Source organism: uncultured Gemella sp. (assembly GCF_963519265.1).
Lineage (GTDB): Bacteria > Bacillota > Bacilli > Staphylococcales > Gemellaceae > Gemella.
The window spans coordinates 1-57,671 of record NZ_CAUQNQ010000002.1 but is presented as its reverse complement, the minus strand read 5'-3'; the positions used below and the strand labels follow the sequence as shown (position 1 = coordinate 57,671).

Annotated in this window: 54 protein-coding genes (1 of these 54 running past the window's edge); 34 read left to right on the top strand and 20 right to left on the bottom strand. The window is 30.6% G+C overall.

The features are described from left to right. Positions 1 to 357: the 3' end of a hypothetical protein gene (locus RWN11_RS00680; RefSeq protein WP_314159873.1), read on the top strand. The gene continues 3,258 nt to the left of window position 1, outside the view; only the last 357 of its 3,615 coding nucleotides appear in the window; its start codon lies beyond the left edge, outside the window; its stop codon occupies positions 355 to 357. A gap of 248 nt (positions 358 to 605) precedes the next feature. On the opposite strand, the gene RWN11_RS00675 is transcribed toward RWN11_RS00680, so the two are convergent. Together RWN11_RS00675 and RWN11_RS00670 are read right to left on the bottom strand one after the other, a co-directional pair. Continuing rightward, on the bottom strand, positions 606 to 1,031 hold the full coding sequence (locus RWN11_RS00675) for an HIT family protein (protein WP_299323444.1): 426 nt from the start codon (positions 1,029 to 1,031) through the stop codon (positions 606 to 608). 15 nt (positions 1,032 to 1,046) lie between these two features. Continuing rightward, positions 1,047 to 1,871 carry a purine-nucleoside phosphorylase gene (locus RWN11_RS00670; protein WP_314159872.1) on the bottom strand — a complete coding sequence of 275 codons (825 nt, stop codon included), beginning with the start codon at positions 1,869 to 1,871 and terminating at the stop codon, positions 1,047 to 1,049. A 301-nt stretch (positions 1,872 to 2,172) separates the two neighbouring features. Between RWN11_RS00670 and RWN11_RS00665 the strand changes: the two genes are divergently transcribed. From RWN11_RS00665 to RWN11_RS00615, 11 genes are all read left to right on the top strand, one after another. Next, positions 2,173 to 3,288: a BMP family ABC transporter substrate-binding protein gene (locus RWN11_RS00665; RefSeq protein ID WP_314159871.1), complete on the top strand. Its 1,116-nt coding sequence runs from the start codon at positions 2,173 to 2,175 to the stop codon at positions 3,286 to 3,288. 441 nt (positions 3,289 to 3,729) lie between these two features. Then, positions 3,730 to 4,833, top strand: coding sequence for a BMP family ABC transporter substrate-binding protein (locus RWN11_RS00660; protein WP_314159870.1), 1,104 nt, complete (start codon positions 3,730 to 3,732; stop codon positions 4,831 to 4,833). A 594-nt stretch (positions 4,834 to 5,427) separates the two neighbouring features. Continuing rightward, entirely contained in the window at positions 5,428 to 6,534 is a 1,107-nt protein-coding gene (locus RWN11_RS00655; RefSeq protein ID WP_314159869.1) for a BMP family ABC transporter substrate-binding protein, read from the top strand. Between the two features lie 299 nt (positions 6,535 to 6,833). Continuing rightward, a complete protein-coding gene (locus RWN11_RS00650) occupies positions 6,834 to 8,345 on the top strand; it encodes an ABC transporter ATP-binding protein (RefSeq protein WP_314159868.1) in 1,512 nt (503 codons plus the stop codon). A 12-nt stretch (positions 8,346 to 8,357) separates the two neighbouring features. Then, complete coding sequence (locus RWN11_RS00645) at positions 8,358 to 9,422, top strand: ABC transporter permease (protein WP_294683653.1); 1,065 nt, start codon at positions 8,358 to 8,360, stop codon at positions 9,420 to 9,422. Then, positions 9,423 to 10,343 carry an ABC transporter permease gene (locus tag RWN11_RS00640; RefSeq protein WP_314159867.1) on the top strand — a complete coding sequence of 307 codons (921 nt, stop codon included), beginning with the start codon at positions 9,423 to 9,425 and terminating at the stop codon, positions 10,341 to 10,343. It abuts the gene before it with no gap. 99 nt (positions 10,344 to 10,442) lie between these two features. Beyond that, a complete protein-coding gene (locus RWN11_RS00635) occupies positions 10,443 to 11,147 on the top strand; it encodes a hypothetical protein (protein ID WP_314159866.1) in 705 nt (234 codons plus the stop codon). A 49-nt stretch (positions 11,148 to 11,196) separates the two neighbouring features. Beyond that, the gene (locus RWN11_RS00630; RefSeq protein WP_314159865.1) at positions 11,197 to 11,379 is read left to right on the top strand and encodes a hypothetical protein; all 183 of its coding nucleotides are present in this window, start codon (positions 11,197 to 11,199) and stop codon (positions 11,377 to 11,379) included. A gap of 45 nt (positions 11,380 to 11,424) precedes the next feature. Next, positions 11,425 to 12,117, top strand: coding sequence for a phospholipase D family protein (locus RWN11_RS00625; RefSeq protein WP_314159864.1), 693 nt, complete (start codon positions 11,425 to 11,427; stop codon positions 12,115 to 12,117). Positions 12,118 to 12,183: 66 nt separating this feature from the next. Beyond that, positions 12,184 to 13,515, top strand: coding sequence for a hypothetical protein (locus RWN11_RS00620; protein WP_314159863.1), 1,332 nt, complete (start codon positions 12,184 to 12,186; stop codon positions 13,513 to 13,515). 105 nt (positions 13,516 to 13,620) lie between these two features. Next, on the top strand, positions 13,621 to 13,899 hold the full coding sequence (locus tag RWN11_RS00615; protein ID WP_314159862.1) for a hypothetical protein: 279 nt from the start codon (positions 13,621 to 13,623) through the stop codon (positions 13,897 to 13,899). A gap of 1 nt (position 13,900) precedes the next feature. On the opposite strand, the gene RWN11_RS00610 is transcribed toward RWN11_RS00615, so the two are convergent. The 7 genes from RWN11_RS00610 to RWN11_RS00580 form a co-directional block, all read right to left on the bottom strand. Then, positions 13,901 to 15,136, bottom strand: coding sequence for a tyrosine-type recombinase/integrase (locus RWN11_RS00610; RefSeq protein WP_314159861.1), 1,236 nt, complete (start codon positions 15,134 to 15,136; stop codon positions 13,901 to 13,903). Between the two features lie 3 nt (positions 15,137 to 15,139). Beyond that, positions 15,140 to 15,343 (bottom strand): DUF3173 family protein, encoded by a 204-nt coding sequence (locus tag RWN11_RS00605; RefSeq protein WP_314159860.1) that lies wholly within the window; start codon positions 15,341 to 15,343, stop codon positions 15,140 to 15,142. A 163-nt stretch (positions 15,344 to 15,506) separates the two neighbouring features. Then, a complete protein-coding gene (locus tag RWN11_RS00600; protein WP_314159859.1) occupies positions 15,507 to 15,695 on the bottom strand; it encodes a hypothetical protein in 189 nt (62 codons plus the stop codon). After that, positions 15,692 to 16,549 (bottom strand): replicative protein, encoded by an 858-nt coding sequence (locus RWN11_RS00595; protein WP_314159858.1) that lies wholly within the window; start codon positions 16,547 to 16,549, stop codon positions 15,692 to 15,694. The genes RWN11_RS00600 and RWN11_RS00595 overlap by 4 nt, the downstream gene beginning before the upstream one ends. A 99-nt stretch (positions 16,550 to 16,648) precedes the next feature. Further along, entirely contained in the window at positions 16,649 to 16,987 is a 339-nt protein-coding gene (locus tag RWN11_RS00590; RefSeq protein WP_314159857.1) for a hypothetical protein, read from the bottom strand. A gap of 65 nt (positions 16,988 to 17,052) precedes the next feature. Next, positions 17,053 to 17,778 (bottom strand): FtsK/SpoIIIE domain-containing protein, encoded by a 726-nt coding sequence (locus RWN11_RS00585; protein ID WP_314159856.1) that lies wholly within the window; start codon positions 17,776 to 17,778, stop codon positions 17,053 to 17,055. Then, a complete protein-coding gene (locus RWN11_RS00580) occupies positions 17,759 to 18,412 on the bottom strand; it encodes a hypothetical protein (RefSeq protein ID WP_314159855.1) in 654 nt (217 codons plus the stop codon). Before RWN11_RS00580 ends, RWN11_RS00585 begins: the two co-directional genes overlap by 20 nt. Positions 18,413 to 18,617: 205 nt before the next feature. On the opposite strand from RWN11_RS00580, the gene RWN11_RS00575 reads away from it, so the two are divergent. From RWN11_RS00575 to RWN11_RS00555, 5 genes are all read left to right on the top strand, one after another. Beyond that, positions 18,618 to 19,823 (top strand): hypothetical protein, encoded by a 1,206-nt coding sequence (locus tag RWN11_RS00575; RefSeq protein ID WP_314159854.1) that lies wholly within the window; start codon positions 18,618 to 18,620, stop codon positions 19,821 to 19,823. A 288-nt stretch (positions 19,824 to 20,111) separates the two neighbouring features. After that, entirely contained in the window at positions 20,112 to 21,491 is a 1,380-nt protein-coding gene (locus RWN11_RS00570) for a hypothetical protein (protein WP_314159853.1), read from the top strand. Positions 21,492 to 21,999: 508 nt separating this feature from the next. Continuing rightward, the gene (locus RWN11_RS00565) at positions 22,000 to 23,925 is read left to right on the top strand and encodes an N-6 DNA methylase (RefSeq protein ID WP_314159894.1); all 1,926 of its coding nucleotides are present in this window, start codon (positions 22,000 to 22,002) and stop codon (positions 23,923 to 23,925) included. After that, positions 23,918 to 24,961, top strand: coding sequence for a restriction endonuclease subunit S (locus RWN11_RS00560; protein WP_314159852.1), 1,044 nt, complete (start codon positions 23,918 to 23,920; stop codon positions 24,959 to 24,961). The genes RWN11_RS00565 and RWN11_RS00560 overlap by 8 nt, the downstream gene beginning before the upstream one ends. A 206-nt stretch (positions 24,962 to 25,167) precedes the next feature. After that, positions 25,168 to 25,389 carry a hypothetical protein gene (locus RWN11_RS00555; RefSeq protein WP_314159851.1) on the top strand — a complete coding sequence of 74 codons (222 nt, stop codon included), beginning with the start codon at positions 25,168 to 25,170 and terminating at the stop codon, positions 25,387 to 25,389. A gap of 685 nt (positions 25,390 to 26,074) precedes the next feature. On the opposite strand, the gene RWN11_RS00550 is transcribed toward RWN11_RS00555, so the two are convergent. From RWN11_RS00550 to RWN11_RS00520, 7 genes are all read right to left on the bottom strand, one after another. Beyond that, entirely contained in the window at positions 26,075 to 27,310 is a 1,236-nt protein-coding gene (locus RWN11_RS00550; RefSeq protein WP_314159850.1) for a site-specific integrase, read from the bottom strand. Then, positions 27,297 to 27,524, bottom strand: coding sequence for a DUF3173 domain-containing protein (locus tag RWN11_RS00545; protein ID WP_314159893.1), 228 nt, complete (start codon positions 27,522 to 27,524; stop codon positions 27,297 to 27,299). The genes RWN11_RS00550 and RWN11_RS00545 overlap by 14 nt, the downstream gene beginning before the upstream one ends. Before the next feature lie 87 nt (positions 27,525 to 27,611). Continuing rightward, positions 27,612 to 28,904, bottom strand: a complete 1,293-nt coding sequence (locus RWN11_RS00540) for a Rep family protein (RefSeq protein ID WP_314159849.1) — start codon at positions 28,902 to 28,904, stop codon at positions 27,612 to 27,614. Between the two features lie 242 nt (positions 28,905 to 29,146). Beyond that, the gene (locus RWN11_RS00535; protein WP_314159848.1) at positions 29,147 to 29,545 is read right to left on the bottom strand and encodes a hypothetical protein; all 399 of its coding nucleotides are present in this window, start codon (positions 29,543 to 29,545) and stop codon (positions 29,147 to 29,149) included. Between the two features lie 18 nt (positions 29,546 to 29,563). Continuing rightward, positions 29,564 to 30,904 carry a cell division protein FtsK gene (locus tag RWN11_RS00530; protein ID WP_314159847.1) on the bottom strand — a complete coding sequence of 447 codons (1,341 nt, stop codon included), beginning with the start codon at positions 30,902 to 30,904 and terminating at the stop codon, positions 29,564 to 29,566. Next, on the bottom strand, positions 30,897 to 31,238 hold the full coding sequence (locus RWN11_RS00525; RefSeq protein ID WP_314159846.1) for a hypothetical protein: 342 nt from the start codon (positions 31,236 to 31,238) through the stop codon (positions 30,897 to 30,899). The genes RWN11_RS00530 and RWN11_RS00525 overlap by 8 nt, the downstream gene beginning before the upstream one ends. Beyond that, positions 31,231 to 31,518, bottom strand: a complete 288-nt coding sequence (locus tag RWN11_RS00520; protein WP_314159845.1) for a hypothetical protein — start codon at positions 31,516 to 31,518, stop codon at positions 31,231 to 31,233. The genes RWN11_RS00525 and RWN11_RS00520 overlap by 8 nt, the downstream gene beginning before the upstream one ends. 319 nt (positions 31,519 to 31,837) lie before the next feature. Between RWN11_RS00520 and RWN11_RS00515 the strand changes: the two genes are divergently transcribed. From RWN11_RS00515 to RWN11_RS00500, 4 genes are all read left to right on the top strand, one after another. After that, the gene (locus RWN11_RS00515; protein WP_314159844.1) at positions 31,838 to 32,776 is read left to right on the top strand and encodes a hypothetical protein; all 939 of its coding nucleotides are present in this window, start codon (positions 31,838 to 31,840) and stop codon (positions 32,774 to 32,776) included. A 298-nt stretch (positions 32,777 to 33,074) separates the two neighbouring features. Next, positions 33,075 to 34,601, top strand: coding sequence for a hypothetical protein (locus RWN11_RS00510; protein ID WP_314159843.1), 1,527 nt, complete (start codon positions 33,075 to 33,077; stop codon positions 34,599 to 34,601). A gap of 256 nt (positions 34,602 to 34,857) precedes the next feature. After that, on the top strand, positions 34,858 to 34,962 hold the full coding sequence (locus RWN11_RS00505) for a putative holin-like toxin (protein WP_081450717.1): 105 nt from the start codon (positions 34,858 to 34,860) through the stop codon (positions 34,960 to 34,962). Between the two features lie 255 nt (positions 34,963 to 35,217). Then, positions 35,218 to 36,282, top strand: coding sequence for a hypothetical protein (locus RWN11_RS00500; RefSeq protein ID WP_314159842.1), 1,065 nt, complete (start codon positions 35,218 to 35,220; stop codon positions 36,280 to 36,282). Positions 36,283 to 36,436: 154 nt separating this feature from the next. Here RWN11_RS00500 and guaA read toward each other — a convergent pair whose 3' ends face one another. Continuing rightward, positions 36,437 to 37,981, bottom strand: a complete 1,545-nt coding sequence (gene guaA, locus RWN11_RS00495) for a glutamine-hydrolyzing GMP synthase (RefSeq protein WP_314159841.1) — start codon at positions 37,979 to 37,981, stop codon at positions 36,437 to 36,439. Positions 37,982 to 38,284: 303 nt separating this feature from the next. Between guaA and RWN11_RS00490 the strand changes: the two genes are divergently transcribed. Beyond that, on the top strand, positions 38,285 to 39,301 hold the full coding sequence (locus RWN11_RS00490; RefSeq protein ID WP_314159840.1) for a lactonase family protein: 1,017 nt from the start codon (positions 38,285 to 38,287) through the stop codon (positions 39,299 to 39,301). An 80-nt stretch (positions 39,302 to 39,381) separates the two neighbouring features. Here RWN11_RS00490 and RWN11_RS00485 read toward each other — a convergent pair whose 3' ends face one another. Together RWN11_RS00485 and RWN11_RS00480 are read right to left on the bottom strand one after the other, a co-directional pair. Beyond that, complete coding sequence (locus RWN11_RS00485) at positions 39,382 to 39,669, bottom strand: YutD-like domain-containing protein (RefSeq protein ID WP_314159839.1); 288 nt, start codon at positions 39,667 to 39,669, stop codon at positions 39,382 to 39,384. Between the two features lie 2 nt (positions 39,670 to 39,671). After that, positions 39,672 to 40,871: a hypothetical protein gene (locus tag RWN11_RS00480; RefSeq protein WP_314159838.1), complete on the bottom strand. Its 1,200-nt coding sequence runs from the start codon at positions 40,869 to 40,871 to the stop codon at positions 39,672 to 39,674. A gap of 396 nt (positions 40,872 to 41,267) precedes the next feature. Between RWN11_RS00480 and RWN11_RS00475 the strand changes: the two genes are divergently transcribed. The 5 genes from RWN11_RS00475 to RWN11_RS00455 all read left to right on the top strand — a co-directional run bounded on the left by RWN11_RS00475 (position 41,268) and on the right by RWN11_RS00455 (position 47,416). Continuing rightward, positions 41,268 to 42,413, top strand: a complete 1,146-nt coding sequence (locus RWN11_RS00475; protein WP_314159837.1) for an aminoacetone oxidase family FAD-binding enzyme — start codon at positions 41,268 to 41,270, stop codon at positions 42,411 to 42,413. Positions 42,414 to 42,603: 190 nt separating this feature from the next. Then, entirely contained in the window at positions 42,604 to 43,644 is a 1,041-nt protein-coding gene (locus RWN11_RS00470; protein ID WP_314159836.1) for an ABC transporter substrate-binding protein, read from the top strand. A gap of 208 nt (positions 43,645 to 43,852) precedes the next feature. Continuing rightward, positions 43,853 to 45,451 (top strand): ABC transporter permease subunit, encoded by a 1,599-nt coding sequence (locus RWN11_RS00465; RefSeq protein WP_314159835.1) that lies wholly within the window; start codon positions 43,853 to 43,855, stop codon positions 45,449 to 45,451. A gap of 3 nt (positions 45,452 to 45,454) precedes the next feature. Then, positions 45,455 to 46,378, top strand: coding sequence for an ABC transporter ATP-binding protein (locus RWN11_RS00460; RefSeq protein ID WP_314159834.1), 924 nt, complete (start codon positions 45,455 to 45,457; stop codon positions 46,376 to 46,378). A gap of 114 nt (positions 46,379 to 46,492) precedes the next feature. Then, a complete protein-coding gene (locus tag RWN11_RS00455) occupies positions 46,493 to 47,416 on the top strand; it encodes an alpha/beta fold hydrolase (RefSeq protein WP_314159833.1) in 924 nt (307 codons plus the stop codon). An 84-nt stretch (positions 47,417 to 47,500) separates the two neighbouring features. On the opposite strand, the gene RWN11_RS00450 is transcribed toward RWN11_RS00455, so the two are convergent. Continuing rightward, a complete protein-coding gene (locus tag RWN11_RS00450; protein ID WP_314159832.1) occupies positions 47,501 to 48,580 on the bottom strand; it encodes a Xaa-Pro peptidase family protein in 1,080 nt (359 codons plus the stop codon). Positions 48,581 to 48,826: 246 nt separating this feature from the next. Between RWN11_RS00450 and pip the strand changes: the two genes are divergently transcribed. The 7 genes from pip (at position 48,827) to nadE (ending at position 57,270) form a co-directional block, all read left to right on the top strand. Beyond that, complete coding sequence (gene pip / locus RWN11_RS00445; protein WP_314159831.1) at positions 48,827 to 49,789, top strand: prolyl aminopeptidase; 963 nt, start codon at positions 48,827 to 48,829, stop codon at positions 49,787 to 49,789. 608 nt (positions 49,790 to 50,397) lie between these two features. Beyond that, positions 50,398 to 52,191, top strand: a complete 1,794-nt coding sequence (locus RWN11_RS00440; protein WP_314159830.1) for an aminopeptidase P family N-terminal domain-containing protein — start codon at positions 50,398 to 50,400, stop codon at positions 52,189 to 52,191. Between the two features lie 276 nt (positions 52,192 to 52,467). Continuing rightward, positions 52,468 to 53,697, top strand: a complete 1,230-nt coding sequence (locus RWN11_RS00435; RefSeq protein ID WP_314159829.1) for an aminopeptidase — start codon at positions 52,468 to 52,470, stop codon at positions 53,695 to 53,697. A 157-nt stretch (positions 53,698 to 53,854) separates the two neighbouring features. Beyond that, positions 53,855 to 54,133, top strand: a complete 279-nt coding sequence (locus RWN11_RS00430) for an RNA-binding S4 domain-containing protein (protein WP_314159828.1) — start codon at positions 53,855 to 53,857, stop codon at positions 54,131 to 54,133. After that, positions 54,117 to 54,749: a septum formation initiator family protein gene (locus RWN11_RS00425; protein ID WP_314159827.1), complete on the top strand. Its 633-nt coding sequence runs from the start codon at positions 54,117 to 54,119 to the stop codon at positions 54,747 to 54,749. Before RWN11_RS00430 ends, RWN11_RS00425 begins: the two co-directional genes overlap by 17 nt. Before the next feature lie 244 nt (positions 54,750 to 54,993). Further along, on the top strand, positions 54,994 to 56,436 hold the full coding sequence (locus RWN11_RS00420) for a nicotinate phosphoribosyltransferase (RefSeq protein ID WP_314159826.1): 1,443 nt from the start codon (positions 54,994 to 54,996) through the stop codon (positions 56,434 to 56,436). A 12-nt stretch (positions 56,437 to 56,448) separates the two neighbouring features. Then, a complete protein-coding gene (nadE, locus tag RWN11_RS00415; RefSeq protein ID WP_314159825.1) occupies positions 56,449 to 57,270 on the top strand; it encodes an ammonia-dependent NAD(+) synthetase in 822 nt (273 codons plus the stop codon). Positions 57,271 to 57,671: the final 401 nt, after the last annotated feature.

Genomic DNA, 57,671 nt, shown 5'->3' with positions numbered 1-57,671 from the left:
TCAAAAGTTAAAGAACAAATCAAGGATGCTGAAGAAAACGGTGCTGAACCTTACCTTGTTGAAGGATTAAAAGCTTTATTAGCTGATCATGAAGAACTATTAGAAGCATTAAAAGTATTAGAAGCTAATAAACCAGCTATTAATGAAGTACCTCAGTTTGATTTAACTGCACTTAAAGGTGATAAATTAACTAGAAGTGATGTGCACTTCAAACAAAATGATTTTGAACAAAAAGATGAAATTAAAAAAGGAGGAGGATTACCCGCAACAGGTATGACTTCATCTAGAACCGCTGTCTTAGGATTGAGTTTAATTGCATTAGTAGGGGTTGTTGTTAGACGTAAACTTTCTAAGTAATGAAGCACAGTTTTTTAGAATTTTAAATAATTCTAGGAAAGGTATTGGGAGTATGAATAAAACTCTGTAAAAATCAAAATTTACTAGTTTATAATATTTAATTATATATATGGATGCTAGCTTGTATTGTACAGGGAGCATCCATTTTGTTTAATTCATAATTATATTGCATAAAAATCCCTCTTTATTGGTTATTATTTTGTTCAATAAAGAGGGTGTATAATTTATAATTATCTAGTTATTTTTTCTTATAACCTATCAGCAATTGCTTTTCTAATTTCTTCGAATTCAGCAGGCTCAACTTTTTGAGGTGGCCATTTAACTTCTAAATTATCGAAGTTTACATCTTTATCTTTATATCTTGGTACGATGTGGAAGTGAAGGTGGAAGACACTTTGTCCAGCATATTCTTCGTTATTTTGGAAGATATTTACTCCGTCGCAACCATAGGCTTCTTTTACTGCGTTAGCAATTTTCGGAAGAACACGTCCAATGTTAGCAGCTGTTTCAGGATCGCAGTCAAAAATATTTCTACTGTGTTTTTTGGGAATTACTAGAGTGTGTCCTTTTGTGATAGGGAATACATCTAGAAAGCTGTATACATGCTCATCTTCATACACTTTGTAACTTGGGATTTCTCCATCGATAATTTTTTCAAAAATAGTTTTTTCCATAATTTTTACTCCTTATTATTTTAAGTTTTCTAATGTTTCTATTAAAAGTTTTTTCAGGTTTACACTAATTTTTTGTGCAGTTTGTAATACGTGTTCGTGGTCGTGTTTTTTCTCTTGAATTCCTGTAGCCATATTAGTTGCACAAGCTAATACTGCAACTGGAAGTGATGCGTGGTTCGCTGCGATTACTTCTGGTACTGTAGACATACCTACAAGGTTACATCCCATAGTTTTAAATGCACGAATCTCTGCGCGTGTTTCGAAGTAAGGACCTTGGAAGAATCCGTAAACACCAGTGTGTAAAGTAAAGTCTAATTTTTTTGCAGAATTGTGTAAAGTCTCAACTAAGTACGAATCGAAAGGAGTTGTCATGTCAACAAATCTTTCACCTAGACGTGGGTCATTCTCTCCCATTAGAGGGTTATTGTTTACAAGTGAGATGAAGTCATCAAGACATACGATATCTCCTTCACTGAAGTCTGTGTTGATAGCACCGCAAGCATTTGTAATGAATAATCCTTTTACTCCAAGATGTTTAACAACATATGTCATAAAGGCAACATCTTTCATGCTGTATCCTTCGTAATAGTGAAGACGTCCATTTAATACTAGTACATTTTTCCCAGAAATTTTTCCGAAAGTTAGTTTATTTGCATGTCCTTTAACACGGTTAGCGTGTTTATTTCCTGGAAAAAGTGGAATAGCTTCGTAGCCAAGTTCTTGTTGATCTTCTAATTCTAAAGTGATCCCACTACCTAATACTACTGCGTAGTCAATTTGTTCTCCAAAATATTTTTTGATGTAGTTTGCCGTCTCTACAATATTTTCATAATATGTCATAATATAAATTCCTCCTGAAAATGCTTTATCAAAGTTATTATAGCATAAAAAATTCAGAAAATATATAATTTTATATTAATAATTATCAACGTTTGTATTATTAATATAAATGAGTTTATGTAATTTTTAATGATGCGATTGAAATATAAAAATGAACATCAATAAGTGCTATAAGACTATGATTTATTTAATCAAAAATTTAGTTGTGTTTAAAAAATTTAAAAAAGTTCAAAAAACATTTGCAAGCGTTTTAAAAATATTGTATTATGTACTTAGTACATAAATTTTTAAGGAGGGTATTATGAAAAAATTACGTACTATTTTTGTAATTCTAGTTGCATTATCATTAATTGTTGTTGGTTGTTCTTCAAAGAATGCTAAGAATGACACTAAATCTGATGGAAAGAGCGGATATAAAATTGGTGTCGTAACTGGTGAAGGTGGAGCAAAAGATAAGAGTTTTAACCAAGCTAACGTAGAGGCAATTCAAGCGTGGACGAAAGCTAATGGTGCAAAAGAGCCAGTTGTTTTAGAAACGAAAACTCAATCGGATTTAACTTCTAATTTACAAAATGCAGCAAAAGTATCTGATATTATTTCTTTAGCTGGTTATGAATTTGAAAAAGAAATTCCAAAAGTAGCGGAACAATATAAAGATAAAAAATTCATGTATGTTGATACTTTTGTTGATGCGCCTAATATTGCTTCATTAATCTTTAAGGAACAAGAAGCTGGTTATTTAGCTGGATATATTGCAGCTTTACAATCTAAAACAGGGAAAGTTGGATATATTGGAGGAACTAAAATTCCACCAGTAGAGCGATTTGGTATTGGGTTTGTACAAGGTGCTAAAGCGGCTAAAAGTGATATTAAAGTAATGTATAATTATAGCGGAACTTTTTCAGATACAAACAAAGGTAAAACATTAGCAGCTACTATGTATGACTCAGGTGCGGATGTAATTTTCGTTGCTGCAGGTAATACTGGTAATGGTGTAATCTCAGAAGCTAAAGAACGCGGTATTATCGATATGTCTAAGAGTGGAGAGATTAAACACTGGGTTGTAGGAGTAGATAAAGATCAATACGAAGAAGGTATTTTTAAAGGGAAAGATAAAGACGGAAAAGAATATCAAAAATCTGCAGTCCTAACATCAGCTGTTAAAAATATTGAAGTAGCAGTTACTAAAATATTAAATGAAATCAAAGAAGGTAAATTTACAAAAGGTGAACATGTCTTTGGTATTAAAGAAAATGGTGTAGGAATTCCAAAAGAAAATCCTAACTTAAGTGATGAAGTTAAAACAAAAGTTGCTAGTGCTATCGAAGAACTAAAATCAGGTAAAGTTGAAGTAGTAGCTACTGGAGATGAACTTAAAGCTAAAGGAGCAGCTACAAATATTGAAGGGGAATTATAGTAGACATTTATTATAGGAACTGTTCATAAATATTAATTAGTAGGAATCACCGTTATTGGTGGTTCCTATTTTTTAGAGACATTTAAACGAACTTTTAAAATTAAAAAAAACTTAAAAAATTTTATTATTACAGTAGTAGTTGTAAAATTTTTAGGCTCTAAATGATTGTTTAGTACTAAAGTACAATGGGTGGGAACGTTACTGTATTTTTAAAAAAGCGATAATATTTTTATTTAGAATAATAAACTGTGTACAAATATAGACGAAAATAATGTAACTTTTAAAATCTTTAAATATAAAGAAAGATAACGTTTTTAGAAAAAACCGAACGTTAGCTAAATACGGAATTCAGGGATGTATACTGAGTTGACTTTCCCTTTAAATATATGCTATTATCTTTTTTTAAAACAATTTCTAATCGTAAGGAGATTAATATTTAATATGAGAAAATTATTTTTATTTGTAGCGATAATATTATCTGCTATTTTAGTTGTTACAGGGTGTTCGTCTAAATCGTCAAAAGACAATTCAACTAATAAATCTAATTTAAAAGTTGTTGTCGTAACTGATGAAGGTGGGGCAAAAGATAAGAGCTTTAACCAAAGTAATGCAGAAGCACTAACTTCATGGGTTGAAAAAAATGGTGGTAAGGCATTAACTCCAGTTGAAACAAAAAATCATTCAGACCTAGCAGCAAATATGCAAAGTGCATCAAAAGCAGCTGATGTAATTTCATTAGCAGGTTTTTATTTTGAAAAAGAATTACCAAAAATGGCAGATGCCTTCCCAGATAAAAAGTATATTTTTATCGATGGTGTAGTGGAAAAAGCTAACGTAGCTTCTGTGACTTTTGCGGAACAAGAAGCAGGATATTTAGCAGGATATGTAGCAGCATTACAATCTAAAACTGGGAAAGTTGGATTTATCGGTGGAGCCAAAATTCCTACAGTAGCAAGATTTGGAATTGGATTTGTACAAGGCGCAAAAGCAGCAAATAAAGATATTAAAGTAGTATATAACTACAGTGGATTATTTAGCGATACAAATAAAGGTAAAACAATTGCAGCAACTATGTACGATACAGGAGCTGATGTAATCTTCGTAGCAGCAGGTGGAACAGGTAATGGAGCAATTAAAGAAGCACAAGAAAGAGCTACGCAAGATTTAAAAGAAAGTGGAGAAATCAAACACTGGATTGTAGGTGTTGATAAAGACCAATATACTGATGGAGTCTTTAAAGCTAAGGGCAAAGATGGGAAAGGTGTTGAAAAATCTGTAGTTGTAGCATCGGTTATTAAACGTGTGGATGTTGCGGTTAAAAATGTATTAGACAGCATTAAAGCAGGGAAATTCGAAGGTGGAAAAGAACATATCTTTACTATTAAAGAAGATGGAATTGAATTAACTTTAGAAAATCCTAACTTAAATGATGAAACTAAATCAAAAATCAAAAATAAAATGGCAGAGCTAAAAGCTGGTAAAGAGCTAGTTATAGCTGAAGCTGATAAATTAACTGATAAAAATAATATTGACGGTGAATTATAATAAAATTTAACGTAGAATGTGGCTGACCTAAAAGTCCTAAAATTCAACAAATGTCATATGCTAACTCATAGACGCAGTGGTTTATTGATATCTAAATTCGCTTTATAAAAGTTTTTTAGATATCTAATAAACTGTGCGGGAGTGACTCCACAAATCGATTTCTCCGAAATCACGATTTTTCAGTCACTCTCATTTTTTATTTGTCTATGGTTATTAATGTGTAATAATTATTTATAATAAGAGTAATATATTTTAATGTTCGTAAAGTTTCAACTCTTTAATAAGACCTTATTTATAGTTTTATTTTAATTTATTTAATTAATGTGTAATAATTAATAATGTATAAAAATTCGTATTAAATTGTAAACGTTATTAATGTTTTGAAAATGATTTATAATTCTAAAATAATTCTATGGAAACAAAGGAGAATAGATATGATATAAGCTATAAATGTTGTTTTTATAGCTTTTTATAATTATAAAACGAACATTATAAAAAAATGTTAATATTTCAAAAATAAATCATTGAAGTTTCAAAGATAATGTGGTATTATTTAGATATAAACAATATACAAATAAAGGAGACTTTTTATTTATGAAAAAGGTATTTTCGTTAATAGCAGTTGTTTTATCAGCAGCATTAATTATCGTTGGATGTTCTTCTAAATCATCTAACGGAAATTCATCTTCTAACAACTCTGGATTAAAAATCGGTGTTGTAACTGACGAAGGTGGAGCAAAAGATAAAAGTTTTAACCAAAGTAACGTTGAAACTGTAAAAGCTTGGGCTGAAAAAAATGGTGGAAAAGCACTTAACCCAATCGAAACTAAAAACCAAAGTGACATTGCAGCTAACTTACAAAATGCAGCAAAAGCTTCTGATGTAATTTCATTAGCTGGTTTCTACTTTGAAAAAGAATTACCAAAAGTTGCAGATTCATTTGCAGATAAAAAATTCATTTTCATCGATGGTGTAGTTCAAAACAAAAACGTTGCTTCTGTAACATTCTCAGAACACGAAGCTGGATACTTAGCTGGATATGCAGCAGCTTTACAATCAAAAACTGGTAAAGTTGGATACATTGGTGGAGCTAAAATTCCTGCAGTAGTTAAATTTGGTGTTGGATTCGTTCAAGGTGCTAAAGCAGCTAAAAAAGACATCAAAGTTGTTTACAACTACAGTGGTTCATTCAATGACACTAACAAAGGTAAAACTTTAGCAGCAACTATGTTTGATGCTGGTGCTGACGTAATCTTCGTAGCAGCTGGTGGAACTGGTAGTGGATCTATTAAAGAAGCTCAAGAAAGAGCTACTAAAGATCTTAAAGAAAGCGGAGAAGTTAAACACTGGATCGTTGGTGTAGATAAAGACCAATATTCTGAAGGTGTATTCAAAGCTAAAGATAAAGACGGAAAAGATGTTGAAAAATCAGTTATCTTAACTTCAGCTGTTAAACGTATCGACGTAGCAGTTGCTAACATCTTAGATGCTATCAAAGCTAACAAATTTGAAGGTGGAACAGCTAAAGTCTTCACTATTAAAGAAGATGGTGTTGGACTTCCAGCAGAAAACCCTAACTTAAGCAATGATATCAAAGCTAAAATTAAAACAGTTGTTGAAGATCTTAAAGCTGGAAAAGCAACAGTTGCAGCTGATGCAGCTGGTGTAGCTGACAAAGCTAATATCGACGGAGAACTTTAATTTTAAAAAGTTTATAGTAAAAAGGCCTAGCAAATGCTAGGTCTTTTTTTGTAAGGAATTATTTTTATATTTCTTAAATAGTATTAAAAAATTTATATTAAATTGAGGATAATTTAAGTTAGAAAAACCGTATTTTATTATAAAATATTAAAACGAATACAGTATAGATTTTAATTAATTTACTATGCAGTAAATTAATATTAAATATAAATAAAAAAATACCTTAAAAAGCTATACTAGTTTGTCGAAATATATTATAATATATAGTATGTAAGAATATATAAAAGAGAGGTAAAGATATGTACGCTATAGAAATGCTAAACATAACTAAAAAGTTTGGCGACTTCTACGCAAATAAAGATATCACTATTCAAGTAAAGAACAATGAAATTCATGCCTTACTTGGTGAAAATGGTGCTGGAAAATCTACGTTGATGTCGGTTCTTTTTGGTATGTACCATCAAGAAGCCGGTGTTATTAAATTGAATGGTACGGAAGTTGATATTAAAGATCCTAAGCATGCTAATCAACTAGGGATAGGGATGGTGCACCAGCACTTTAAACTTATTAAAAACTTCACTGTTGCTGAAAATATTATTTTAGGTATGGAAGAAGTAAAAGGTGGAAAAATCGATTTAGATAGCGCAGCTGAAAAGATTACAGAACTATCTAGAAAATATGGTTTAGAAGTTGATCCTAGAGCATTAGTTGGGGATATTAGTGTAGGGATGCAACAAAGGGTAGAAATCCTTAAAATGTTATATAGAGATGCAAATATCTTAATTTTTGATGAACCTACTGCAGTGTTAACTCCTGCAGAGATTAAAGAATTCTTAGCTATCCTTAAAAATCTTCAAACAGAAGGGAAAACTATTTTACTAATTACTCACAAACTTAACGAAATTATGGCTGTTGCTAATCGTTGTAGTATTATTCGCCGTGGTGAGTATTTTGGAACTGTAGAAATAGCAGAAACAACTAAAGAACAATTAGCTAGTTTAATGATTGGTAAAGACTTAGAAATAATTAAATATGAGCGTTCAAGAGAAGGTAAGAAAAATATTCTTGAAGTTTCAGAGGTATATGCAGATACTACCGAGAAAAAAGATATCCTTCACGATTTCAACTTAAATGTCCGTGAACGTGAAATTTTAGGTATCGCAGGGGTTGACGGAAATGGTCAACAACAATTTGTAGAAGTACTAAATGCTTTACTTAAAGAAACAAAAGGGAAAATTATTTTCGACGGAAAAGAAATCAATTCATTATCTACTGCAAAACGTAAAGAGCTTGGACTTGAGATTATTGCAGAAGATAGACATAAAGATGGTCTTGTACTAGACTTCAGTGTTGAAGAAAACTCAGTTTTAGAAAACTATTACACAGAAAAATTCTCTAACCGTGGATTCTTGAAGAAAAATATTATCTCAAAATTTGCGAAAGAAATTTGTGAAAAATATGATGTTCGTAAAGCAGGGGATGAGAAAATTTCTGCACGTAGTATGAGTGGTGGTAACCAACAAAAACTTATTATCGGACGTGCTTTAGAATTAAATCCGAAATTATTAGTTACAACACAACCTACTCGTGGACTTGACGTTGGGGCTATTAATGGTATTCATAAAATGTTAATCGACTATCGTGATAAAGGTAACGGTGTATTATTAATTTCATTTGACTTAGATGAAATCTTAACATTATCTGACAGAATTGCAGTTATTCACAATGGTAACATCATTGATGTCGTGGATAATGATGAAAATGTAACAAAAGAACAACTTGGTCTGCTTATGGCAGGGGTTAAGAAGTAGAGAGGAGAACGTATGTTAAAAAAAGTTTTAACTAATGCGGTGCTACCGATATTAGCTTCATTTATTATTGGGGCGATTCTTATTTCAGCGATAGGGGCAGCACCAGGAGATGTGTTTGGAGTAATTGGAGATATTTTCTCAGATTCAAACAGTATAGCTGAAATTTTTGTATCAACAATTCCATTAATTTGTACTGGATTATCTGTTGCATTTGCATTTAGAACAGGTTTATTCAACATCGGTGCAGAAGGTCAATTCATTATGGGAGGACTTTTCGCTGGACTTGTTGCGATTAAAATGGAAGGTATGAACTTCTATTTAGTGTTAATTACTAGTATTTTAGTTGGGATTGTAGTAGGTGGTCTTTGGGCAGCTATTGCAGGTTACTTAAAAGCTAGATTCAATATCAGTGAAGTAGTTGTAACAATTATGTTAAACTACACAGCTTTATATTTCGTACAATTTGCAGTGCCTAAATATATTAAAGGAACTAATGATATTATTTCTAAACCAATTGTTTCAGCCGATGGAACTGGATATTTACAGAATAGTTTAGTTGAAGGTATTTTCAACAACTATCGTTTAGGAACAGATTTATTCTTAGCTATCTTTAGTGTTATCATTTTCTATATTGTTATGGAAAAAACAGTGTTCGGATATGAATTACGTTCTGTAGGTTTTAACCCGAATGCATCAAAATTCGTAGGTATGAAAGTTAACAGAAACACTGTGTTATCTATGGCTATTTCAGGAGCTTTCGCTGGTCTAGGTGGTGCTCTTTACAACATGGGACCTGTAGGGCAAGTAGTTGCAGGTTCAACATTCCAAGGGTTTGGATATATGGGAATCGCGGTTGCTTTAATCGGTGCTAATACTGCTTTAGGATCATTATTAGGAGCATTATTATTCGGATTCCTAGGAGTATTAACTCCACAATTATCATTCATCGGTATTCCAAAAGATATCGCGAATATTTTAATCGGATTAATCGTATTATTCGTTGCAGCTAAAGCTATCTTTGATAACAAGTTGCTTGATAAATTATTTAGTAGTAAGAAACAGAAAGGAGATAAATAGATGGATACAGTATTATCACTATTAGACTCAATGTTACAATATACTGCACCAATTCTTATAGCTGCCATCGGTGGTTTCTATTCAGAAAAAAGTGGGGTTGTTAACATTGCCCTTGATGGTTTCGTAATCTTTGGATCATTCATCGCATCACTATTAGCATTATCAGTGTTTGAAGGATCTCCAACATTATTCCAATTAGTAATTTGTTTAGTTGTTGCAACACTTGCAGGTGGGTTAATGTCATTAATCCACGCATATATCAGTATTAATTTAAAAGCTGATCAAGTTATCTCAGGTACGGCGATTAACTTAATTACACCAGCTATAGCATTATTCTTAGTTAACCACTTCAATGGTACATATGAATTATTATTAGCAAGTGGTTTCCCAAGATATACAGTATTTGGTAAATTTACTATTTATCCAACAGTATTTATAGCTGTAATCTTAGTAATTGTAACATATTATGTAATTTATAAACGTCCGTTCGGATTACGTTTACGTTCTGTAGGTGAAAACCCACAAGCGAGTGATTCACTTGGATTAAACGTATTTAAATATCGTTACATTGGGGTATTTATTTCAGGATGTTTAGCAGGTTTAGCTGGAGCTATTATTGCTACTACATTCTCTCAAGGATTTAACGCGGCGATTACAGTATACGGATTCGGATACTTAGCATTAGCAGCTTTAATCTTTGGTAAGTATAACCCGATTACAATTACATTAGCTTCGTTATTCTTCGGAGGAACTAAAGTATTCGCTGAGAAAGTTTCTATCTTAGCACCAGATCTACCAATTCCGGTATCATTCTGGAACATGTTCCCATTCGTAGCTACAATAATTGCACTTATCGTATTTTCTAAGAAAACTGCTACTCCAGAAGCACTTGGTATTCCATATGATAAAGGTTTAAGATAATAAATATAGTAGTCTTTGAAATCTATAAGTTTCAAAGACTACTTTTTTGTCATCAAATTATGATATAATATAGGTAAGCAAATAAAAGGAGATAGATATATGAATAAAAAGTTATTAATGTTACTTGCAGCAGGAGCACTAGTTATAACTGGTTGTGCAGGAAAAGATAGTTCAAAAACTTCGGATAAGAAAAATACAGAGCAAAAAGAAAAAACAGAGAATAAAGAAACAGCTTCAAAAGAAAAAACAGAAGTTAAACATGATTTAGCTGCTGCAGAAAAATTAGCTCACTTAGTTGCTATTTCAGGAAATGATTTATCAAGATTAAATGAACAAACAAACCTATTGGCGTGGATTACTCAAGATAGATCTACAAAATTCAATTCTCCAGAAGGAGTGCCATTAGCAGAAGTTTCAGTACAGGATTTTGTAGATGTAGTTAATGAATTTTCAGATAAAACATATTCTAAAGAAGAAGCGTTAGAGCTATTACAAAGTCCTGCTTTCAGCGAGTTTACTGGAAAATCTTCAGGAGCGACTACATTCCCTAAAGATAGTGAGATACACTACTACAAAGAAGACAGTGCACTTGTATTTGTGTCTGTAGTAAGAGGGCATAATTATCCACAAGAATTAGATAAAAAAGAAAACTGGAAAACAGAAGGAGATAGCATTAAAATTGATGTACTAGATGCTATGACAAAAACAAAAATTTCAACAATAACATTGAAATTAAATAACAAAAATTATACAGGTGGGCACAGTAAATCTAAATACTATGTTGCTGAAGTGAAGACTGCGTAGAAAAGAAAATATAGAGTGATAGAATATTAAAAAGGAATATGGTAAAGGGATGACGACGTTATTAACTGTATTAAATAGTGAGAAGAAAAGCTTAGAGATAAGTGAAATATTTGATTCTAGTAAATACAATGTGTTAAAAGCTGTAACTTTTTCAATTGATTCGAACTTTTACAATAAGTACTTGGAAAACTTTGAAGAGACAACAATAACAGTAGGTATTCAAGATAGTTAAGTTCAAGAAAGAGCATTAGATCCAAGGAAGCAAGCTATTCATCAATTGATAAATAGTACAAAAATATTAAATGATGGCACGCCTATGAGACTCATAGAAGAATTAAATTCTGGGCTTCAAGAAAAAATTACTAAAAACAAGTTTAATATAAGAATACCAATAGATAAAACCATTCACAGTAAGGTATATCTATTAGAAAATACTCAGACAAAAGAAACAAGGGTTATTATAGGTTCTGCAAATTTATCTACACAAGCATTTTCAAACAGTACTAATCAATTGGAAATAGTAGAAATTAGAGATAATGATGCTATTTTTGAAATATATAATGAATATTATGAAAATACAATAGTTCCTGCTACTCAAAATTTATTCACGAAGTCTGTTTTAGATAAAATAACTAAGAAAAAAGACAAGAATCCTGATTTAAATATTAATTTCATACCAGAGGAAACTTCTGAGTTGAAAGTTAATGCTATTAGTGATTTTTATGATGAAGTTCAGAAAAAAGTTACGATTGGTGAGATAAAACAAGAGCTAATAGAAGATTTGAAAGAGGAAAAAGAATTCGAACAAATCCGTGTAGAGGAATTTCAACAAAGGGCTAATGAACTGGGATTTGCCCTGAGAATTACTAATAGTGTGGTTAATAGAAAGACAGGTAATACTGCTAATAGTGATACGAAACTTTTAGATAAAGCTAAGATGCGAACGAATATTAAAAAGTACCAACAATAGCAAATTCAAGCTAAAAAAGTAAAATCGGAAACTGCCCCAAGGGAGCTTATTATAAATAAACCTGCATTGAGAACAGAGAACAATAGCGGGTTATCACAGGGGATAAAAATAGAAAGTACGATAAATCCAGAGACGAAAGCTTTAGAAGAACATTTTTCTTATTATCCAATAGGAAAGAGGCTAACTGATGTAGAAATAAAGGAAAATATTGAGATTATTTGTAAATTATTAAAGAATTACGAAGATTTTGTTCCTAATTATACTCCTGAATATGGGAAACGTGTTATGGAGACAATATTATATACGTTTACATCAACATTTATAGGTGAGATTAGAGAGAAATTCACATTAGGAAATGAAGCTCTGGATATACCTTTATTTGCTATTGTCGGTGGAACAGGGGGCTCTGGTAAATCTAATTTACTTAATATATTAAATAAGATGTTAGGGCTGACAACGGATAATAAAATACCAACGTACAATGAGTTGGTTGACAATGATACGAGAAAAGATTCTGCAACGCGCCAACAAATCCGTTATTGGATGCTTAATGAGGATAATGTCGCACCTTTACTTGTTGATGAGTTGCCAAGTGATTTTTTTAATGGAAAAGGTGAAGATTTGATTAAAGATATTTCTAACCAAGCGGAAAATCAAATACATTTAACTCCTGCATTTATTTGTACGACTAATGCAGAAGCAATTGGTTCTAAATCAGAGGCTCTTAGTAGAAGAATATATTATTTATTAAATGATCGTAAATTTGATTCGCAAAGACGAGCAGAAACGACAGATAGATATATAGAAGTTTACGAGAAGATTAATTCAGGATTGTTTAGAGATTTTGTTTTGAGATTTTCTAAAAAACTTATGCAAGATGATTTGAATTGGAAACATTATAGTGGAAATAAATTAGATTTCTTATACTATACTCGTGAAATATTTAAAGAATATTTTGAAATCGCGGGAATTGAATTGCCTGACTTTTTCCCACTTTCACGTGTAGATGATGCTACGAAAAATAATATGTTGATGTGGCGAAAACTGTATATAGGTTCTCCAGAATTGTTTAAAGAAGTTAAAGGGGAGCAAGAGGAGAGAAATATTTACATGATTAAGATGAGCGAACTTGATCATAATTTCCAAAGTTCTAGGTATGGAGTGGATAATACTAAACCATCAAAAGTTTATTCGGAAGCATTAGAGAATAAGGTTCTGAGTTCGAGTAAGACAAATGCTGATTTATTTGTTGAAATTTTCCAAGACTCTTTCCATGAATGGATAAATGTGCCATTAAAATCAGATGATAAGCAAGAAAATATTGTTGAAGAAGAAAAATCTGAAGATACAGAGGAGAAAGTTGGATTTTTCCAAAGATTATTTGGAAAGAATAAGTAATTTATAGAGTTTTATTTATATATTACCTATCATAAAAAAGATAATAGTTCTTCAAATTCATCTGAATTTTGGAAGACTATTATCTTTTTATTGAAGGGATTTCAAGTGGGGAACCTAATTGAATTAAATAGATTTGCAACATTTATAACAACTAAAAACGCAGTTAAATTAGGATGCTCCATTCAAATTATATTTGTAATAGCAGTTAGAACTAATAATCTTTTCTTCACTTTATTCGTTAAGATTAAAGTTCTTGGTGTATACGCTGTACCTAAGAATTATGTCGTCGTTAAACTCCTAATAAATCAAATGTATACCGCATTATTCCCATTCGATTATACTAAAAGTCCTTGGGAAGTCAATTATAATAAGTATTTGTATTGATTTAATTTGCTATTGGAGACGATTTTGGAGACATTTTTAATGATTGATTTCCATAAAAGTCTACACTCGTTTCTTTTGGATGATTAAATTTAATTAAGCCAACCATATTATTAGTTATCTCTTTATCTAGTCCAGTCCATAAATGAGCATAGTGTTTCAATGTTATTTCAGGACTAGAGTGACCTAATCTTTTTGATACTATAAGAACAGAAGCATTTAATTCATTAATTAGGTATGATGCATGTGAATGCCTTAAGCCTTTAGCTTGAATTATAGGAACATCAGCTAGTTTTGCATACCTTTTTATTATTCTGGAAATTGTAGATTTAATCATAGGGTTACCATCATAACTTAATATAAATTTCATTTTTCCAAATTTAGCTTGTTTTTGCTTCCAATCTTTTAGTACTTTTATTGTATCTTCATCTAGTGATATTGTTCTAAGACCTGCATCTGTTTTCGTATGATTTTGACGATACCATTCATTTTTACTTTTAGCTATTAGCATATGATGAACACGAAGCTCTCTTTTGTTAAAGTCTATATCATCCCACCAAAGGGCAGTACCTTCATTAACTCGTAAACCAGTTGTATAGTATAGATATAGAAGTGTGAAACATAAATGTTCGTAAAAATCTTCTATATAAATGTTACTAAGAACTTTTTGGAAGTCTTCTTTTGTCCAGTACTGAACTATGGACTTTCCTTTTGGTATAGCTTTAACTTTGAGAGATATATTACTTTTTAAGAACTGCATATCAACAGCAAAACTCAATGTTCTTCTGAAAGTACCAAAAGTCATAGAAGCATATGCTTGTGAGAAGTTACCACCTTTATTAGATAGAAGCCACGTTCTGAAGTTTTGAACATCTCTTAATGAAATATCCTCTAATTTCTTTTTACCAAATCTTTTAATTAGCATATTTAAAGCTGGAGTTCTAGTAGAATATGTCTGTTGACTTACCTCAGATTCATAGTAGGGGAGATAAGTAGTATTCATAAACTGTTCATAGGTCATATCATAGTTGGAATAACCATTAGATTGAAGATAGTCATTTTTAACACGAATAGCCTCTATATAAGCTTCCTTAACAGAAGAAAATGGCTTTCCATCAGCACTTTTTCTAGATTTCTTTTTTATTCTTTTACCAGTTATATTATCAGTACCTAAACTAACTTCATAGTAAATTTTTCCATTATTATCAATATATACGTCTTGAAAATTTGTCTTTGCCATAAGTTACCTCTCTTTCTCTAGTAACTTAAAACCAAGAATCTCTTCAACAGCAAAGATAGGAACAGTACCTAATCTTTTATTGTTATATATAGCATATCCTGATTTTACCATTTTTATCTTAGCTTGTCTAATAATAGCTTTAGCAGTAGCTTCTGGAAATTGTAATTCATTAGTTAAATATTTGTAATCTATAGTTTTATTATTCATAAAATCCTCCTTAAAATCTATTTAATAGTAGAGGATACTTTTTTAATTTATTCATTTGTTATTACCACCTTTACTTTATATTATGTTACAATATAAAGAGTAGAAGAGACGGAAATATTTCTACTATTTATATTAATGAGTCACTATTCTAAACTATGGTGACTTATTTTTTATAACATTCTAAATTGTTATCTTCTACTGAAATTGCATATTTTAATAGTTCTGATGGATTAATAATTTCTACACCATATCTTTCATAATCAAGAATATAATTACTAACATCATGTCTCTTTGATATAAGAATCTCTATAGCTTTCTTAAAAATTAAATCCTGTTTATTATTGTTCCTCACTTTGTTCTCCTTCTTTTGAAAAATTCTTTTATTATTAAAATTTCCTCCTCATTATTATCTTTAATTGAATAATTTGCAATGTATTCTGGAGTAGGATATAAATTATATTTTTCTATTAAATTTTCTTTAATATCAATGCCTTCATCAGGATTAATTATTCCTTTAGATTTTCTGTATATTCTTAACCCTTTAGGATATAAATACAATCTATTACCTTTAATAATTGACTTTTTACCAGATTCAGAATTATCTGTCTCATTCAATTCACTTGTATCTAAATTAGTTAGATAACTAACAACATAATTCGCAATTGAGTCTTTGTTAGTAAGCCTTTTAGTTTTTGTAAAACCTTTGCCCCAAAGTTCTGCTAAATGAGAATTTTCTATATATAATTTTTTAGGACTTTTTAAAAGAACATGAAGATGAAATTTACCATATTTTGCATGTGGTTCTATCACTGAAATATATTCTACATGCCCATAATGTTTTCTAATTTTCTTTATAAAAATTTTAAAATCATTATATATTGTATTTGGATCAGTGATAGTTTCTTTATAAGTTAAAGTTACCCACAATTCTTTTATACCCCCTTTAAAATTATGTGCTATTAATCTTCTAAGTGTTCTCATAGTCCGTTTTAAGGAAGAGATATTAATATCTCTCGTGTCTCCTTTATTTATCATCTCCTTTATTTCTCCTGTAGAAATTACAGCATACTTTTTATTTGGAAGAACAAGTATAGATTGATTTCTAATTACATTGGAAATTTCAATTGTGTCTCCATAACTGTAGTATTTCACAATTCTTTTAGGAAAAATATTCTTCTTAATATTATCAGATAAGTTTCTAGCCATACGGCAATCCTCCTTTTTAATGTTCTAATGTGTAGTATATATCAAGTTAAATGTATATTCCTTTCGAGGAGCAGAGCTCCTCGAAAAGCAATATACATGTTATTTTGATTTTTTTAATACTACATTATCAGCTTTTACAGATAGCTGGTTTTGATATTCTCCATATATAGAGGCTCTAGGATTAATTAATTCTACTTTTTGACCAAATGTAAAATTGGTATTGCTATTAACATCCTCAATTTTAACTTTAATAACTTCCCCGATATTTAAACTACTTTCTTCTCCGTAGTTGTGTTGGTCATCACAAATTAATAAGTTATATCTAAAACCAACTGTTTTATCATTTTCTCTAATAGGCTCTACTTTAGTAAATTGTAGTTCAATATTAGAAAAAAACAGCTTCGCATCAAATGGTGCGAATAATCTTAATTTTTTCATCCTCCACTCCTCCTTTCTTCTAAATTTAAATAGCTTTTATAGTCATCAATTTAATTGGACTAATATTAATTTTTATTTTTATCACCTCCTAAATGTAGTTTAATTACTGCATATATTTTTTTATAATTTGAAAAAGCAGGGACACCAACAAAGATAGGCTCATTAGAATGTAAACTTACATACCCATACCCTAAATTACATTTTTTAAATAATATATCAGAAGAAGGGAAAATCATTTTTTTTCCTTCAGAAGATAAATTACCTAAACCTAGTTTAAAAGTATAATTATCTCTAGCACCATTAGCAAATAAACTGCTATCTGGTCTTTGAGTTGAAGTAATTATATGAACTTTTTTACTTCGTCCCATCATAAGTATTTCAGCAATAATTTTTTGTATTTTATTCTTTTCAGAGTTAGAACTTGAAAAATATGAAATCATAGATGCAAGTTCATCAATAAAAATAATTAAAGGCGAAAAGTCTTCTGTATTTATTAACCTATTATTAAAAATTTCATAAATTTCTTTTAGTCCTATCATACAATTTGTATAACTGAAATAATTTTTACAATTATTAAATCTTTGAAAATGTTTATCTCCTTTAAAATCTAAAATATATACAGTAGATTCTTTATATAATAAACAAATCTTCGCTATCAGATATAGAGAAAAAGTTGTTTTACCAGAACCAGTCCCACCAGTTATTAAGTAGTGTGGACATGAAGTCAAAGTAATACTTATTTTCTTATTATCATCAATAGCATTTAGAATATTAATAGAAGTCTTCATCATGAAAATCTATCTCCTTAGTTTTTGTTTCTTTATGTTTGCCGTAGTGTATAAAAGTAAATACCAAGTATCTATTTTCCTTAGCAACTTCTGTACAAAAAATAGGTAATTTTGGAAATATCATCATGTTATGACAATAATTATTGAAAATATTTTTAATATATTCAGTATCTTGAATATTATTATTTTCTTTTTCATCCAATTTATATTGAATTGATATTTTATATAAACTAGTATTATCATATATAAGTTGAAGGAAATTATTATTTATTATGTTTCTAATTGCATCTATATTAACATATTGTAATTCTAATGCGAAATTAGGATGGGGAACATAAGCTGGTTCACCTATTAATTTTCTTTCTTTATTATCAGCTTCTATAATATTTAAATAAACATTTTCAAGACGAGCGTAGAAGTCAATACCGGAATGATTATTACTATTATCTAGTAAAAATTTAAATAATGTATCAAAATATTCAACATTTTGTATAGGAATATTTTGTTCTTTTTGTTCCTCTTCTTCTAGCTCCTTTAATATAATATAGATTTTTTCAAATATATATGAAAAAAATTTAAATATATGTTTAGATATTTTTACAGCGAATGAGCACATTTTTTTAAAAAATTCTTCCATTATAAAATCACCTCCTTTATTGTATCCTTCGCTTATACGCAAATTATAACATTAATGGTTATACAAAAGTTCGATATTAGAAAAAAACTGAATGTCGAAAAAGCAAGTAATGTTTTATAGTATTATTGTAAATGGAGTTAAAATGTAATATACTTAAAATTACCTTTTATGCTCTTCAAAAAAATCCATAAAAGGGGGGATAATCATGAATTTGTATGATTATATCATAGGAATAATTTCCAAAAAAGAACTTAAAATTACTAGAGAGGAAGTAGACAGCGCGATAATTTTATATATGAAAGCCCACAATTCAAATACAAACTACAAAGAAGATTTTATTTATGAAAGAATAACAGATTATTATAAAGTACTTGAAATTTTAAAAGAATATCATGAAAAGGTATCAGATGATGTAAATATAATTGTTCCTGTTACATTTGAATGGGCGATGTATTTTAATAGAGTGGGTGAATATAAAATTATAAATGGTAAACAATTTCTGACATTTACAATTGATTATAATAAATACTATTATGATGAGGAAAATCAATTATTACTATCTGAAGATAAAAAAGAGTGTGATATTTCTATGTTAAGAATATCTCCAAGTGTTATAAGAGATGTAAAAAAAAACAAATGTATAATTAGGGGCAAATTTATTTTAGTTTATGACGATCAGGAGACTATAAAAATTTATCGTAAGCCTTATTCGGCAGAAAAAAGATATCAAAAAGATACATCAAAATATATCTTAAATTTAAAATTTATAGATTGTTTTTATGGCGATAATAAAGAATGGGCAAAATTTATTTTAAAAGAAATAACAGATAGAGTTGAAAAAAATTTTTTAAGGGTTGTTTATTTTATGATATGTGAAAAATATGGCTCAACAAGAAAAGTAAAAAATAAGAAAGAGGCTAAACTTGAATATATTTTCAAAAAAAATAACCGTAATGAAATTAAAAAAATTCCCAAGGTGTTTTTAAAAAATGAAGAATATAAAGATATATTTCATAAAGGAATAATAGTGTTACTTATTAGTGAATGGCATTATTGGGATATAACTATGATGACTAGGTTACATGAAACTCCTCGTGATAAATTAGTTAAAAAATTCAATAAAATTAATGCACTCTATGAAGAATGTATAAAATTTGGAGACTCTTATAATACTGATCTTGATAATTTAAAAATACTAGCAGATATTAATAGCAATTTACAAAAGATAGTGGAGTTTTGGGAAGAGAGGGGTATTGCGCCAGGATTCGAGAAAATAAAAGAATATGCGGAAAAGATAAAATTGGAACTGGAGGAAAAGTATCTTGAACAACAAGTTAGAAGTGATTTGCTAATTCAAGGGCATGATTTAGATAATGAATCAGAGAATGATTTTAATGAGAGTGATGAATAGGATATATTAGTAAAGAAGAGAGAGCAATTTAAAAAGATACTTTTTGAGTTGCTCTTTTTTTATTATATAAAAAATATAATCAAGTAAGTTACTAATTTAATCGATAACAAGATTTAACAAGTTTTAAATTCTTGATGAGATAATTATTTTCCTATAAAAAACACTTGCTTTTTTTTTTTTTTGATATAATAGTCGCTAGAAGAGTATAAAAGGTAATTATTTTTTTATAATTAAATGAAGAAACTCATAATTTAATTATAGAAGAGATACTTTATGGAGGTATATTTAATGAACAAAAATACAAAAAGAGTTTTATCAGCAATAACTGTTGCAAGTTTATCTGTAACATCATTTACAGGTAATATACAAAATGTAGTTAATGCTAAAGAAGACAAGCAAGAAGAAAATGCACTTTCAACAAATCGAGTAAATGCAGAAGTATTAGAAAATGAAGCTGGTGCAGTAATTCGTGTTAGCGCGTCTTCAAATGTTCAAAATGTTAAAACAACTTATTCAGTAGATACTGCAGGTAGTAAGGTTGTTTCTTTTGGGGATTTAAAAGCAGGAGAAGTAAGAGAAATTCAAGTTAATTTTGAAGAAGATTCAAATAAACTTAAATCTTTACCTAAAACTACTGCTGTAAGTGATAGAGTAGATTTTAATAAAGAGGTAAGAGGACATAAAATTAAAGGTAGCGTAAGCTTTGAATATGATAATGGAGATACTGCACCAACAGTAACACCAACTAAGCCAGTGGTAACACCAACAGTGCCGACTACACCTACTAAACCAGTGGTAACACCAACAGTGCCAACTGAACCTACTAAACCAGTTGCTCCTGTGGTAACTACTCCATCAAATCCAACAGAACCAACTAACCCAGTAGTAACACCAGCAGAACCTACAAAACCAGTAGAACCTGCTAAACCAATTCAGACGGTTATTCCTGATACTCCAGATGAACCTGTAGTAACTCCAGAGAAACCTGGTAGACCAGTTGCTCCAGTAGTAACTCCAACAGAACCTACTAAACCAGTAGTTCCTGTGGTAACTCCAGCAGAACCTACAAAACCAGTAGAACCTGCTAAACCACTTCAACCGGTTATTCCTGATACTCCAGATGAGCCTGTAGTAACTCCAGAAAAACCAGCTAAACCAATTGCTCCAGTAGTAACTCCAGCAGAACCTACTAAACCTGTAGTAACTCCAACAGAGCCTACAAAACCAGTAGAGCCTGCTAAACCAGTAGAACCTGCTAAACCAGTTACACCAGCGGTAACTCCAGCAGAACCTACGCAACCAGTTGCTCCGGTGGTAACTCCAGCAGATACAGGTCTTGAGGCTGGTATGCCAGCTAATGTTAAGTGGTCTCGTGCGCAACTTAAAGAGTGGGGATTCACATTTGGTAAAATCACAGGGGATTATAAAGTAGATGGTGACCTTGGGGTATTTGATAATGATGATGTATTAGACCCAGTTTTTAGACGTGGTTTAGATACTATAGATGATAAAATCATGGATGGTACAATGTCATTTGACTATGCTGAGAAAAACACTCCACACGGATATTCAGGTTACTCAGTAACAAAACCAGATGGTACTAAAGGATATAACATCTTTTTATACGATATTGACGCGGTATATAATGACGGTCAAAAAGCTCGTTAATTACTAATAAAATATAATATTAGAAAGGTTTATAGATAATAAGTCTATAAACCTTTTTACTTATGTAAGTTACCTTTTTGTTTATTTTAGGTTTACGCAAATATAGTTCTTTCTTTTTATATGCACTAATAGAACCTATTAGCGCATTTTTATCTTAAAATTTAGTATACTTTTAATCTAACATTTATAACTATCTAAAGAATTACTAACGCAAACACAAGTATTAAATTACAGCAGATGATTTTTACACTGGTTTATGCTATAATTTAATAAGACAAGTAGACAATAAAATGGCTATTAGTTATAAAGCTTTATGGCATTTGTTAGTTGAAAAAGAAATGAATAAAGAAGATTTGAAAAAGGCTGCAATATAACAAGTAACGTAGTTTCAAGGATGAGCAAAAACGCTTATGTAAACCTCGACTTGATAGAGAAAATCAGTGTAGCAATGGATTGTAAAATTGAAGATGTTGTAGAGATCATAAAGAATAAGGAGATAATAATTAAAATGGCAAGAAAAGATAAGATTGTTACACCAAGTGTAACTAAAAAACTACAAAGTTTAGGTTATTCTGTAGCAGATTGGGATGACAGTAAAACCTACTCAAAACTAGATGAAGAAATAATAAACGCTCTTTCTAAAGCATCAAAAAACCAAAAAGGGAATGAGGGTTATCCTGATAGGATTTATTTTAATAAAAGTGAAAAGCTATTGATTTTAGTTGAAGAAAAACCAAGAATGTTAGACCACAATATTGATGATATCAATAAGGGAGCTGTAGCTGGTATTAAATGGTATTTGAGTTTTTTCAACAAAAAAGATTTTGAAAATTATAAAATATTAGGGATAGCGGTAAGTGGAGATTTAGATGATTCATATGGGCATGGTTTTTCTTGCTTTATTATAAGAAATATGAAAATTGAGGAATTAAAACAGGTAACTAATTTCCTTTCAGAAGAAGATTTTTTAGCAATATTCAATACATTTGATGAAGAAGAAGCAATAAAGACAGTTAGTAGTGCCAGTAAAACGATAAACAATCTTTTGAGAAATATAGATTCACAGAAGAGACCGATTTTATTGTCAGCTTTGATGATTTCTTTATTTAAGCCTAAAGATTATACGAATACATTTATAGATAATTATAAAAATATGTCAGGAAAGGATATATTAACTAATTTATATCCAAAGGTTAAGGATATTTTAGAGGGTGAGAATATCCCAAACCAAAAAATAGAAGTTTTAGACGCAGAATTAAAATCTATTGCAAATGACCCAACTATGCAAAATAGTGATATACTCAAAACTATTTTGAAAATCCTTGAAAAAAGTATAATTCCTTTATTTAATAACCATTTTTCAACAAGTTCAAATTATGATATTATGGGTAAATTTTACGAGGAGTTTTTAAGATATGCGGGTGTGTCAAATGTAAAAAAGGGTATTGTTTTAACTCCACGGCATATAACAACGCTATTTACAAAATTAATTCCTATGAAAGCGGACGATGTGATATTAGATTTATGTTGTGGAACAGGTGCTTTTCTTATAGCTGGGATGAACAAGTTAATTTCTTTAATTCAAAATAGTGATAGGTCTGATAAAGTTGAAGCCATCAATAATGTTAAAGAAAATCAACTATTTGGTTTTGAATTAAACCCTACTATGTATATTTGTGCTTTATCAAATATGCTTTTTAGGGGAGATGGGAAATCAAATATATATAACTATGATTCAATTAGGGATTCTAATGTAGATAGAATTTTAAAAGAAGTAAAGCCGACTATTGGATTTATAAACCCTCCATATTCAGGTAAGGAAAACAAAGAAGACCCTACACCGAAAGAAATAACATTTTTAACAAAAATGCTTGATAACTGTTCGCGATATGGTGTGATTATTGCACCTTATTCAGCCTACTCTAAAGATGACATCATTAGAGAGAATATTTTAAAAAAACACACACTTAAATTTGTTATTAATATGCCAAAGGATTTATTTCAACCAAATGCAGGAACGTATACAGCTATTGCTGTTTTCGAGACAAATTTACCACATGATTATAAAAAAGAAATTGCTTTTTATGATTTGGACGATGATGGCTTTGTTTTAACAAAAAATAAAGGTAGAACAGATTTATTTAGAAATTGGAATGGTATTGAAAACGAGTTATTAGAAGCATTACATTCTAATAACTATGATGATGGAATTAAAAGCTTAAAAACAAAAATCACCCCAAAATCTGAATGGAATATTTATGCTTATTCAAAAACTGACTATAGTGGATTATCAAAATCAGATTTTGATAAGACTGTAAAAGATTATTTATTATTTTCCATGAAAAAGGACTTAGATATTGTAACAGAAGAAATAAATGATTTTGATATGTTAAATTTAATACATTCATATTTTACGGAGGATATAGATGAGTAATATAGATATAGGAAAATGGAATGAGTTTAGAATAGAAGAATTATTTGACATCTATACAGGTGGAGATTTGATATTAAGAGATATTGAGATAGGGGATAAGTTGGTAATATCCCATGGTGGGAAAAATAATGGATTTGGAGCTTATGTAGACACTATAGGAGATAGAAAACTATTTGATAAGGATAAAACATTGAGTTTATCAGATAGAGGTATATTTATATCATACGTACAGCCGTCTGATTTTTATATAGGAACTAGAGTTAAAGCATTAGAATTGAAAGAGAAGTATAAAAGCAACAAATATGTTTTATTATTTCTATCTACCATTATAAATTATGAATCTTTCAGATTTTCTTATGGTAGAAATGCTACGAACAAACTTCCTGAACTTATTATAAAACTTCCAACAACAGAGGTGAATGGGGAATTGGAGCCTGATTTGATTTTTATGGAAAACTATATGAAAGAAATAGAAAAAGATCAAAGAGAACTTCTTTCTAATCTTAAAAGTCCTTTTATAAGTAAAAATTCTAAAAAAATAATAGATACTACAGGGTGGAAATATTTTTGTTTAGATGAAGTTTTTGATGAGATTTATAAGGGAAAGGCTCATATTAAACAAAAGATTGAGACTAGCAATTTTAAAAATGAGGAGAATATAAATTTTGTTACAAGAACTGAAAAGAATAATGGGGTTGATTGTTATGTGTCGAATAATAGTATTATAAAGAAAGAAGCAGGTAATTCTATAATAATTGGTGATACAACAGCTACAATATTTTATCAGGAAGACGATTTTGCTACTGGAGATCATATAATTGTTTGTAGAAGTAAAAAATTAAATAAATATAACGCTTTGTTCTTAAAAACAATTCTTGATAAGGAAAGATATAAATACTCATATGGAAGAGCGTTTAAGATGGAATCATTGAAGAATACAAATATTCTTTTGCCAGCTATATTAGTAAATAAATATTATGAACCTGATTGGGAGTACATGGAGAATTTTATAAAAGAATATACGTTATTTAAATAAAGAATTGTTTTGCCTTAATGGCAAGAAGTGATTAAAAAAATCGTAAGCGTCCAATAACGAGGTATATTGAAATTAAATAAGAGCTCTTCGCTTATTGTGGAGAGTTTTTATTTATGGGTTAGGAGAGTTAAAGTAATTTTAAAATAAATATTTGCTAAACTAGAAGAAATAAATAAAATACTTTTGTATAAAGGGGAAAGTTGTTAATGAATAAGAATAGAAATAAATTAAGTAAAGTTATGAACTATTCGTTAGCTTTAAGTTTAGTAGGTACAGGTGTAGGTTTAACTTCTTTAGTAACACCAACACATACGGTATTAGCTGCTAAGAATCACGATGGGGTATGTCAGGTGGAAACGAAGACTGGGGAGTTGGTGTTTCAGGCTAATGGAGTTGATGTGATTACAGATGTGAGGTTTTACCAATAATTCCATTAATGGTAAAACTACAAGTTTTAGCAATCACTATTCTTTCAGAAAAGTGATATAAGTAATAGAATAAATATGAGAGTTTTATAAGAAAAATAGTATGTTGAATTTTGAAATGTAAAAGTGATACTATAGATAGAAGAAAAAAAGTTAATAGTATTATGTAATTTTAAATAAATTATTGATTAGGAAATTTAAGTTTTGATATAGGTGTAATTATTAAAGATTACAAAGTCAGTGGGGATTCAAGTATATATGTAACTAAATAAGATATTTGTAAGTGTAAACTTGTAATTGATAAGGTATTTACGTATCCTATGTTTAACTATAAATATAAGAAAGAAACTTTAATAATACGTAAGTATAATTTATTAAATGTTAAGATGAAATATTTTTATTTACTAGTTTAATTGAGATTTAAATTTGAGATTTATTAATGAGAATTATAAAAACCACTATAAATATTAATAGTGGTTTTGGAGACACTTTGGAGACAATCCAAAGTGTTTTTTATTGTTTTTAGTCTACATATAACCTTATAAATGCTGTTAAAATAAGGTTTCTCGGTTTAAGTTACCTTAGTATATTATTCCCATTCAATAGTAGATTCTTACCCGTGAGCCCCCGTATATCAACTTTTAAAGATAAAAAAGCTAGTTTTGGTGGGGTAATTGGTGGGGTTGCCTTAAATTGATTTTAATACTTGATTACCGTTAAAATTTATAAGGCTTTTCTTAGGTCTATTATATACTATATTTCCTTCCATTTCTAGTGCGATATGTTCATCTGCACCAGTCCACAAATGTGAATAGTGTTTTAACGTTATTTCTGGCGATGAGTGACCAAGTCTTTTACATAGTATTAGTATAGATATATTAAATTCATTTATGAGATAACTAGCGTGACTATGTCTTAATCCTTTAGCTTGAATTTTTTTGACTCCAGCTAGTTTAGAATATCTAGCAATTATTCTTGATATGGTAGATTTAATCATAGGTAAACCATCGTAAGAGAAAATAAAATCATCTTCATTACCTAAACCAATTGTTTTTTGAGTTTTCTTCCATTTTTTTAAAATTGAAATCGTGTCCGAGTCTAGACTTATAGTTCGTCTACCATTTTTAGTTTTGGTATAGGGGTTTATTGTCCAATCCTCTTTAGATTGTATTATTAGCATATTGTGAATACGTAACTTTTTATTTTTAAAATCTACATCATTCCACCTTAAGGCACAGCCTTCATTAACTCTAATACCCGTCATGAAATAAATCCATAACATAATAAAGTTCAAATGCTCATAAGTATTTCCTATATATATTTTAGATATTACAGCTTCAAATTCTGATTTTGTCCAGTATGGGACAGTAGCTTTCCCTTTAGGTATTGCTTCTACACGCTTTGATATATTTTGTTCTACATATCCCATTGTTAATGCAAAATCTAATGATTTTCTAAAAGTTCCAAATATTAAACTTGCATAACTTTGTGAAAATCCAGCTCCACCATCTTCCTCATCTGAAAGAAGCCACATTCTATAATTTTGTACTTGTTCCAGTGAAATGGAACGTAGCATAGTATTAGAAAATCTATCTCGAATAGTTTCAAGAATTTTTCTTCTAATAGAAAATGTATGCTTACTAACTGTAGTTTTATAATAAGGAATATAGATGTTGTTCATATATTGTTTATAGGTCATTCTATAATTAGAATATCCTCGATTTTCCATATATTCGTTTTTAATACGTATAAGCTCTCTATTTGCTTCATTTGCAGATGAAAACTTTTTACCGTTTTTATCTTTTCTACCTTTTTTACGTATTCTTTTACCTGTCATTTTATCAATTCCAAGCTCTGTTTGATAAAAGAAGTTACCTTTATCATCTATATATATACCTGCATATTTAGTTTTAATTTGTGCCATTAGAAGTTTCCTCCGAAGTATCATAATTAACTTGAAGGGTAATCCCTAATATTTCTTCAACTACTGAAATAGGTACTCGACCTAATCTTTTGTTGTTATAAAATGCATACCCTTGTTTTACCATAATTTGCTTTGCTTGTCTAATTATTGATACTGAAGTATGTTGTTTGTATCCTAATTTCATTAGTTCATTTTTACTAATTGTCCTATTTATCATTGTCATAATAATAAACTCCTTGCTATTTATTTTTAAATTTGAGATAATAGCAATAGATAGTAATATTGCTATTTAATCTTTTGGTTATCCTTTTTTGCTTTGGTCGGCGGAAGGATAATCTTTTTTTGTCCAATGCATATTTCTTATAATTTTTTTAATTATTATTTTTTTTAGCTCATCTTTCTTGTATGATTTTGGATTTGAGAAAATATATAGATACTCTGTATTTTTTCTATACCATGTTCCTTTCCGTTCTTCTTTTGGAATTACTCGTTTATATGGGGTAGATAATAGGAATTTGTTAGTAACTTCTATTTGTAAATCTATTCTTCTATAAAATTGGTCAGAATCTTCACCCGCCGAATCTTCAGCTTCGTAAAAGAACTTACCAGGAGCATGAGGTGCTGTTAAGATGATAACTTTAGAAATTCCCTGCTTATTATGATAGCGTGCAGAAATGGGTGAAATAGAGAAAGGGTCCAAGAGTTTAAGCCAATTTGAAACATTCATACTACTACCTCGTATGTCATCAAGCAATAATATTTCTTGTGAGTTAAACTCATCAAATGCGTTAGTTGATGCTGTAATGCAGTGTTCCCAGATTTCTCCAGAATAGTGTAATGCAAGATGTTTAATTGTTTTTATTAACTCTTTTGCAAATCTAGTTTTACCAATACCACTATGACCTTGTATATAAATAATAGTCTTTTTAAATTGTCCATCTTCTAAGTCATTAATAGTCTTTATAGTTTTCTTTTCGTTGTATGTGTCTATCGCCTCATTAACCTTTCTCTTATGATGTAAATATATAGTATAGTATTCATTGGTAAGCAAGATTTTTTCTTTATTTATCTCACCATTTGCAATTTTAGAGATAAGCCAGTCAACACTTAAATTTGTTTCTTTAGCTGTTTTCGTTGCTCTTCCTTTAAACCAAGTATTAATTCTTTTTTTGTATATATCCATATAGTTTTCACCAAGAATAGTTAATACTTCTTCTGGTTTATATTGATGTTTATTTTCATCTTTAGCGTGAATCAAGTATGCCAAGCAATTATCGTAACCATACCTTCCAGATTTAAGCTTTTCTAAATATTGTGGATTTATACCAATAGCTAATGCTATATTGTTAAGCGTTGCACCTTTTTCAAATTTAAATAGTATATGTATATGTTTTGGTTTAAGTGTACTGTTATCTTCGTATAAGTCTTCATCATGAAGTATGGAATATACTTCAGATGGTATAATATCATTACTTTTTAATTTTGAAATGATTTCATCTAAAAGTGGTCTTAAATCACCATTATTTGCTGTAGTTATTGAGTCCTTATTTTCCCATAAATCCCAATAAGCAGGGTCTAACTGTTGAACTAGCATTATTGTTTTTAAAATTGCTTCTTTTTTTATCATGGATTATCTCCTATTCTGAGAATATTTAAAATCGATTTTTAATTATTCTTTTAATTATTCTCTTGATTTTTCTTGATTTTATTTTTTTGAAAATCGACTTAAAGCATTGATTTTATTGTTTTTTTACTGCGTGGAACATTGACAAGCCCTGTTCCACGCAGGCGTTAGGAATTAATTAATTATTAACTTCATAATTTTAAAATAGTAAATTATGCGAAGAAAGTGTCGTAACATTCATAGCTATCCATTAATGATTTCGCAAAATTATATTTGATTTTGAAACGATGTTCAAATTCGGACATTTGAATTTGCTTCTCTTCCAAACTCCTTGTATCATAGAAATATTCCATAATTTCATCGTAAAATCTTTCTGAAGAAATATATAAGTTAATAAAAGCATTAGATAATAATTCCACATCAAACGTACTTTTGGCAATATCCACAAGGAATAAATATTCATTAAATATCCATTCTTCTATTTCACTGATTTTATCATTGTTATAATCCTCTTCTCGCGTAAGTGCACGAAGTGATTCATCGTATAATCGTGCATATTCTCTTAATATTTTATCGTTAAGTACAATGTTAAATTGTTTAATTTTGCGCATTTGTTATGCCTCCTGAATTTATATTTTTTTAAAGTAAGGGGTTTCGTAAAAATGGGGTGTTTCCCATTTTCTTCCTGATCCTTGTATTCGGGCAATTCCTTGCCCTTTTTTGTAACTTCGTTTAGGTAGGTCTGCGAATCCACTCATTAGATATTGTCTCTCTGTTGGAGAATCAGCAGCTCCACCAAGCATAATTACAGCATCAGAACAGTTTACTCTAGCTAAGGATGGTAAAAATCCTTCTTTAGTGGCAAATTGAGATATTGCAATTATATGTATCCCTGCACTTGCTCCTGTAGCTGAAAGTCTGTTAATTGCTGTTATCCATCTGGATGTAATTTTTAGTGTTTTATCTGTTTTATCAAGCGATTCAAGAGAAGCGTTTAAATTACCAAGTTCATCAAAGAAAATGGCTATATTAGGCATATCTTTCATATCTAGGTATTTATCCTTCCCAGCATTATTGATTTCTTGTAGTCTATTATCCATGACAGAACACCAATATTCAGCACGTTCAACAATTTCAATAGGGTCACTTTTCCCGTTGAATTCTTTGACGTATCTATCGTATTTTGCTGAGTTATATTCAACAATCCAGTTTTGTAAGAGCATTAATTTAGCCATATATTCACCAGCAAGAACTGACTTACCTGCACGTGTGCGTGCTATTATTGACAAATGAGCAGTAATATTGGATTGCCACACAAGATTTTTAGCCAGTCTAATATGGTGTTCACATTCAGAGATATTCTCTTTTATATCACCAGTATTATTAATAATTAATCTCTCTGATGTTATAGTATCTTCAAAGTAAAATAATATAAAACTATCATCAAGTGTCAACTCAGAGCTTACAACAGAATATTTTTGATATTTCCCAGATAATACTCCAGATATCTTTTGTTCAAATTTATCACGGTCCGCCCTGTCAAAATTTGAAATATTTTCTATAGCTATAAAACCTTCTTTTAAAGAACTATCAAGAAATACGTATATTTCTGGCATTTCTTCGCCATATCTAGTAGAATTACTAAGTTTTAGTACATCGGTGATTGTTTTATCGTTAAATAATTTGTTTATTCTATTAGCTAATTTATTTGCTTTTTTACTCATTTTATCTATCTTTAAGACAGAAACTTGTTCTCTGTTTTTAAGTGAAACCACTAAGAAGAAAATAATTAATGATAATAGACTTATAGATAAAATAAAATTGTGAATTAAGTACTTTTTAAAGAAGCTATATACTATAAATGTAAGTAACAATGAAAGGCAGATAGTTATTATCAAAACCACCGATAAAATCTGATGGTTTTGATATTTACTATCTCGCTTTCTAATAATTCTGCGATACTTATTCATTTCGTTGAGCTACTTCGACAGATTCCGCAGAGTACCAACCACTTCCAGTAGAAGTAGCTCCTCCACGTACATTTCTAAATACTAGAATTGTACCAAACTTAACATCTAATTTTTGAGGGGCTTTAATGGTGTATTCTAGATTATTTTTTGTATCTACTATTGAATACTTGAATCCACCTTCAACTTCATCCATTACTCCTGTTGAAACCACAGGGAGCTGTCGAACTATATCAGCTGTATACTCTTTTCCTGTATTCTTACTTGTTAATAGCACCTCGATAGTAGGGTGTTTTAAAACCTCTGATAGTGTTTTATTCCAATTAGGTTTAGCCATTGCTAAGCCCTCCTTTCAATTTATTAAATATTATTTTTAGTTGTATATGTGTCATAATAATATTATAGTAATATATTATAAGTGCTTCCCCTTTCAAATAAGGCAAATCCTTAACATCTTTAAAACTCCTAAAGGAAAATTTGTATGGTGAATACCATATTTCATAGAGTTCGTTAGGAACAGTTTTAAAATATGTATCTTTTGAAATTCTTTGATAAGCAACATTCCCATAATTAGCTAGTATATGTGCTTGAAAACGTTCAAGATTATAATTAAGCATTTATTTTCAACTCCTTTCTATTGCTTGATATTATCATGAGTGTTATTTGAATAACACTAGGTTACCTCCTTACATATTATTATAATCCAATATGTTATGTATTGCTAAGGTATTAGAGGTATAATTTTAATGAGCAAATACACGGACCTTAAATTATCTTTTATTCTTTCTTTTATCTATATAGTCTTATACTAATAGCATTTAAATGACATTGTAGTTATCTTATCTGCAAATAATATATTACATTTCACTTGTGTAAAAAAACATATTATGTTAAAATATTAAATAACAAAATACTAAAATCGAGGAGTGAAGAATTATGGAGATAGCTTTGCAAGATTTCTTTTGTGAGAAGGCATCAAATAGGATAGGAAAACTTATTAAGAAAAAGAATTTGAATTCTTTTAAAGTCTATGAGGATAACGCCACCCTTATAACATGGATTGTAAGAGGGGAGCGAACAAAGAGAAATCCATATTTATTAACTGAAACATCTACTAATAAAATATTAGAAAGTCTATATGGGCAAGGATTATCAGAATCAGAGCGAAAAAGGGTTAGTAGAATGCTTTACTGGGGAGATAATGAAGAAATCTCAGAATATATTTACGATTTAATGAAATGTATATGTAAAAATCTGACAGAAGAACAGCAGGAAATACTAGATGATACATTAATAGATGATATATATTTTGCAGAGACTAAAGCATATAAGGAAATAGTGAATGAAATTAATGCTCCGCTTATAGGTATTAATATAGAAGAATTAGAATCTGAGGATATACCTGTTTCCAGATATTTAGCAGAAAAAGAGTTACTTGAAAATATAAAAGATGAATTCTTAGAAAAATTTATAAAATTTCTTGATTCTGCTAATATAGTGCGAACAAAAGAAAATGGAAAGAATGTGTATATTGACAAAGGTATCACATTTAAAAATCAGTTCGATACTGATAATATTGTTGAGATTTTTCTAGACATAGTTAAAAATCATAAAATACCAACAGAAGAATCTATAGGATTCAGAGTGTACTCAATCGTGAAAAAAGATATATCTAAATTAGATTCTTTAATAGAACGAGAGTTAGTATATGATACAGTATATTCTGCTTATAGTAAAGATGAGATTTTAGAAGCAGACCTTAATTTTCAGCGTAAAATAATCGAAGCAGGAGAAATGTATATAGACTTTCTAAAATATACTTATAGAAAAAGAAATCAAATTTTAGATAAGCTGAATAAAGAGGGAGAAATTTAGTTATACAATAGATAAAATACAATATTAAGCTAACAATAATTTCATTAATGTTAGCTTTAAAGATATAAAGAAAAGCACTATTCTAAAAAATTTAGAAAAGTGCTTTTTGTGCTTACAGAAAATAGTTAGTTATCATTTCTAAAACCACCTAAAATAATTCATAATAATCTTATTATTTTTATGTAAAAAAAAGCTTGCGTTTTTTTTTTTTTTGATATAATGGTCTTAATTAAATTATATAAATTAAATTTTTTCCTATTTTCATAGGAAGACAAATTATAGAAATTTGGAGGATATTATGGAAAAATCGAAAAAAGCCGTATCTTATCTACTAGCAGCGGCTGCATTAACTACAGTAACAACAGCTAGTGTCAATCAAAACGTTAAAGCTGAAAATGATGTAAAAGTAACTACTGAACCTAAACAAGAGACTGGTAAAGTAAGTGCTGTTGTATTAGAAAATGAACAAGGTGCTGTAATCCGTGTTACTGCTCATGAAGATGTTCAAAAAGTTAAAACAACATATACAGTTGACGGAACTCAAGCTAAAACTGTTAACTTTGGTAACTTAACTAAAGGACAAGTGAAAGACATTCAAGTAAGCTTTGGAACACAAGCACCAGCTGTTAAAACAGTAAAAACATTACCAAATACAGCTGTTGTTAGCGACCGTGTGGAATTCGCTAAAACTGTGAAATCTCACGCTATCAAAGGTTCTGTAAGTTTTGAATATGAAACTAAGAAAGTATTAGCAATTGAACCTGATACACCAGTAGTTCCTACTAAACCAACTGACAGCGTTAAACCGGTAAAACCAGTTGATACAACTAAACCTGTTACACCTACTCAACCAGTTGACACAGTTAAACCAACTGAACCAACAAAACCTGTAGATGTAACTAAACCATCTGAGCCTGTTAAACCCGTAGGTACTACAAAACCAACAGAACCAACAAAACCAGTTGATAAACCAACTACTCCAGTAGGTACTCAACCAAAAGATGAACCTACTATTCCATCTAATCCAACAGATAATGGAACTTGGAAAGAAGAAACTCGTACACGTACAGTAACTGTAGATGAAGAATATACAGAAAACACAACTGAAGATGTTTACGAAACTAAACAACTATTCGACGACTTTATCGACTTAGTTGACGGTCAAGGTACACTAATTAAACACCTTGGTTGGTATAGTGATTTAACTCAATCACAAATCGATGATGAATTACTAGCTGTACCATCTACTGTAAAAGACCCTAAAACAATCTTCGTACGTAAAGTTCGTGAAACTAAAAAAGTTAAAGTTGGTACAAAAACTGTACCTGTAACTAAAGTTCGTAAAGTTCAAAAACAAGAAACTTACACTGTATGGGTAAACTCTAAAACTGGAGAAGTTCGCACAAGTGAACCAACAGTTCCTTCTACTCCAAAAGAAGATAATGGAAATTGGAAAGAAGAAACACGTACTCGTACAGTAACTGTAGATGAAGAATATACAGAAAATACAACTGAAGATGTGTTCGAAACTAAACAACTGTTTGACTACTGGTTAGATATCGTTGATCAAAACGGTAAACTGCTAAAAGTAGTTGGTTGGAGTGATGATTACACAGCGTCTCAAATTGACGATATGTTACTAGCTTTAGGAGATAGGAACACACAACCTCAAAGTCATGAATACAGAAAAGTCCGTGAAACTAAGAAAGTTAAAGTTGGTACAAAAGTTGTACCTGTAACTAAAGTTCGTAAAGTTCAAAAACAAGAAACTTATACTGTATGGGTAAACTCTAAAACTGGAGAAGTTCGTACAGAACGCCCATAAGACAAAACAAAAGACTAACAAAAGACTAACCAAAAGGTTAGTCTTTTGTAGATATAAGCCATAGTTTTTCTTTGAAATACTAGCTGTAAAGCGTATCCGTAAATAGTTGATTATCTCAGTTTAATTTGATATAATCAGAGCTGGAGAGAGAAGTTAGGGAGTGTAAAACTTCCGATAAAGATGGTGGCTACTTCAATATGAAAGGGGATGGTGCTATGCTCGCATACACTAAAATCTTGAAGAAAGGAGTAGCAAGTTGTCAGCTTACGAAATTGTACAGACGATTATTGGAATAAATCTATTGATTGTTTCAGTAGTTAGTGCATGTATTGTAGCGTTAAAAAAAGACAATAAAAAATAACCATCTTTATACTTTGGCAAGGTAAGATGGTTATGTAATAACTAAACCAGAGCCACCGTCTTTAAAACGGCTCTCTCTTTTTATATTTATATTTTAGCATAGATGAAATAAGAAATCAAAGATTTTGATAAACTAAATTAGTGGTTAAATTTTATTTAAATAAAGTTATTTGCAAAATAAAATTATATAGAAAGTAATTGTTTATTGATTATATAATATTATAATTATATAAAAGAAAAAAAGGAGAGATAGTTTATGAATGAAAATAAAGAATTTTTAGAAGATTTGAGAAATAGCAATAGTTTCAAAAAAACTTTAGATGTAATTATTAATTTTAAAGAAAGTGATAAAAAATTAAATACATCTGAAATTATTGAGATGATAAATATAATAGTAGAAAATCGACAAGTATTTGGTGTTCTCAGACCGCGGAAAGATAATTATTCAGAGAACAATAAGGCCAGAGAATTTATTTCTGAATATGTAGATATATTGAGTGAAGATAAAGAATCTTTAGATGAACATACCATAAACAACTTGAATAAAGTTTTTAATGCTATTTACTTATTACTTTTAAAGAATGATATAGAAAAAGAAAAACGAAAAGAAAAAGGAAAAGTATATTTATATCATGCTAATAGCGTGATAACCTCTTTAGGATTTATTACAAGTAAGAAATTATTCTCAAGAAAATATGGGGAAGATACTGGCTTGCTACAGACTTATCAAAAATCAGATGAAGGAGATAAACAAAGAGATATCTTTAATGATATATTCTTTGATAATAGTGATATAGGTAGTAAAGTAATTTGTTATTATGGACCGATTACTTTTGTTTTTAAAGCACATAAAATTTTAAATTCTGAAAGAGAGATAAAAATAACAAGATATAATCCGATTGAGGATTCCCAAGAACCTCTGTATTTTTCTTCTTTATCTGAAATTGAAAATCAGATGATAAAATATATAGAAGGAGAAGATGGAGGCTATCGTTTTCACACTAGGTTTAAACATCATACAACAGTAAGAGATTGTGATTTTATAAAAATAACTAAAGAAAATCTTAAGTGCATAATGGTGGAATGTGTTGACAATGTAGCTGAAGTTAAATCGGCAGAGTGTTATTCATCTGAAAAAATTAAGAAGATGTTAGAATGTGCTTTAGAAAGAGCAAATCTTAAAGGTATAAAAGTAATTATAAGATATAAAAAAACTAAAAAGAATCATGATTCACGTTCTAAAGACGGAAATCCATATAGTACAGGTATGGATGAATTATGGTCAAGTGATTTAGAGGTCCTATATAAGAAAGATAAGTAGTTATATATGAAATGAATTTAATAAAAAGACCCCGCCAATAATTTTTGGTGGGGTTTTTGGTGGGGAACCTAATTGAATTAAATAGATTTGTAACATTTATAACAACTAAAAACGCAGTTAAATTAGGATTCTCCATTCAAATTATATTTGTAATCTATTCCCATTCAATCGTTGCCGGAGGCTTACTTGTAATATCGTAGACTACGCGGTTAACGTGAGCAACTTCGTTTACGATACGAGCTGAGATTTCTTCAAGTACTTCAAATGGAATATGAGCCCAGCTTGCTGTCATACCGTCGATACTTGTTACGGCACGAACTGCAACTGTGTAATCATATGTACGAACATCTCCCATAACTCCTACTGAGCGAATATCTGGAAGACATGTGAAGTATTGCCAGATTTCCCCTTCTAATCCACGTTTAGCGATAACATCACGTAAGATGAAGTCACTATCACGAACGATTTGAAGTTTTTCTTCTGTTACTTCTCCAAGAACACGGATACCAAGTCCCGGTCCTGGGAATGGTTGACGCCAAACGATTTCGTGTGGAAGACCAAGAGCCTCACCTAATGCACGAACCTCATCTTTGAATAAAGTGTTAAGTGGCTCGATTAGAGAAAAACGCATGTCTTCTGGTAATCCACCTACGTTGTGGTGTGATTTGATTGTTTGTGCATTCTTAGTTCCTGATTCGATAACGTCAGTGTAAAGAGTACCTTGAGCTAAGAACGGTACGTCGTGAAGTTTAGCACATTCTTCGTCAAATACATATACGAATTCATTACCGATGATTTTACGTTTTTGTTCTGGATCACTCACACCTTTAAGTTTTCCAAGGAATCTATCTTTGGCATCGACTTTGATTAGATTCATGTTGAATCCACCTTCGATTTCTTTACTGAACGTATTCATTACAGCTTCAGCTTCACCTTTACGAAGTAGACCGTGGTCGATAAACATACAGATTAGTTGATCCCCGATTGCTTTATCTAGTAAGGCTGCAACAACTGATGAATCTACACCACCAGATAATGCACAAAGAACTTTTTGATCTCCAACTTCTGCACGAATTTCTTCAATTTTTTCATCGATGAAGTTTTGGATAGTCCAGTTTTCAGTGCATTTACATACATTACGGATGAAGTTTTTAATTAAGTCATAACCGTATTCTGAGTGACGTACTTCTGGGTGGAATTGGAAGCAGTAAAAGTCTTTTTCTACGTTTTCAGCAGCAGCGATTGGACAGTTATCACTTGTCGCTACAACTTTGAATCCTTCAGCAAGTTCAACAACTTTATCAGAGTGACTCATTAGTACTTGTTGAGTTGTAGGAGTACCCTCGAATAATTTAGCTCCTGAAACTACATCAACATTGTGAGTTCCGTATTCTCTACTAGTTGCAGATTCTACTTTTCCTCCTAGTTTGTGTTGCATAAGTTGCATTCCGTAACAAATTCCTAATACAGGAATACCTAGGTTGAAAATCTCGTCATCAATTGTAAGAGAGTTTTCTTCATATACTGAGTTAGGTCCACCTGAAAGGATAATCCCTTTAGGGTTCATTTTTTTAATTTCTTCAATAGAAATTTCATTGTCATGTAGCTCAGAATAAACACCAAGTTCACGTACACGACGAGTGATAAGTTGGTTATATTGACTACCGAAGTCAAGAACTAATATAAATTCGTGTTTCACGTTTTTCCTCCTAAAATATACTTTTATTAATATAAATTATTATATCAAGAAGTTGAAGATATGTAAAATCTTAAATGTTAGAAATTTCGTGGATTTTTTTGACGGAATATTGATATTTCAACGAAAAAATAGCTAAAAACGAATTTTAAGTTTATGAAAAGGATAAAAAATTCGTGAAATAAGATTTTAGCTTTTCGAAAAAAATGATAATTTTGATTTATACGAATTATAGGTGAGAGAAAATTTTATAAAATTTTTTTGGAAAATGTTATAATAAGTTTAGAAAAAGTAGGAGGAAAAATAATGGTAAGAGCATATATTGGAACATATACCAAAGCAACTAGCGAAGGAATATACTTAGTTGAGTTATCTGAAGAAGGGAAAGTACTAGTAGTTAGAAATGTAGCAAAAGTTGATAATCCAACGTATTTAGCATTGTCTAATGATAATAAATATTTATATAGTGTATCAAGAGTAGATGGAAAAGGTGCTGTTACAAGCTTTGAAGTTGAAGAAAATGGAACTTTGAAAGAATTAACATCAGTTGCTCAAGAAGGGAATCCTCCTTGTTACGTAGAGTTAAATTCGGATAAAAATACTTTACTATCAGCGAACTATCATTTAGGTACGATTGATAGTTATGCTGTTGAAAATGGTGAGCTTGTAAAACTCTTGTCAACAGATCATCACGAAGGAAGTGGTGTACACGAAAGACAAGAGAAACCTCATGTGCATTTTTCTGGATTTACTCCAAGTGAAAAATATGTCTTCTCATGTGATTTAGGAACAGATGAGATTACATCGTATAAGCTTAACGAAGGAGTTTTAGAAAAAGTAGCTACTTTTAAAGCTAAAGAAGGAAGTGGAGTTCGTCACATAGTATTTAGTAGTGATGAAAAACAAGCTTTTGTCATGACAGAACTTACTAGTGAAGTAATTGCTTTTGATTATGATGGAGAGGGGAACTTAACAAATCCAACATATTATGCTACATTACCTGAGGATTTTTCATTAGAAAATAAAGGTAGTGCGATAAAAATTTCAAATGATAATAGATTTATCTATGTTTCTAACAGAGGTCAAGATGCGATAGTTGTTTTTGAAAATACAAAATCAGGTTTAAAACATCTTCAAACTATTAGTACTGAAGGGCAAGGTCCAAGAGATTTTGACCTTTCAAAAGATAATACTTTAGCAATTGCGACAAATGAAAATAGTGGAACAATTACGGTTTATATTGTTGATAAGAAAACAGGAGAGCTAACTGTTGTTGCTTCTGAGGTAGTTGTACCTGAGGCGGTTTGTGCTAAGTTTATATAAAAGAAAACCTAAGGTGAGGATGCAATGTGCACCGAAATTCTGGGCAAGCCAGTAACATCGACTCATCTTAGGTTTTGTTATTATGAATTTCGTTTTTTAACGACGAAGAAAGGTGCTCCGAAATTAATGTATTCTAATATATAATCTTCAAGATTATTGATATTCTTCGGATTGTTGCTATCTTTTGTTAAAATAAATCCTGTTAGTCGTAGTTTTTCGTGAGAAATATCTCCTACGATATATGGTTTATTTTTTAACACATCTACTAGTTTTTCTTCAAATGTTTCTTTTTGGAATGCGTCTTTAAAGTTGTAGATAAGCTCATAAATAGTTCCTTCAACTTCGAAAACTAAATTGTTTTGCTCCATATTTAATCCTTTCTAACAACTTGTCTCATAACGTATAGCGCTGCAAAAACAAGTGTATATATTGCAAGTATACCTGTAGCGAAGTACTTCGTACGATCTATAACGATAGTAGTTTTTTCGTAATTATTTTTTTTATCAAAGTTATCATCATTGATGAAATTTGATTTGATTTTTGCTAAATTTCCTATATTATCATTAGAAGTGAATTCAGAGAAAACTGTCCCTTCGTTTGCTGATATTGTTCCGTATTTTTGGAATAAAAGTATTTTTTTATTCATAAGAAGATATGTTACATCCTTAATAGAATGTTTCTCATAGAATAAGTCGTAAATATCTTCGTTAAAAGTAATACGTTCATTGTTTATAGTATATGTTCCTGCTTTAAGGGCAAGTTTGTAGTTGTAGTTTGAGAATAGGTAATCGTAAGTTTTTTGAAGCTTATCAAAATAAGTAGCTTTATCATCGCTTTGGTTTAATACGGTGATAATTAATTTAGTGTTACCACTGTACGCGTAAGTTACACTATTTTTGTCAGAGTAATCTAAACCTAAAACTCTAAACTTATCTGATTCTTTAAACTCAATACTATTGTTAATTTTTTCTCCAGATGCTAAAGTATGTTCTGGATTTTTTGTAATTTCTGTAATCTCAGGATAATTTTTTAGAATTAAACTAGTAATGTAAGAGATATTCTTCGCAGTACTAGTATTATTCCCGTTGTTATCTAGTGATTCTAATTTTGTGTCATTTAGTGACATAGAAGCTAATATGTCCTTAGCTTTATCAAGAGTTATGTTAAAGTGAGCGAATATAGCTTGATTAAGACTATTAGAATTTTCATTTTCTAATAGGAAGATTGCATCTTTAACTGTAATTGATGATTCTATTTTGTATTTAGAAAGAATGTCATCGCTGGTTGTAATATTAATTTTTTCGTCTAAAGTTATTTTTTTATTTTTCAAATTATCAGTAAGCAGGTAAAGTGCAAGATAGTTTGGTAATTTACCTACAGATACTTTTTCATTTTCTCCACGTTTAGAAATGATTTTCCCCGTGTTTAATTCCGAAACTACAAGATGAGCATTAACATCACTTAAATTTGTTACTGCGTTGTTGTCTAAAAAGACATCATCAGCTTTTGTGAAGTTTGGAACTAAAAATACAAGAAGTAAAATCAAAATGCTAATTTTTTTCAATCTCATTATTTAAAATCCTTTATTTTAAAATTGTCTAATTTAGAATATTAACATAAAATTAAAATTCCATTTAAACACATACCTTTTAGTATATTACAAAATAAGGAAAAATTCCAATAAGAAGGAAGCAAATTTTAGAATTTTTAATTGTGTTGCTTCCCAAAGTAAACTCTAGCGCAAAGTAAAAATTGGGATTTAAGTTGCAACTAATTTTTCTGTTACTTCCTAAAGTAAATTCCAGCTCAAATAAAAAACTGGAATTTAAGTTGGGAATTCCCCTGAATTTTCATTGAAATTATGAGGTGTGAGATTAAGTTCGACGTAGAAAAATTTGAAAGTATCTGATTACATGTTATAATTTAGATGATATTTGATTAAATTAAGAGAAAGTTGAGATTTAAGATGAAATATGATGTGATTGTGATAGGTCTTGGTAGTGCAGGGCTTATGATAGCGGATAGACTTAATGATAGTGGTTTGAAAGTATTAGTTCTTGAGCAAAATAGACGTGCAGGAATAAAACTTCTTTTAACAGGGAATGGTCGTTGTAATGTTATGAGTAGCGACAATGCTGAAGATTTTGTCGCGGCAGTGCATAATGGTAGATTTTTAAGAAGTGCATATCATAAATACAATGTTAAGAAGTTCTTTGATAAACATAATTTGAAATTAAAACAAGAAAATAGAAGATTGTATCCAGCGAGCGAGAAGTCTAGAGATGTTGTTAATGCGTTTAAAATAGATCACGCGAAGATTAACTATAAAGAGAAAGTAGAAGATTTAGTATTTGAAGATGACAAACTAGTAGGTGTAAAAACAAATGTTGATACGTATTACGGAAAAAATATCGTAGTTTGTGCTGGAGGAAAAACATATCCTCAGAGTGGAAGTGATGGTTCATTACATAGAATTCTGAAAAAACATGGTGTGAAGATTACTAAAATATACCCTAGTGAAGTAGCCTTAGTTTTTGAAGACTTTAGAGAATTATCTGGGGTTGCATTGCAAAATGTAAGAATGTTCCATAAGAAAAATGAAAGAAGCGGGGACCTTTTATTCACACATAAAGGATTAAGTGGACCTTTATCAATTTCTATGGGAGAATTCGTGGCTCGTTATCCAGAAGATAAATTTTATCTAGACTTTTATCCTGACTTTAATGAGGAAGAACTTTTTGCGAAGCTATGGGAAGATAACAAATTCTTACAAGGGAAATTACCGAAGAGTTTTTATAACTTCATGATTGAAAAACATTTCCCAGAAAATGTTAGTAAAAAAGAGTTAAGAAAATTTGTAACGAAAATCAAACGCTACGAGTTGGTTGATGTTAAGACGATGCCATTAGAATATGCCTTTACTACAGCAGGTGGAGTAGATCTTAAAGTAGTAAGTCCGAAGACATGTAGTCATAAAAAAATAGAGAATTTATACTTTGCAGGAGAAATTCTAGATTTACATGGAGAAATTGGAGGTTATAATCTTATGGTTGCCTGGTTCACGGGGATGATTGTGGCAGATGCAATTAAAGAGAAGTACGGAATAGAATAAAAAATTTTTATTATTCTAATTATACAAATATTGTAAAAATAGTTATATAACACTTTAAAAGATAATTAGAATGTTTATATAAAAATGTTAAAATAATAAAAATCAAGTGAGCCTGGACAGGTTGAAAGTATCTTTATTTCTTAGTATAATTTTTGTATAAACTTATAGTTAAAGAAAGGATACAATAAATATGAAAAGAATATTAAAAGTATTAACTATTATTTTATCAATTTCCCTAATTTTATTAGGTTGTGGTCAAAAGCAAGCGACTGAAAGTAAAAAAGAAGCTAGTAAAATTGATTTCGGTGGTAAAACAATGAATGTTGTGGCAACTTCTGAAAAATACAAAAAACTTTTTGATAAATTCGCAGCTGAAACAAATAGTAAAGTTGAATTTTTATCTATGTCAAGTGGAGAGGTAATCTCAAGAACAAAAGCAGAAGGTAAACCGATGGCAGATCTTTGGTTTGGTGGAGGAATTGATGCTTTTATGGCTGCTAAAAAAGATGGTCTTTTAGAGCAATATGAAGCTAAAGGATCTGATAAAATCAAAGAAGGATTCAAAGATAGTGAAAATTACTGGCTATCAAAAGGTATTACTGTAGTTGGATTTTTAGTTAATGAAAAAGTCTTAAAAGAAAAAGGATTAGAAGTTCCTAAAAAATGGTCAGATTTAACTAATCCAAAATACAAAGGTACTATCATAATGAGTAACCCGGCAATTTCTGGTACTAACTTCGGTGCTGTAGCAGGAATTTTAGGACAAAAAGGTAACGAGAAAGGATGGGAATACTGGACTGCATTCAACAAAAACGTTGATTTCTACAGTAAACGTGGTAAAGATCCACAAGAAAAAACAGCTGCAGGGGAATTCGGAATTGGTATTATTCCTGTTGATAAATCAGCATTTGATGCAGCTAAAAAACACAATTTAACAGTTGTTTATCCTGAAGATGGTATTCCTTGGATTCCTGAGGGTGTAGCAATATTTAAAAATTCTCAAGCTACTGATATAGCTAAAGCATTTGAAGACTTTATCTTAAAACCTGAAAACCAACAATTAATTGCTGAGCTTGATGGTAAAGATGGAGCTCAAATGGTAATCGATGGTTCTAAAGGAGCGGATTTAGGATTACCTAAAGATAGACTTCTTAAAGAAGATTTAGCTTCATTTGGTAATGAACGTAGCGCTATTCTTAAAAAATGGAAAGAATTAGTGGGAGATAAATAAAATTGGATTGAGACTGACCAAAAAGCACTAGATTTTAAAATAGTTTACATGAAAACTCATAGACGCAGTGGTTTATTGATATCTAAATTCGCTTCAAAAAGCTTTTTAAATATCTAATAAGCTGTGTGGGGGTGACTCGACAAAATTGATTTCTACGAAATCACGATTTTTGAGTCACTCCCATTTTAAAAATATTAAAGGAGATAGTATGTTTAAAAAAATAAATTTATTTGATAGTATTGTCATAGGACTCATTATTACTTCTTTTATACTTTTTGTACTATATCCGTTTGTTGCTGTTTTTAATTATGGGTATAAAGGTGAGTTGTTTTCTGAGTTACTAACTAATCTTCCTAGTTATTCTCATTTACTAGCAAATACTGTAAAAGTAGCCTCAGCAACTACTATAGTTACTGTCTTTATATCGGTTGCTGTTTCACTTTATTATTTTATCGGAACATCGAAATTCAAGAAGATAATAGTTCTTATATTTATGATTTCTATGATTTCACCACCTTTTGTTACTTCATTATCGTATATTAATTTATTTGGAAGACGCGGTTTAATAAGTTACAATCTGCTGAAATTAAATTATGATCCTTATGGTTTCTTCGGAATTGTCAGTATGCAAAGTGTGACGCATATTTCTATAAATGTCCTACTTTTAGTTGGGTTTTTAAAAGGGATTGATAAAGGTGTGATTAACTCAGCTAGGTCTTTAGGTGCAAATACGAATAGGATAATACTCGATATCCTTCTTCCGCTTATGAGACCTGTTATTAAAGTAGTTATTCTGTTGACATTCTTAAGGAGTATGGCTGATTTTGCAACACCGGCTATAATAGGAGGTAAGTATAATGTTCTTGCCACTGAAGGTTATTTATCATTTATTGCTGAAGGAAATATTAGTAAAGCTGTAGTAATGAATTTAATTATTCTAATCCCCTCACTTCTTATATTTTTGATATTCTTTAAGAGTTTTAGAAATACTACACTAGGTAGTAAAAATGTTGGTGTATTAGAGGCTGATATTAAGAAATCGGGTATTATTTACTATATTTCTTTAATAGTTACTGTAATTATTGTTTTGATGTTAGCTAGTTTATATAGCGCGATAGTTATTTCGGCATTTTCAACTATGGAATATGGGAAATTAGTATTTACATTGCAGAATTTTATAGATGCTACTGATTATATAACTGATGTTTTTGTAAGAAGTGTGATTTATTCACTTATTGCTGGATTGATTTCTTCGGTAGTAGGTCATGTTCTTCAATATTACATTTACATAAGAAATGTTAAAGTCTTAAAAATGATTGATTTTGTAGCGACTTTACCTTATATACTACCTGGTACATTCTTTGGGCTAGGTTACGTATTAGCTTTTAACTCATATCCTTTGAAATTAACAGGAACAGCATTAATAGTAATATTGAACTTAGTGTTTAAGCAGATGCCGTTTGCCACAAAAATAGGTTATAGCTCTATAAGTCAAGTGTCTGAAGACCAGTTGAAATCAGTGAGGGACTTAGGAGGAAGTAGGTTCAATGAGATTAAGGATGTTGTGTTTCCTATGAGTTATGAAGGTTTTTATATAAGTTTTATTAATGGTTTTACGGCAACGATGACAACAATTGGGTCTATTATTTTTTTAATATATCCTAGTCAAAAAGTGGCGACTATAGTTATGTTTGATGTAATAGAAAGTGGAAAATACGATATAGGTTCGGTTATTGCGTTTTACATAATTATGATATGCTTAGTGATAAATATATCGTATTACTTGATAGTAAATAGAAGGAGATAGAGTATGTACTTAAGTTTAAAAAATATCTCAAAAAAGTATAAAGATAAAGAAATTCTAAAGAATATTAGTTTTGATATAAAAGAGGGAGAGTTGATTTGTATACTAGGGCCCTCTGGATGTGGGAAAACTACGTTGTTAAATATTATAGGAGGATTCATATCAGATTTTTCAGGTGATGTATTGTTATCTGATGAGAATATTAATAATATACCACCTGAAAAAAGAGAAATTGCTACCGTATTCCAATCTTATGGTTTATTTACTCATAAAAATGTTATAGACAATGTAAGTTATGGTCTGAAATTATTGAAAATTGATAAGAATACGAGGGAAAATAGAGCGAAAGAGATGTTAGAAAAAGTTGGTCTAGCAAGCTATGAAAAGAAAAAGATTAAAGAGTTGTCTGGAGGAGAACAGCAACGCGTCGCTATAGCTAGAAGTATGGTGTTGAATCCAAAATTGTTGTTACTAGATGAACCTTTATCGAACCTAGATGTGCATCTTAGGGATGTAATGAGAAAAGAGATTAAAAAAATTCAAAAACAATTTGGTGTTACAATGATTATAGTTACTCATGATCAAGAGGATGCCTTTAAGCTTGCTGATCGAGTAATCGTAATAAATGAAGGACATATAGAGCAAGTTGGTACTCCAGAAGAACTCTATAAAGAGCCTAAGAATAACTTCATCTCGAATTTTATAGGTGAAAATAATATTATCGATGAAAACCTGGTAATTAGACCGGAAGAAATATCCATAAAATTAGATAGCTCGGGAGAGGGTAAAGTTGTTGATGTAACTTATCTAGGAGCTACAGTTGAATATTTAGTTGAGACTCCAGATGGGAATACTTTAAAAGTCTTAACGATGTCAACAGCAGAAAGATTTAATATCGGAGACAAGGTTTTGGTACAAATTAATAATTAAAAATAACACTAATAGAGATATCTTAAGTCTCTATTAGTGTTATTTTTTGTTTACTTTTATTCAAAGTGATAGTATAATAGTTTTATTGAATTTAAAGATGAAAGGTAAAGAAAAGTGAAAAAACATTTTAAAAAAATATTAGCAACACTGCTGATTTTAGTAGTTGTTGCATTTGGTTTTGTTGGAAACTATTTTTATAACTTTGGATTGAATCCGAAGGTAGATAAGAGTGCGATTGTTAATCAAGATAGTGATGGAAGTAAAGAAGATAAAACAGCTTTAAACAAGTGGTTTGATGAAACGAAGCAAATTGTTGAGATGGAGTCTGTTATTAAAAATAAACTTGTAGGATATAAATTCGTTAATCCGGATGCTAAAAAATGGATATTTGTAGTACACGGATACACTAGTGATGCTAAGAAAATGGTTAACTATATCAAGAAATTTTATGATATGGGTTATAGTGTCTTTGCACCAGATTTAATAGCTCATGGTAATAGTGAAGGTGAGTTTATTTCTATGGGTGGTTACGACTCTGATGATTTAGTTAATTGGGTTAAGAAAATATCATCAGAAAATAACAACGCTGATACTGCATTATTTGGGATCAGTATGGGTGCAGCTACAGTAATGAACGCAGTAGGTAAGAATTTACCATCTAACGTAAAAACTTTTATTGAAGATAGTGGTTATGTGAATTTAAAAGTAGAGTTCACATATCAGTTGAAAAAACTATTTAATTTACCGAGTTTCCCTGTAATTCCGGCAGCAAATACAGTGACGAAGATAAGAGCTGGATATTTCTTTGGGGACGTAGATGCAACAAAAGCTTTGAAAGAAACTAAACTCCCTGCATTAGTACTACATGGTGAAGAAGATGGTTTTGTACCAATTGAACATGGGAAAGCCGCTTATGATCTAATAACTTCAGAAAAAGAATTTCATAGTTTCCCAGGAATGAAACATGTTCAGGCTGAAAGAAAATTCAGAGAACAATATTGGAATATTGTAGGGGAATTTTTAAAGAAACATTTTTAATAAAAGAAAAAAGACGATTGAACTTAAATCAATCGTCTTTTTTTGGGGAATAATTTAATGAAGATCTAAATTTAATATAATTAGTTACTCACCGATAATAACTAACTCTTTGTTAAGTTTGTTTAAAACTTCACAACCATCTTCTGTAACAAGAACTAGGTCTTCGATACGAACACCGAATTCTCCTGGAAGATAAATACCTGGTTCGATAGAGAAAATCATACCTGGCTCACATTTAGTTTCATTGATGCTAGAAATATCTCCATATTCATGACATTCTAATCCGATGTGATGGCCTGTACGATGTGTAAAGAATTCTCCATATCCTTTTTCTGTAATGTAATCACGACAAGCCGTGTCTATATCGCAGAATCTAACACCTGGTTTAACAGCCGCAACTCCTCGTTTTTGAGCTTCTAATACTATTTCAAATACTTCACGTGCTTTTTCGCTTGGTTGTTTCCAAAATACAGTACGTGTCATATCTGAACAATAATTGTCTTTAATCCCACCCATATCGATAATTATAGCATCTCCTGGTTTTACATATCTATCTCCTACAGTACCGTGAGGATTAGCTCCGTTAGCTCCGTAAGCGATAATAGGATCGAACGATAATCCATCAACTTTTAATTCTTCATGAATAGCAAGCAAATCTTTAGCTACATCTTTTTCTGATTTTCCTTCAGAAATACTATTTATAACTCTTTGGCAGGCTGCGTCATTTAGAAGAGAAGCACGGCGCATAAGTTCTTTTTCTTCTTCATCTTTAATCATACGAACTCGGTCAACGATTTGAGATACATCTACAAATTTGTTTTTTGGTAGATGATTCATAAGAGGTAATAGGAACCTCGCAGGAAGAACTTTATCTATACCCACAATAGCCCCATCTGGTATACTTTTTGCTAGAAGTTCAATAGGATTATCAGTATCAGAGTAGACCACTTTTTCTAATCCTAAATCTTTTTCGAGTGGGAAAAGAGCATTGATGAATAGTTTGTGATTACCATTTTCATCAAGTAATACTGCGAAAAATCTTTCGCCTGGATGTTCTAAGTATTCAGTTAGGTAAAAAATTGAATAAGGATCGCTAATTAGTGCTTGGTTGATTCCTTGTTGCTTCATTTTTTCTAAAATCTTGTTAGTTCTTGAAAGTTTCACTTTTCTCTACTCCTTTTTTGTCTTATAATCTTTAATATAATTATATCATTAATATTAATCGATTGCAAAATAGTTAGATAGATGATTATTATAGATTTTAATAAAATAATTGAATATTAAAAAATGTTGAGATATAATAAAAGAGGAGTATAAATATCGCGAATTAAGTTATATTTTAGAAATAGAAAATAAACTGTTATGCGATACAAACAAATTGTAAACAAATAAACAACAGGAGGTATTATTATGGGGGAATTAAGGGGTTTATATCCTGAAATTAAAGAAAATTTCTCTAAAATGTTAAAAGTCGATGAGACTCATACTATTTATTATGAGGAGAGTGGGAATCCTCAAGGCGTTCCGGTAGTTTTTTTACATGGTGGACCAGGCTGTGGAACATCAGCAAGTGGTAGACAATATTTTGATCCGGAGTTTTATCGAATTATATTATTTGATCAAAGAGGAAGCGGAAAGTCTACGCCTCATGCATGCTTAGAGAATAATGATACTTGGCATATTATTGATGACATGGAGAAAATAAGGGAGGATTTAAACGTTGATAAATGGCTAGTATTTGGAGGAAGTTGGGGATCTACCTTAGCTCTTTGTTATGCTATTAAACATCCAGAGCGTGTGTTAGGTTTAGTACTACGTGGTATTTTCTTAGGGCGTAGAGAGGATATATTATGGATTTATGAAAAGGGTGGTGCGAGTAATATACACCCAGAAGCATTCAAGCGATATGAAAGTATAATACCTAGAGATGAACGTCGTGATATGGTCCGTGCGTATTATAACCGTTTAACAAGTGAAGATAGGGAAACAAGGGAAGTCGCGGCAAGAGAGTGGAGTATGTGGGAAGGAAGTCTTGTGACACTTCACCCAAATCCGAATTTAGAGCAGAGTTTTGGTGATATTCATTATGCGGTTTCTATGGCTACGATTGAGTGTCATTTTTGGATGAATCATATGTTTTGGAATGATGATGATTGGATATTAAACAATATCGATGCTATAAAAGATATTCCTACAACAATAACTCATGGTCGTTATGATGTTGATTGTCGGGTAGTCGGCGCTTACGAATTAAGTAAAAAATTAAATAATTGTAAATTGGATATTGTTGTTGCTGGTCACTCAGGAGGGGAACCAGCGATAGTGGATTCATTGGTAAAAGCAACGGATTATTTCAAAGGGATATTAAAATAATAACAATAGTATGTAGACTATAGATGTTGATTCTATAGTCTATATTATTTTGTATGGATAATGGTTGAATTTTAAAAATCTAGGGGACTGTACCAAAAGACCTAAATTTTAACAAAGTGTATATGAAAACTTATAGACGCAGTGGTTTATTGATATCTAAAATCGCTTTAGAAAAGCTTTTTAGATATCTAATAAACTGTGCGGGAGTGACTCGAAAAAATCTTGTTTCTTAAGAAATCACGATTTTTGAGTCACTCCCATTATTTTGTAAGGGAAATGGGTGAATTTTAAAAATCTAGGGGACTGTACCAAAAGACCTAAATTTTTAAAAAGTGTACATAATAACTCATATGCGCAGTGGTTTATTGATATCTAAATTCACCTTATAAAAGCTTTTTAGATATCTAATAAACTGTGCGGGGGTGACTCGACAAAATCGATTTCTCCGAAATCACGATTTTTGAGTCACTCCCTAGTGAAATGAGCTTTATAATGTGATAGAATATTAAGTATGATAATTGTGAGGATTATTTATCAATGAAGCTTTTCACGATTAGTTAGAAAATTCATAAAGAAGTTATATATGAAATAACAAAGGAGTAAGGACAATGGAGATAAAAGAAAGAGTTTCTAAGTTAAGAGCATTAATGGAAAGAAATGGAATTGATGTCTATATGGTTCCAACAGCAGATTTTCACAATAGTGAATATGTAGGAGAACATTTTAAAGCTCGTGCATTTATGAGTGGATTTACTGGTTCTGCAGGGACATTAATTGTTACTAAGGATTTTGCAGGTTTATGGACAGATGGGAGATATTTCTTACAAGGAGAAAAACAATTAGAAGGAACTGGTATTGAGTTGCAAAAAATGCGTGAACCTGGAGTTCCTACTATCGCGGAGTTTGTTGTTGAAAATACACCTGAGAACGGGGTATTAGGATTTGATGGTCGTGTTGTAACTTTTGGTGAAGGAAAAGACTTAGCTACTAAACTAAAACGTAAAAATGCTACGGTAAAATATGATATTGATTTAGTTGATGAGATTTGGGAAAATCGTCCTGCGTTATCAGAGAAACCAGCATTTTATATGAATTTAGAAAGAGCTGGAGAATCTGTAGCTAGTAAGCTCGAGCGAGTTCGTAAAGAAATGCATGAAGTCGGAGCCAATATTCATGTTATCACTACACTTGATGATATTGGATGGTTATTAAATATTCGTGGTATGGATGTTGATTATGTACCGGTATTATTAAGTTATGCAGTTGTTTATGAAAATAGTGTTGACTTATATGTAGATGAGAGAAAACTATCTGATGAAATCAAAAAACACTTGGCAGACCACAATGTACACATTAAGCCATATAATGATATTTATGAAGAAGTTAAACAATTTTCAGGTAACGATGTAGTTCTAGTCGATTCAGAGTGCTTAAACTATGCAGTGTTTAACAATATTCCAAAAGAGATAACACTAGTGGAGAGACGTAACCCGACAATTTTAATGAAATCTATAAAAAATGAGGTTGAATTACAGCATACTATTAAAGCCCATGTGAAAGATGGTATTGCTCATACGAAGTTTATTTATTGGTTAAAACAACTGGTAAAACAAGGTACAAGTGAACAAGAAGATGAACTTTCGGCATCTGTGAAACTTGTAGAATTTAGAAAAGAACAAGGTGGCTTTATCTGTCCGAGTTTTTCTCCGATTTGCGGTCATGGTGAAAATGGAGCTATTGTGCACTATTCATCTTCTAAAGAAACTTCTATTCCGTTACGTACGGGTACTTTCTTCTTAACAGATACTGGTGCACACTTTGAAGAAGGTTCAACTGACATAACACGTACTACAGCGATGGGAGAAGTTAGCGATAAATTAAAATACGATTATACACGAGTGCTTCAATGTCACCTGCGTTTATCAAGATTAAAATTCATGGAAGGTGTGTCTGGAGCTAATGTGGACTTATTCGCTCGTGCTCCATTATGGCAAGATTATGAGAACTTCAACCACGGAACAGGTCATGGTGTAGGATACTTAGGTAATATTCATGAAGGACCTCATGGTATTCACTGGGGAATCTATCGCGCAGCTGAACCATTTAAACATGGTATGGTAGTTACTAATGAACCGGGATTATACATCTCAGGATCTCATGGTATACGTTTAGAGAATGAACTTATTGTTAGAAAAACAGTAAAAAATGAATACGGTCAATTTATGGAATTTGAAGTGATGACATTTGTACCATGGGATTTAGAAGCTATTAACCTAGATATGCTTACAATTGAAGATAAATATGAATTGAATAAATATCATGCGAAAGTATTCGAAGTATTAGCTCCACACTTTGAAGGCGATGAGTTAGAATGGTTAAAACAAGCAACTAGAGAAGTTTAATTTCTATGTTGAAGATAATTTAAAAGTCCTAAAATTTAACAAAGTTCATATGAGAACTCATGGACGCATTGTATTGATATCTAAATTCGCTTTATAAAAGCTTTTTAGATATCTAATAAACTGTGCAGGGGTGACTTGACAAAATATTGTTTCTTAAGAAATCGCGATTTTTGAGGCACTCCCTACTAATATTATCTAAGAAAAAGTGATATAATAGATTATGTGCAATTTAAAGAAATAATTAGCAAATAAAGAGAAGAAGTCGAGGAAAATCAAATGGATTTAAATACACAATTAAAAAAATATGCCCAACTTATCGCGAAAGTTGGATTAAATGTTCAAGAAGGTCAACCGGTATTAGTTCGTGCTAGTATTGAAACACGTGAGTTTGTAGCGAAAGTTGTAGAAGCTTGCTATGAATTAGGAGCAAAAAGAGTGTCAGTAGAATGGCGTGACCAAGAATTAACAAAATTAAATTTAAAATATCAAAGTGAAGAGTCGTTAAGTACGGTAGGTCAATGGTACATTGATAAGTATCAAGACGAATTAGATGAAGGTGCAGCATTCTTATCTATTATCGGAGATGATCCAGATGGATTAGCAGGTGTAGATAGTGCAAAATTAAAAGCATCTATGGTAGGTCGTTCAAAAGCTATGCGTAACTATATGAAATCAATTATGAGTGACGAATGTCCTTGGTGTGTTGTTTCTGCGTCAACAGTAGGATGGGCAAAAAGATTATACCCTGAATTAAACGATGAAGAAGCTTATTTAAAACTTTGGAATCAAATCTTAAGTGCTTGTCGTTCAACTGGAGATGACCCTGTAGCTGAATGGGAAGAACACATTAAAGTTTTAGATGAAAAAGCGAAATTTTTACACGAAAATGAATTAGTTAAATTGCATATCACAAATGACTTAGGAACTGATTTATATGTAGGATTACCTAAAAATCATATTTGGCAAAGTGCAGGAAGTTATGCTAAAAAAGCTGATCGTTTCGTAGCTAACATCCCTACAGAGGAAGTATTTACAATGCCTCATAAAGATGAGACGAGTGGTATTGTTTATAATGCTAAGCCTCTAAACTACAGCGGGGTATTAATTGATAATTTCTGGTTGAAATTTGAAGATGGTAAAGTCGTAGACTTCGGAGCTGAGCGTGGTTATGATGTTCTGAGAAACTTATTGGAAACTGATGAAGGTTCAAGAAGAATAGGGGAAATGGCATTAGTACCTTATGATTCACCAATCTCAAATACAAAAATTCTATTCTTAGAAACATTATTTGATGAGAACGCAGCATGTCACATTGCTCTTGGTAAAGCATATCCAACATGTGTTCAAGGTGGACCAGAAATGACTGATGAACAATTAGCGGAAGTTGGTGCTAATGATAGTTTAGTTCACGTTGATTTTATGATTGGAGAAGCGACAACAAATATTACTGGGTATACAGCAGATGGTAAAGAAGTAGCAATTTTTAAAGACGGAAACTGGGCTTAATAATATATAAGATATACGGTTGAAAAAAATTTCGATTGTATATCTTTTGTTTTGTTTGGTAGAAGTTTTCAAAATTTCATAGATTATCGTGGATTTTATTTGCGAAAAGAGGCTAAATATGTGATAATAGATTGTACTAATATTTAGGGGTGATTAAATGCGTTTGGATAAATTTTTAAAAGTATCAAGAATTATAAAGAGAAGAACAGTTGCTAATGAAATATCATCAGAAGGGCATATAGCGATTAATGATAAAAAGGCAAAGCCATCTAGCACTTTAAAAATAGGGGATAAGATTACTATTTACTTTGCTAAGAAAGAAGTTGTATATGAAGTATTAGAATTAAAAGATAGTACTAAGAAAGAAGATGCAACCAAAATGTTTAAAATCTTATCTGAAAAATCAAGAGAAGTAGAAGATGAGAGAGCAGAATAGCCAATTCAAAAAAGACGTCTTAGAAGCAAAAGCTAAGTATAGAAAACGTCGTAAGTTTATTATATTAGCTATAATGACCTTTGCTTTAGCTGTAACTTTACTGCAAACATTTTTATATATCCGAGATAAGAAACAAATCAATGCTCAATTAGCTGAACAAAATCAGACGATTGAAAATCTTGATAAAGAAAATAAAGTAAATGAACTAGTCATAGATAAACTAAAAGATCCATACTTTATAACGGACTTGGTAAGGCAGGAGTATGGGTTAAGCTATCAAGGTGAGTTGATTTTCAATATTCCATTACAAGAGAATTTCTTGCAAGCGACGATAAAGTCTATAATGGATGGAAATTTAGAAAAATCTGGAGATAATAATGGTAGAATTGATGATAGTAAAATCCCTGAACTAGCCAAAAAAGATGATAAAAAATCAGCTTCTACAAAAGAATCAGAGAAAAATACTGATAAACAAAATGCTAAGAAAACTAGTGATAGAAGAACAGAAGATAATTCATCTGAAAAGGAAGATGATAAAGAAGAGGGAAATCAACCTCAAAGAGCAACTAATAATAAAAATTCAAACACTAATAATCAGAGAAGTAACAGAGGATAACGTTCTGTTGCTTCTTTTTTCAGACTTCTATATGATACAGATTTCTGAAATGTTATTATATAAAAAAATACTTCTGACCATTAATATTATGAAATGATTAATATAAAAGTAAAGATAGTGTATAGCGAAATGGGATTTTAGTATTAAATTTACAATACTTAAGTTTAAATATTTGTTAAAAATGTATTAAAATGTTAATATAATAGGTAACAAATTTAATTATATACATAAATCGGAGGAGATTATGAATAAATATCTAGGTGATGCTTTGCATACCGACCTTTATCAAATTAATATGGGATATGCATATTTTAAAGATGGAATACATGAGAGGAAGTCATATTTCGATGTGTATTTTAGAAAAATTCCTTTTGGTGGAGGATATGCAGTATTTGCTGGACTTGCTAAAATTATAGATTATGTGAATTCATTTGAATTTTCAAACTCTGATATAGAATTCTTAAGAGAATTAGGATATGAAGAAGACTTTTTAGAATATCTAAGTACTATGAAATTTACAGGGAATATTCGTTCGGTAAAAGAGGGAGAAATTATTTTTGCTAATGAGACACTCTTGAGAATTGAAGCTCCATTTATTCAAGCGCAAATAATGGAAACTGCTATTTTGAATATTGTTAACTATCAAATACTAATAGCTACAAAGGCCGCTAGAATCAAGCACTTATGTCCAGATGAAGTTTGTATGGAATTTGGTACTCGTCGTGCTCATGAATTTGATGCAGCAATATGGGGGACGCGAGCTTCTATTATCGGTGGATTTGATGCGACTAGTAACGTAAAAGCTGCAAAATTGTTTAATATTCCATGTAGCGGAACACATGCTCACTCATTTGTTCAGGCTTATGAAGATGAAGAAGTTGCATTTAAGAAATATGCAGCTGCGCATAAAGATTGTTATTTCTTAGTTGATACTTATGATACATTGCGCTCTGGAATTCCTACTGCTATTAAAGTAGCGGATGAATTAAAAGATGAGATTAATTTCCATGGTATTAGATTGGATTCAGGAGATATAGCATATCTATCAAAAGAAGCAAGAAAAATGTTAGATGAAGCGGGGTATCCTAATGCGAAAATAGTAGCGTCAAATGATTTAGATGAAGATACAATTACTCACTTAAAACAAGAAGGTGCATGTATTGATGCGTGGGGTGTAGGTACAAAGCTTATAACTGCTTATGATAACCCAGCCTTAGGTGCTGTTTATAAACTTTCATGTTTAGAAAATGACAATGGTGAGATGATTGACAGACTAAAAGTCTCAGAAAATCCTGCAAAATTAACTGTTCCAGGTGTAAAAAGAGTTTATAGAATAATAAATACAGACACAGGTATGGCAGCAGGGGATTATATTGCATTGGAAAAAGAAGACGTGAATGCAGAACAAAGTATAAAACTTTTCCATCCGACTCATACTTACTTAGCTAAGGAAGTGGAGAACTTTAAAGCAATAGATATTCATGAAGATATTTTTGTTAATGGTAAGCAAGTATATGAAGTGCCAACAGTACAAGAAAGTGCTAAGTACTTCCAACAAAATAAAGAATTATTATGGAGTGAGTATCTTCGTTTATTAAATCCAGAATTTTATCCAGTAGATTTAAGTGCTGAGTGTTGGAAAAATAGAAAAGAAATATTGGAAAGAGTAACAAAAAAATCAAAATAATTAGGTGATAATATGACATTACAACAGGAAGTAATAAAAAGATTAAGATGTAAACCTGAAATTAATGTAGAAGAGGAAATAAGATTAACAATCAATTTTCTAAAAGATTATATAAAGAAAAATAACTTCATAAAAAGTTTAGTATTAGGTATATCAGGTGGGCAAGATTCTACACTTTGCGGAAAATTATGTCAAATGGCAATTACTGAATTGAGAGAGGAAACAGGTGAAGAGTATAACTTTATCGCTGTTAGACTACCGTATGGACAACAATTTGATGAAGATGATTGTAACGATGCATTAAAATTTATTAGTCCGGATAAAGTATATACTGTTAATATAAAAGATGCGGTAGATGCTAGTGTTAATTCATTAAAAGTAGCAGGTGTAGAAATTACTGATTTTGCGAAAGGTAATGAGAAAGCAAGAGAAAGAATGAAAGCTCAGTATTCTATTGCTACTATGAATAAAGGTATAGTAGTTGGTACTGACCATGCAGCAGAAGCTATCACTGGGTTCTTTACAAAACATGGAGACGGTGGAGCAGATATTGTACCTCTGTATAGATTAAATAAAAGACAAGGGAAAGCATTATTAAAAATGTTAGATTGTCCAGAACACTTATATCTGAAACAACCAACCGCAGATTTAGAAGAAGATAGACCTGCTTTAGAAGATGAAGTTGCACTTGGAGTAACATATAATGACATAGATGATTACTTAGAAGGAAAAGAAGTTCCTAATAATGTAAAAGAAATAATAGAAGGACATTATCTAAAATCAGAACATAAAAGAAATTTACCGGTTACTGTGTTTGACTTTTACAATATATAAAAGAAAAGAAAGAAGAGAGAAAAAGAAACAATTCTCTCTTTTTTTTAACTAATTATAGAAGAAAATAGATTATAATGGAGAAATAAAAATAAATTTTAAAAATGTGTTGACATAATCTATAAGTAGTGATAGAATAATGAAAGTCTTCTGATAGAGAAGACGAACAATAAAGAATTTCTAAAGAGCTAATGTTAAGAAAAAAACTTGACAAAATCTAATAGAAATGATAGAATAATAACAGTCTTTTAAAGACTATATCATCACAATGAAAATTTAAATTAGTTTTTTTAAAAAACATAAAAGAAACTATTGACAAAGTTCAAAGTTGATGATAGAATAGTAAAAGTCTTCTCAAGAAGAAGACGAACAATCAAACATTTCGAAATATCAAATGTTAAGAA

What these genes read in the sequence shown, in the direction of transcription:
- RWN11_RS00500 (WP_314159842.1), top strand. Translation starts at nt 35,218, where the DNA reads ATGAATGAAAATAAAGAATTTTTAGAAGATTTGAGAAATAGCAATAGT.
- RWN11_RS00670 (WP_314159872.1), bottom strand. Translation starts at nt 1,871, where the DNA reads ATGACATATTATGAAAATATTGTAGAGACGGCAAACTACATCAAAAAA.
- RWN11_RS00530 (WP_314159847.1), bottom strand. Translation starts at nt 30,904, where the DNA reads ATGAATAAGTATCGCAGAATTATTAGAAAGCGAGATAGTAAATATCAA.
- RWN11_RS00565 (WP_314159894.1), top strand. Translation starts at nt 22,000, where the DNA reads ATGGCAAGAAAAGATAAGATTGTTACACCAAGTGTAACTAAAAAACTA.
- RWN11_RS00635 (WP_314159866.1), top strand. Translation starts at nt 10,443, where the DNA reads ATGAATAAAAAGTTATTAATGTTACTTGCAGCAGGAGCACTAGTTATA.
- RWN11_RS00585 (WP_314159856.1), bottom strand. Translation starts at nt 17,778, where the DNA reads ATGATGAAGACTTCTATTAATATTCTAAATGCTATTGATGATAATAAG.
- RWN11_RS00640 (WP_314159867.1), top strand. Translation starts at nt 9,423, where the DNA reads ATGGATACAGTATTATCACTATTAGACTCAATGTTACAATATACTGCA.
- RWN11_RS00645 (WP_294683653.1), top strand. Translation starts at nt 8,358, where the DNA reads ATGTTAAAAAAAGTTTTAACTAATGCGGTGCTACCGATATTAGCTTCA.
- RWN11_RS00665 (WP_314159871.1), top strand. Translation starts at nt 2,173, where the DNA reads ATGAAAAAATTACGTACTATTTTTGTAATTCTAGTTGCATTATCATTA.
- RWN11_RS00420 (WP_314159826.1), top strand. Translation starts at nt 54,994, where the DNA reads ATGAATAAATATCTAGGTGATGCTTTGCATACCGACCTTTATCAAATT.
- RWN11_RS00595 (WP_314159858.1), bottom strand. Translation starts at nt 16,549, where the DNA reads ATGGCTAGAAACTTATCTGATAATATTAAGAAGAATATTTTTCCTAAA.
- RWN11_RS00560 (WP_314159852.1), top strand. Translation starts at nt 23,918, where the DNA reads ATGAGTAATATAGATATAGGAAAATGGAATGAGTTTAGAATAGAAGAA.
- RWN11_RS00480 (WP_314159838.1), bottom strand. Translation starts at nt 40,871, where the DNA reads ATGAGATTGAAAAAAATTAGCATTTTGATTTTACTTCTTGTATTTTTA.
- RWN11_RS00435 (WP_314159829.1), top strand. Translation starts at nt 52,468, where the DNA reads ATGGATTTAAATACACAATTAAAAAAATATGCCCAACTTATCGCGAAA.
- RWN11_RS00460 (WP_314159834.1), top strand. Translation starts at nt 45,455, where the DNA reads ATGTACTTAAGTTTAAAAAATATCTCAAAAAAGTATAAAGATAAAGAA.
- RWN11_RS00590 (WP_314159857.1), bottom strand. Translation starts at nt 16,987, where the DNA reads ATGAAAAAATTAAGATTATTCGCACCATTTGATGCGAAGCTGTTTTTT.
- RWN11_RS00430 (WP_314159828.1), top strand. Translation starts at nt 53,855, where the DNA reads ATGCGTTTGGATAAATTTTTAAAAGTATCAAGAATTATAAAGAGAAGA.
- RWN11_RS00540 (WP_314159849.1), bottom strand. Translation starts at nt 28,904, where the DNA reads ATGCTAGTTCAACAGTTAGACCCTGCTTATTGGGATTTATGGGAAAAT.
- RWN11_RS00630 (WP_314159865.1), top strand. Translation starts at nt 11,197, where the DNA reads ATGACGACGTTATTAACTGTATTAAATAGTGAGAAGAAAAGCTTAGAG.
- RWN11_RS00425 (WP_314159827.1), top strand. Translation starts at nt 54,117, where the DNA reads ATGAGAGAGCAGAATAGCCAATTCAAAAAAGACGTCTTAGAAGCAAAA.
- RWN11_RS00510 (WP_314159843.1), top strand. Translation starts at nt 33,075, where the DNA reads ATGGAAAAATCGAAAAAAGCCGTATCTTATCTACTAGCAGCGGCTGCA.
- RWN11_RS00555 (WP_314159851.1), top strand. Translation starts at nt 25,168, where the DNA reads ATGAATAAGAATAGAAATAAATTAAGTAAAGTTATGAACTATTCGTTA.
- RWN11_RS00520 (WP_314159845.1), bottom strand. Translation starts at nt 31,518, where the DNA reads ATGCTTAATTATAATCTTGAACGTTTTCAAGCACATATACTAGCTAAT.
- RWN11_RS00610 (WP_314159861.1), bottom strand. Translation starts at nt 15,136, where the DNA reads ATGGCAAAGACAAATTTTCAAGACGTATATATTGATAATAATGGAAAA.
- RWN11_RS00570 (WP_314159853.1), top strand. Translation starts at nt 20,112, where the DNA reads ATGAACAAAAATACAAAAAGAGTTTTATCAGCAATAACTGTTGCAAGT.
- RWN11_RS00535 (WP_314159848.1), bottom strand. Translation starts at nt 29,545, where the DNA reads ATGCGCAAAATTAAACAATTTAACATTGTACTTAACGATAAAATATTA.
- RWN11_RS00580 (WP_314159855.1), bottom strand. Translation starts at nt 18,412, where the DNA reads ATGGAAGAATTTTTTAAAAAAATGTGCTCATTCGCTGTAAAAATATCT.
- RWN11_RS00465 (WP_314159835.1), top strand. Translation starts at nt 43,853, where the DNA reads ATGTTTAAAAAAATAAATTTATTTGATAGTATTGTCATAGGACTCATT.
- RWN11_RS00490 (WP_314159840.1), top strand. Translation starts at nt 38,285, where the DNA reads ATGGTAAGAGCATATATTGGAACATATACCAAAGCAACTAGCGAAGGA.
- RWN11_RS00550 (WP_314159850.1), bottom strand. Translation starts at nt 27,310, where the DNA reads ATGGCACAAATTAAAACTAAATATGCAGGTATATATATAGATGATAAA.
- RWN11_RS00515 (WP_314159844.1), top strand. Translation starts at nt 31,838, where the DNA reads ATGGAGATAGCTTTGCAAGATTTCTTTTGTGAGAAGGCATCAAATAGG.
- pip (WP_314159831.1), top strand. Translation starts at nt 48,827, where the DNA reads ATGGGGGAATTAAGGGGTTTATATCCTGAAATTAAAGAAAATTTCTCT.
- nadE (WP_314159825.1), top strand. Translation starts at nt 56,449, where the DNA reads ATGACATTACAACAGGAAGTAATAAAAAGATTAAGATGTAAACCTGAA.
- RWN11_RS00525 (WP_314159846.1), bottom strand. Translation starts at nt 31,238, where the DNA reads ATGGCTAAACCTAATTGGAATAAAACACTATCAGAGGTTTTAAAACAC.
- RWN11_RS00470 (WP_314159836.1), top strand. Translation starts at nt 42,604, where the DNA reads ATGAAAAGAATATTAAAAGTATTAACTATTATTTTATCAATTTCCCTA.
- RWN11_RS00485 (WP_314159839.1), bottom strand. Translation starts at nt 39,669, where the DNA reads ATGGAGCAAAACAATTTAGTTTTCGAAGTTGAAGGAACTATTTATGAG.
- RWN11_RS00440 (WP_314159830.1), top strand. Translation starts at nt 50,398, where the DNA reads ATGGAGATAAAAGAAAGAGTTTCTAAGTTAAGAGCATTAATGGAAAGA.
- RWN11_RS00655 (WP_314159869.1), top strand. Translation starts at nt 5,428, where the DNA reads ATGAAAAAGGTATTTTCGTTAATAGCAGTTGTTTTATCAGCAGCATTA.
- RWN11_RS00675 (WP_299323444.1), bottom strand. Translation starts at nt 1,031, where the DNA reads ATGGAAAAAACTATTTTTGAAAAAATTATCGATGGAGAAATCCCAAGT.
- RWN11_RS00660 (WP_314159870.1), top strand. Translation starts at nt 3,730, where the DNA reads ATGAGAAAATTATTTTTATTTGTAGCGATAATATTATCTGCTATTTTA.
- RWN11_RS00475 (WP_314159837.1), top strand. Translation starts at nt 41,268, where the DNA reads ATGAAATATGATGTGATTGTGATAGGTCTTGGTAGTGCAGGGCTTATG.
- RWN11_RS00575 (WP_314159854.1), top strand. Translation starts at nt 18,618, where the DNA reads ATGAATTTGTATGATTATATCATAGGAATAATTTCCAAAAAAGAACTT.
- RWN11_RS00650 (WP_314159868.1), top strand. Translation starts at nt 6,834, where the DNA reads ATGTACGCTATAGAAATGCTAAACATAACTAAAAAGTTTGGCGACTTC.
- RWN11_RS00605 (WP_314159860.1), bottom strand. Translation starts at nt 15,343, where the DNA reads ATGAATAATAAAACTATAGATTACAAATATTTAACTAATGAATTACAA.